The 57,671-nt window shown below is 61.0% G+C and carries 50 protein-coding genes and 1 pseudogene (2 of these 51 cut by a window edge); 35 read left to right on the top strand and 16 right to left on the bottom strand.

Annotated elements, in window-relative coordinates:
• The 3 genes in view from AC3WP7_RS07570 to AC3WP7_RS07560 are tightly spaced (at most 26 nt apart) and all read left to right on the top strand, a layout consistent with a single transcriptional unit that may run on beyond the window.
• A protein-coding gene (locus tag AC3WP7_RS07570) for a sensor histidine kinase (RefSeq protein WP_093121632.1) crosses the window boundary here: on the top strand, positions 1–1,467 show its 3' portion. 342 nt of this gene lie to the left of the window's left edge; the window shows 1,467 of its 1,809 coding nt (coding positions 343–1,809); its start codon lies beyond the left edge, outside the window; it ends in the stop codon at positions 1,465–1,467.
• Positions 1,464–2,840, top strand: a complete 1,377-nt coding sequence (locus AC3WP7_RS07565; protein ID WP_071492474.1) for a sigma-54-dependent transcriptional regulator — start codon at positions 1,464–1,466, stop codon at positions 2,838–2,840. Before AC3WP7_RS07570 ends, AC3WP7_RS07565 begins: the two co-directional genes overlap by 4 nt.
• A gap of 26 nt (positions 2,841–2,866) precedes the next feature.
• The gene (locus tag AC3WP7_RS07560) at positions 2,867–3,322 is read left to right on the top strand and encodes a YiiD C-terminal domain-containing protein (protein WP_102591438.1); all 456 of its coding nucleotides are present in this window, start codon (positions 2,867–2,869) and stop codon (positions 3,320–3,322) included.
• Between the two features lie 26 nt (positions 3,323–3,348).
• Here AC3WP7_RS07560 and cysQ read toward each other — a convergent pair whose 3' ends face one another.
• Entirely contained in the window at positions 3,349–4,185 is an 837-nt protein-coding gene (gene cysQ, locus AC3WP7_RS07555; RefSeq protein WP_071492476.1) for a 3'(2'),5'-bisphosphate nucleotidase CysQ, read from the bottom strand.
• Positions 4,182–4,748 carry an ADP compounds hydrolase NudE gene (gene nudE, locus AC3WP7_RS07550; RefSeq protein ID WP_102591437.1) on the bottom strand — a complete coding sequence of 189 codons (567 nt, stop codon included), beginning with the start codon at positions 4,746–4,748 and terminating at the stop codon, positions 4,182–4,184. Before nudE ends, cysQ begins: the two co-directional genes overlap by 4 nt.
• A gap of 87 nt (positions 4,749–4,835) precedes the next feature.
• Here nudE and yrfG point away from each other — a divergent pair, with 87 nt between their 5' ends.
• A complete protein-coding gene (gene yrfG / locus AC3WP7_RS07545) occupies positions 4,836–5,498 on the top strand; it encodes a GMP/IMP nucleotidase (protein ID WP_092248503.1) in 663 nt (220 codons plus the stop codon).
• Between the two features lie 108 nt (positions 5,499–5,606).
• On the opposite strand, the gene lysM is transcribed toward yrfG, so the two are convergent.
• On the bottom strand, positions 5,607–6,047 hold the full coding sequence (gene lysM, locus AC3WP7_RS07540) for a peptidoglycan-binding protein LysM (RefSeq protein WP_071492479.1): 441 nt from the start codon (positions 6,045–6,047) through the stop codon (positions 5,607–5,609).
• A 132-nt stretch (positions 6,048–6,179) separates the two neighbouring features.
• Between lysM and AC3WP7_RS07535 the strand changes: the two genes are divergently transcribed.
• The 4 genes from AC3WP7_RS07535 to AC3WP7_RS07520 all read left to right on the top strand — a co-directional run bounded on the left by AC3WP7_RS07535 (position 6,180) and on the right by AC3WP7_RS07520 (position 11,092).
• On the top strand, positions 6,180–7,067 hold the full coding sequence (locus AC3WP7_RS07535) for a LysR family transcriptional regulator (protein WP_092248505.1): 888 nt from the start codon (positions 6,180–6,182) through the stop codon (positions 7,065–7,067).
• A gap of 97 nt (positions 7,068–7,164) precedes the next feature.
• Positions 7,165–8,004: a formate dehydrogenase accessory sulfurtransferase FdhD gene (gene fdhD / locus AC3WP7_RS07530; RefSeq protein WP_093121647.1), complete on the top strand. Its 840-nt coding sequence runs from the start codon at positions 7,165–7,167 to the stop codon at positions 8,002–8,004.
• Complete coding sequence (locus AC3WP7_RS07525) at positions 8,001–10,349, top strand: FdhF/YdeP family oxidoreductase (RefSeq protein ID WP_092248511.1); 2,349 nt, start codon at positions 8,001–8,003, stop codon at positions 10,347–10,349. Before fdhD ends, AC3WP7_RS07525 begins: the two co-directional genes overlap by 4 nt.
• Positions 10,350–10,615: 266 nt before the next feature.
• Positions 10,616–11,092, top strand: a complete 477-nt coding sequence (locus tag AC3WP7_RS07520) for a glycine zipper domain-containing protein (protein WP_058424794.1) — start codon at positions 10,616–10,618, stop codon at positions 11,090–11,092.
• A 34-nt stretch (positions 11,093–11,126) separates the two neighbouring features.
• Here AC3WP7_RS07520 and AC3WP7_RS07515 read toward each other — a convergent pair whose 3' ends face one another.
• Positions 11,127–11,561 carry an acyl-CoA thioesterase gene (locus tag AC3WP7_RS07515; protein WP_102591436.1) on the bottom strand — a complete coding sequence of 145 codons (435 nt, stop codon included), beginning with the start codon at positions 11,559–11,561 and terminating at the stop codon, positions 11,127–11,129.
• A 22-nt stretch (positions 11,562–11,583) separates the two neighbouring features.
• The gene (locus AC3WP7_RS07510; RefSeq protein ID WP_092248516.1) at positions 11,584–13,521 is read right to left on the bottom strand and encodes a RecQ family ATP-dependent DNA helicase; all 1,938 of its coding nucleotides are present in this window, start codon (positions 13,519–13,521) and stop codon (positions 11,584–11,586) included.
• A 164-nt stretch (positions 13,522–13,685) separates the two neighbouring features.
• Between AC3WP7_RS07510 and AC3WP7_RS07505 the strand changes: the two genes are divergently transcribed.
• Positions 13,686–14,735, top strand: coding sequence for a S8 family peptidase (locus AC3WP7_RS07505; protein ID WP_102591435.1), 1,050 nt, complete (start codon positions 13,686–13,688; stop codon positions 14,733–14,735).
• 62 nt (positions 14,736–14,797) lie between these two features.
• Here the strand turns inward: AC3WP7_RS07505 and AC3WP7_RS07500 are convergent, their stop codons facing one another.
• Positions 14,798–15,973: a tetratricopeptide repeat protein gene (locus AC3WP7_RS07500; protein ID WP_092248522.1), complete on the bottom strand. Its 1,176-nt coding sequence runs from the start codon at positions 15,971–15,973 to the stop codon at positions 14,798–14,800.
• A gap of 175 nt (positions 15,974–16,148) precedes the next feature.
• Here AC3WP7_RS07500 and AC3WP7_RS07495 point away from each other — a divergent pair, with 175 nt between their 5' ends.
• From AC3WP7_RS07495 to AC3WP7_RS07480, 4 genes are all read left to right on the top strand, one after another.
• Complete coding sequence (locus AC3WP7_RS07495) at positions 16,149–16,319, top strand: YhfG family protein (protein WP_016979054.1); 171 nt, start codon at positions 16,149–16,151, stop codon at positions 16,317–16,319.
• A complete protein-coding gene (locus tag AC3WP7_RS07490) occupies positions 16,319–16,918 on the top strand; it encodes a putative adenosine monophosphate-protein transferase Fic (RefSeq protein ID WP_102591434.1) in 600 nt (199 codons plus the stop codon). Before AC3WP7_RS07495 ends, AC3WP7_RS07490 begins: the two co-directional genes overlap by 1 nt.
• Positions 16,919–17,190: 272 nt before the next feature.
• Complete coding sequence (locus AC3WP7_RS07485; protein ID WP_256575670.1) at positions 17,191–17,823, top strand: DUF1493 family protein; 633 nt, start codon at positions 17,191–17,193, stop codon at positions 17,821–17,823.
• A gap of 98 nt (positions 17,824–17,921) precedes the next feature.
• Positions 17,922–18,785, top strand: a complete 864-nt coding sequence (locus tag AC3WP7_RS07480) for an EamA family transporter (RefSeq protein ID WP_256575404.1) — start codon at positions 17,922–17,924, stop codon at positions 18,783–18,785.
• 58 nt (positions 18,786–18,843) lie between these two features.
• Here AC3WP7_RS07480 and AC3WP7_RS07475 read toward each other — a convergent pair whose 3' ends face one another.
• On the bottom strand, positions 18,844–20,385 hold the full coding sequence (locus tag AC3WP7_RS07475) for a phosphoenolpyruvate carboxykinase (RefSeq protein ID WP_071492490.1): 1,542 nt from the start codon (positions 20,383–20,385) through the stop codon (positions 18,844–18,846).
• Between the two features lie 179 nt (positions 20,386–20,564).
• On the bottom strand, positions 20,565–21,467 hold the full coding sequence (gene hslO, locus AC3WP7_RS07470; protein ID WP_071492491.1) for an Hsp33 family molecular chaperone HslO: 903 nt from the start codon (positions 21,465–21,467) through the stop codon (positions 20,565–20,567).
• A 103-nt stretch (positions 21,468–21,570) separates the two neighbouring features.
• Between hslO and AC3WP7_RS07465 the strand changes: the two genes are divergently transcribed.
• A complete protein-coding gene (locus AC3WP7_RS07465) occupies positions 21,571–22,374 on the top strand; it encodes a phosphatase PAP2 family protein (RefSeq protein ID WP_092248537.1) in 804 nt (267 codons plus the stop codon).
• A gap of 52 nt (positions 22,375–22,426) precedes the next feature.
• On the opposite strand, the gene AC3WP7_RS07460 is transcribed toward AC3WP7_RS07465, so the two are convergent.
• Positions 22,427–22,834, bottom strand: a complete 408-nt coding sequence (locus AC3WP7_RS07460) for an RNA-binding S4 domain-containing protein (protein ID WP_093121663.1) — start codon at positions 22,832–22,834, stop codon at positions 22,427–22,429.
• Between the two features lie 116 nt (positions 22,835–22,950).
• Here AC3WP7_RS07460 and rimA point away from each other — a divergent pair, with 116 nt between their 5' ends.
• Genes rimA through rimK form a run of 3 tightly spaced genes read left to right on the top strand, consistent with a single transcriptional unit; the run spans position 22,951 to position 25,128 of the window.
• Positions 22,951–23,730, top strand: a complete 780-nt coding sequence (gene rimA, locus AC3WP7_RS07455; RefSeq protein WP_092248543.1) for a S6 modification regulatory phosphodiesterase RimA — start codon at positions 22,951–22,953, stop codon at positions 23,728–23,730.
• 13 nt (positions 23,731–23,743) lie between these two features.
• Positions 23,744–24,226 (top strand): retropepsin-like aspartic endopeptidase RimB, encoded by a 483-nt coding sequence (rimB, locus tag AC3WP7_RS07450; protein WP_071492495.1) that lies wholly within the window; start codon positions 23,744–23,746, stop codon positions 24,224–24,226.
• A complete protein-coding gene (gene rimK, locus AC3WP7_RS07445) occupies positions 24,223–25,128 on the top strand; it encodes a 30S ribosomal protein S6--L-glutamate ligase (RefSeq protein ID WP_010214091.1) in 906 nt (301 codons plus the stop codon). Before rimB ends, rimK begins: the two co-directional genes overlap by 4 nt.
• A 95-nt stretch (positions 25,129–25,223) precedes the next feature.
• On the opposite strand, the gene AC3WP7_RS07440 is transcribed toward rimK, so the two are convergent.
• Both AC3WP7_RS07440 and ompR read right to left on the bottom strand, forming a co-directional pair.
• Positions 25,224–26,537 carry an ATP-binding protein gene (locus AC3WP7_RS07440; RefSeq protein WP_071492496.1) on the bottom strand — a complete coding sequence of 438 codons (1,314 nt, stop codon included), beginning with the start codon at positions 26,535–26,537 and terminating at the stop codon, positions 25,224–25,226.
• Positions 26,538–26,654: 117 nt separating this feature from the next.
• Complete coding sequence (gene ompR, locus AC3WP7_RS07435; RefSeq protein ID WP_016979041.1) at positions 26,655–27,395, bottom strand: osmolarity response regulator transcription factor OmpR; 741 nt, start codon at positions 27,393–27,395, stop codon at positions 26,655–26,657.
• A 356-nt stretch (positions 27,396–27,751) separates the two neighbouring features.
• On the opposite strand from ompR, the gene AC3WP7_RS07430 reads away from it, so the two are divergent.
• The 7 genes from AC3WP7_RS07430 to tauD all read left to right on the top strand — a co-directional run bounded on the left by AC3WP7_RS07430 (position 27,752) and on the right by tauD (position 35,905).
• Positions 27,752–30,076: a Tex family protein gene (locus AC3WP7_RS07430; RefSeq protein WP_071492497.1), complete on the top strand. Its 2,325-nt coding sequence runs from the start codon at positions 27,752–27,754 to the stop codon at positions 30,074–30,076.
• Positions 30,076–30,459, top strand: a complete 384-nt coding sequence (locus tag AC3WP7_RS07425) for a PaaI family thioesterase (RefSeq protein WP_034108628.1) — start codon at positions 30,076–30,078, stop codon at positions 30,457–30,459. The genes AC3WP7_RS07430 and AC3WP7_RS07425 overlap by 1 nt, the downstream gene beginning before the upstream one ends.
• 214 nt (positions 30,460–30,673) lie before the next feature.
• Positions 30,674–32,257 (top strand): glutamate--cysteine ligase, encoded by a 1,584-nt coding sequence (gene gshA / locus AC3WP7_RS07420; RefSeq protein ID WP_071492499.1) that lies wholly within the window; start codon positions 30,674–30,676, stop codon positions 32,255–32,257.
• Positions 32,258–32,446: 189 nt separating this feature from the next.
• Complete coding sequence (gene tauA, locus AC3WP7_RS07415) at positions 32,447–33,424, top strand: taurine ABC transporter substrate-binding protein (RefSeq protein ID WP_092248555.1); 978 nt, start codon at positions 32,447–32,449, stop codon at positions 33,422–33,424.
• A 16-nt stretch (positions 33,425–33,440) separates the two neighbouring features.
• On the top strand, positions 33,441–34,220 hold the full coding sequence (tauB, locus tag AC3WP7_RS07410; protein WP_092248559.1) for a taurine ABC transporter ATP-binding subunit: 780 nt from the start codon (positions 33,441–33,443) through the stop codon (positions 34,218–34,220).
• Positions 34,217–35,053, top strand: a complete 837-nt coding sequence (gene tauC, locus AC3WP7_RS07405; protein WP_102593150.1) for a taurine ABC transporter permease TauC — start codon at positions 34,217–34,219, stop codon at positions 35,051–35,053. The genes tauB and tauC overlap by 4 nt, the downstream gene beginning before the upstream one ends.
• Positions 35,054–35,068: 15 nt before the next feature.
• On the top strand, positions 35,069–35,905 hold the full coding sequence (gene tauD / locus AC3WP7_RS07400; RefSeq protein ID WP_092248565.1) for a taurine dioxygenase: 837 nt from the start codon (positions 35,069–35,071) through the stop codon (positions 35,903–35,905).
• A gap of 70 nt (positions 35,906–35,975) precedes the next feature.
• Here the strand turns inward: tauD and mgrA are convergent, their stop codons facing one another.
• The 3 genes and pseudogenes from mgrA to AC3WP7_RS07385 form a co-directional block, all read right to left on the bottom strand.
• Positions 35,976–37,013 (bottom strand): L-glyceraldehyde 3-phosphate reductase, encoded by a 1,038-nt coding sequence (gene mgrA / locus AC3WP7_RS07395; protein ID WP_092248568.1) that lies wholly within the window; start codon positions 37,011–37,013, stop codon positions 35,976–35,978.
• Positions 37,014–37,121: 108 nt separating this feature from the next.
• Positions 37,122–38,450, bottom strand: a pseudogene (locus AC3WP7_RS07390) (OprD family outer membrane porin).
• Between the two features lie 161 nt (positions 38,451–38,611).
• Complete coding sequence (locus AC3WP7_RS07385) at positions 38,612–39,502, bottom strand: LysR family transcriptional regulator (RefSeq protein WP_102593149.1); 891 nt, start codon at positions 39,500–39,502, stop codon at positions 38,612–38,614.
• Between the two features lie 120 nt (positions 39,503–39,622).
• Between AC3WP7_RS07385 and AC3WP7_RS07380 the strand changes: the two genes are divergently transcribed.
• Both AC3WP7_RS07380 and AC3WP7_RS07375 read left to right on the top strand, forming a co-directional pair.
• Entirely contained in the window at positions 39,623–40,354 is a 732-nt protein-coding gene (locus AC3WP7_RS07380; protein ID WP_092248574.1) for an SDR family oxidoreductase, read from the top strand.
• 44 nt (positions 40,355–40,398) lie between these two features.
• A complete protein-coding gene (locus tag AC3WP7_RS07375) occupies positions 40,399–40,854 on the top strand; it encodes a DoxX family protein (protein ID WP_256575405.1) in 456 nt (151 codons plus the stop codon).
• Between the two features lie 97 nt (positions 40,855–40,951).
• Here AC3WP7_RS07375 and betT read toward each other — a convergent pair whose 3' ends face one another.
• Positions 40,952–42,913 carry a choline transporter BetT gene (gene betT / locus AC3WP7_RS07370; RefSeq protein WP_165447923.1) on the bottom strand — a complete coding sequence of 654 codons (1,962 nt, stop codon included), beginning with the start codon at positions 42,911–42,913 and terminating at the stop codon, positions 40,952–40,954.
• A gap of 342 nt (positions 42,914–43,255) precedes the next feature.
• Between betT and AC3WP7_RS07365 the strand changes: the two genes are divergently transcribed.
• Positions 43,256–48,337 carry an NEL-type E3 ubiquitin ligase domain-containing protein gene (locus AC3WP7_RS07365; RefSeq protein ID WP_102650444.1) on the top strand — a complete coding sequence of 1,694 codons (5,082 nt, stop codon included), beginning with the start codon at positions 43,256–43,258 and terminating at the stop codon, positions 48,335–48,337.
• A gap of 5 nt (positions 48,338–48,342) precedes the next feature.
• Here AC3WP7_RS07365 and epsC read toward each other — a convergent pair whose 3' ends face one another.
• Positions 48,343–49,269, bottom strand: coding sequence for a serine O-acetyltransferase EpsC (epsC, locus tag AC3WP7_RS07360; RefSeq protein ID WP_071492510.1), 927 nt, complete (start codon positions 49,267–49,269; stop codon positions 48,343–48,345).
• Positions 49,270–49,434: 165 nt separating this feature from the next.
• On the opposite strand from epsC, the gene AC3WP7_RS07355 reads away from it, so the two are divergent.
• From AC3WP7_RS07355 to AC3WP7_RS07320, 8 genes are all read left to right on the top strand, one after another.
• Complete coding sequence (locus AC3WP7_RS07355) at positions 49,435–50,430, top strand: D-cysteine desulfhydrase (RefSeq protein WP_102592457.1); 996 nt, start codon at positions 49,435–49,437, stop codon at positions 50,428–50,430.
• Positions 50,431–50,720: 290 nt separating this feature from the next.
• Positions 50,721–51,515: a cystine ABC transporter substrate-binding protein gene (gene tcyJ, locus AC3WP7_RS07350; protein WP_092248589.1), complete on the top strand. Its 795-nt coding sequence runs from the start codon at positions 50,721–50,723 to the stop codon at positions 51,513–51,515.
• Positions 51,515–52,180: a cystine ABC transporter permease gene (gene tcyL, locus AC3WP7_RS07345; protein WP_102592458.1), complete on the top strand. Its 666-nt coding sequence runs from the start codon at positions 51,515–51,517 to the stop codon at positions 52,178–52,180. Before tcyJ ends, tcyL begins: the two co-directional genes overlap by 1 nt.
• Before the next feature lie 3 nt (positions 52,181–52,183).
• Entirely contained in the window at positions 52,184–52,930 is a 747-nt protein-coding gene (tcyN, locus tag AC3WP7_RS07340; protein WP_071492513.1) for an L-cystine ABC transporter ATP-binding protein TcyN, read from the top strand.
• A 371-nt stretch (positions 52,931–53,301) separates the two neighbouring features.
• Positions 53,302–54,066: a hypothetical protein gene (locus AC3WP7_RS07335; RefSeq protein ID WP_092248592.1), complete on the top strand. Its 765-nt coding sequence runs from the start codon at positions 53,302–53,304 to the stop codon at positions 54,064–54,066.
• 187 nt (positions 54,067–54,253) lie between these two features.
• Positions 54,254–55,495, top strand: coding sequence for an SfnB family sulfur acquisition oxidoreductase (locus tag AC3WP7_RS07330; protein ID WP_102592459.1), 1,242 nt, complete (start codon positions 54,254–54,256; stop codon positions 55,493–55,495).
• Between the two features lie 24 nt (positions 55,496–55,519).
• Positions 55,520–56,713 (top strand): SfnB family sulfur acquisition oxidoreductase, encoded by a 1,194-nt coding sequence (locus AC3WP7_RS07325; protein ID WP_102592460.1) that lies wholly within the window; start codon positions 55,520–55,522, stop codon positions 56,711–56,713.
• Positions 56,713–57,671, top strand: the 5' portion of a protein-coding gene (locus AC3WP7_RS07320; protein ID WP_092248601.1) for an LLM class flavin-dependent oxidoreductase. Its footprint extends 421 nt past the window's final position; only the first 959 of its 1,380 coding nucleotides appear in the window; its start codon is at positions 56,713–56,715; its stop codon lies off the right edge, out of view. The genes AC3WP7_RS07325 and AC3WP7_RS07320 overlap by 1 nt, the downstream gene beginning before the upstream one ends.

The following is a 57,671-nucleotide window of genomic DNA, read 5'->3' as shown; positions in this document are numbered from 1 at the left end:
AAGACCCTCGCGGCGTCCAATTGGGATAAACAAGACAGCTTTGTCGGGCGCAACTTCTCGTTCCGCCCGTATTTCAGCGAAGCCATGGCCGGGCGCCTGGGGCGGTTTTTCGGCCTGGGCACTACATCGGCCAAGCGCGGTTATTTCTTCGCCGCCGCCGTACGTGATGGCGATAAAATCATCGGTGTATTGGTGGTCAAGGTCGACCTGGACCACACCGAAAGCCTGTGGGGCAACACCCCGGAACAACTGCTGGTCACCGACCATAACGGCGTGGTGATCCTGACCTCGCGCCCGCAATGGCGATTCCGCGCGACCCGTCCGCTGACCGCTGAAGAACGCCAGGCCATCATCGCCATCCAGCCCTACCCGACCCGCGACCCGCAGCCGTTGAGCCTGAGCAGCACCGCGTGGCTGCGCCAATCCACGGCCATCGCCGAAACGGGCTGGAATGTGGAAATCCTTGCGCCACGCTCGTTGATCAACCGCCCGGTGCGCACCGTGGTTGCCGTCGGCGGCGCGACGCTGCTGGTGCTGATGTTGCTGCTGGGCCTGATGATGCAACGTCGCCGTCACTACCTGGAGCGCATTGCGTTCGAAGCCAAGGCCCGCCGCGAGCTGGAAGCGCGGGTAGTCGAGCGTACCAGTGACCTGGAGGGCCTCAACCGGCGCCTGAAACAGGAAGTGCTGGAGCGCGAACACGCCCAGCAGGAGTTGGTACGAGCCCAGGACGACCTGGTGCAAGCGGGTAAACTGTCGGCGCTGGGCACCATGTCGGCGAGCATCAGTCACGAACTTAATCAGCCCCTGGCCGCCATCCGCAGCTACGCGGAAAACGCCGAAATCCTGCTCGACCATGAACGCACCGATGACGCCCGCGGCAACCTCAAGCTGATCAGCGAACTGACCGGGCGCATGGCCTCGATCATCGCCCACCTGCGCGCTTTCGCCCGTCGCGACCGCCATGCGCCCGAAAGCGTGGCCCTGCAACCGGCGCTCGACGATGCGCTGGCGTTGCTGGCCAAGCGGCGACGGTCGATGGAGGTGGAACTGATCCGCGACTTGCCGGAGGCCACCCTGTGGGTACAAGCCGGCGAAACCCGCCTGCGCCAGGTGCTGGGCAACCTGCTGGCCAACGCCCTCGACGCCCTCACCGAAAAAGGCCCGCCGCGCAGACTCTGGCTGAGTGCCGAAACCACCGAACAGGGCGTCAACCTGTACATTCGCGACAACGGCCCAGGTTTTTGCATGGAGGCCCTGGGGCGCGCCAGCGAGCCGTTCTACACCACCAAGACACGCACCCAGGGCCTGGGCCTGGGGCTGGCGATCTGCGAGACCCTGATGCGTGCCTTCGGCGGCGAACTGCTGTTTGCCAACCACAAGGAAGGCGGCGCGCTGTTAACCTTGAAATTGCGTGCCGGCTCGCCGGGCGTCAGTCTGCAACCGTCCGAGGACCGCAGTGTATGAGTATCGATAACCAGATTCAGGTGGTGTTGATCGACGACGATCCACACCTGCGTCAGGCGCTGTGCCAGACCCTGGACCTGGCCGGGCTGAAAGTCCTGCCCCTGGGCGAAGCCAGCGGCCTCACCGCACGCCTGTCACGGGACTGGCCGGGGGTGGTGGTCAGCGATATCCGCATGCCCGGCATGGACGGGCTGGAGCTGCTCGCCGAACTGCACGGCCAGGACCCGGACCTGCCGGTGCTGCTGATCACCGGCCATGGCGATGTGCCGCTGGCGGTGCAAGCCATGCGCGCCGGTGCCTATGACTTTCTGGAAAAACCCTTCGCCAGCGACGCCCTGCTCGACAGCGTGCGCCGTGCCCTGGCTCTGCGCCGCCTGGTACTGGACAACCGCAGCCTGCGCCTGGCCCTCAGCGATCGTCAGCAATTGAGCACGCGACTGGTCGGGCATTCGCCGCAAATGCTGCGCCTGCGTGAACAGATCGGCGCCCTGGCTGCGACCAAGGCCGATGTGCTGATCCTCGGCGAAACCGGCGCCGGCAAAGAGGTGGTGGCGCGTGCACTGCACGACCTGTCGAGCCGCCGCAGCGGCCCGTTCGTGGCGATCAACGCCGGGGCGCTGGCTGAATCGGTGGTCGAAAGCGAGCTGTTCGGCCACGAGCCTGGTGCCTTCACCGGCGCCCAGAAACGCCGCATCGGCAAGTTCGAGTTCGCCAACGGCGGCACCTTGTTCCTTGATGAAATCGAAAGCATGAGCCTGGACGTGCAGGTCAAACTCTTGCGCCTGCTGCAGGAGCGTGTGGTGGAGCGGCTGGGCGGCAATCAACTGATCCCGCTGGATATCCGCATCATCGCCGCCACCAAGGAAGACCTGCGCCAGTCCGCCGACCAGGGTCGCTTCCGTGCCGACTTGTATTACCGACTCAACGTCGCGCCGCTGCGTATTCCGCCGCTGCGTGAGCGGGGTGAGGATGCCTTGATGCTGTTCCAGCACTTCGCCGATGAAGCCAGCAGTCGTCACGGCCTGCCGCTGCACGAACTGCAACCGGGCCAGCGCGCCCTGCTGCTGCGCCATAACTGGCCGGGCAATGTACGCGAACTGCAAAACGCCGCCGAGCGCTTCGCACTGGGGCTGGAACTGGCACTGGATGCCACGCCGGACAACCCTGCCGCCGGCGTGTTGACGTCCACCTCGGGAGGCCTGAGCGAACAGGTCGAGCAATTCGAAAAAAGCCTGATCGCCGCTGAGCTGACCCGCCCCCACGGCTCCATGCGCAGCCTCGCCGAAGCCCTCGGCGTACCGCGCAAGACCTTGCACGACAAGCTGCGCAAGCACGGCCTGAATTTCGCCAACCAAAGCGGCGATGACGAATGACCGCTCCTACTCGCCAAGAGGCCCCCATGAACCGCGACAGCCGTTACCTGGAATCCATCCTTCACCACGACATCCCCCTCACCCGGGAAATGGGCCTCAAGGTGCTCGACTGGCAACACGGGCGGCTGGAACTGCATCTGCCCTTGCACGCCAACATCAACCACAAGAGCACCATGTTCGGCGGCAGCCTGTATTGCGGCGCAGTGCTGGGGGGTTGGGGCTGGCTGCACTTGCAACTGCGTGAAGAAGGCATCGAAGACGGGCACATCGTGATTCAGGAAGGGCAGATCAGCTATCCGCTGCCGGTCACGCGGGATGCAACGGTGGTGTGCCAGGCGCCGGAGGAGAAGGTGTGGAGGCGCTTTTTAGCGACGTACCAGCGCTATGGCCGCGCGCGCATCACGCTGGAGACGTGGGTTGTGAATGAAGGCAGCGAGGAGCGTGCAGTGGCCTTTACCGGGCAGTACGTCCTGCACCGCTGACTGCCACACCCCTCCCACCTTCCGCCTCAGGATCTGGCCAGGGTCAGCAAGCGCTCGCGCCACGCAGCCTTGGCCGGCAACGCCAAAAAGAACGGGTTCAACAACGATGCCCGCGCCGGGTAGCTGAACGGCTCACCGCTCAGCTCCAACACTTCGCCCCCCGCGCCTTCGAGTACGCCCTGGGCTGCCGCCGTGTCCCACTGCGAGGTCGGCGCCAGGCGCGGATAGCAGTCCGCACTGCCCTCGGCCAACAAACAGAACTTCAGCGAGCTGCCGATATTCGTCAGCTTCAATGCGCCCAGGCCTTCGCTCAGCCCGCCCAGCAAACGCTCCTGCTCCGCGCTGGTATGCCGACGACTCGCAACTACGGTGAACGACTCGCCCGCTGCCGGTGCTTCACGCACCTGGATCTGCTTGGGCGCTTCATTCACATCGGATCGCCAGGCACCCAAGCCGGCGCCACCGAAGTAGCAACGGCCGTTGGTGGGCATCGAGACCACGCCGAACACGACGCGGCCCTGTTCGATCAGGGCGATGTTCACGGTGAATTCTTCGCTGCCGGAGATGAATTCCTTGGTGCCATCCAACGGATCTACCAGCCACCAGCGCTGCCAGCCGGCGCGCACGCTCTGGTCGATATCGGCATCTTCTTCGGACAGCACCGGAATGCTCGGGTCCAGCGCGGTCAGGCCGGCCAGGATCAGGTGATGAGCGGCCAGGTCCGCGGCCGTCACCGGCGAGTCATCGGCTTTGGACGTAACGGCCACGTCAGCGCGCCAGTACGGCAGGATCACTTCACCGGCCTGACGGGCCAGCTCGATCACCGGGGCAATAAACGGGTGGCCTAAAAACAGTTCGCTCATGCGTTAAACGCTCCTCGCTGGGTCAACAGGTCTCGTACCAGGTACAGCGCGGCCAGGGCCCGACCTTCGCTGAATTGCTCATTTTGCGCCAGCATCGACAACTCGCGCAGGTTGACCCGGTCCACACGCAACGGCTCAGGCTCATCGCCTTCCAGGCGTTCTTCATAGAGGTCGGTGGCCAGTACCACCTGGATTTTCTGGCTCATGTAGCCAGGCGACAGCGACAGTTCCGTGAGGTGCTCCAACTGCCGTGCGCCGTAGCCCGCCTCTTCCTTGAGTTCGCGATTGGCCGCCGCCAGTACGTCTTCACCGGGCTCGATCAACCCCTTGGGCAACGACAGCTCATATTCGTCGGTGCCGCCGCAGTATTCTTCCACCAGCAACGCATGGTCTGCGTCGATCATGGCCACAATCATCACCGCGCCGTAGCCGGCACCGCGACCCACCAGGCGCTCGTAGGTCCGCTCAACGCCATTGGAGAAGCGCAATTGCACTTCCTCCACGCGGAACAAACGGCTACTGGCGACTATTTCGCGGGCGAGGACGGTGGGTTTCTGGCGCATGAGCGGCTCCTTGGCGTGATCGGGTTACTATACCGTGGCTTTTCCGATTGTCTGTGTCGGATATCTTTACTTACATGAGACCGCCCCATGCCCTCTTTGCCCTGGCACGCCATCGACACTGTCCTGCTGGACATGGACGGCACCCTGCTCGACTTGCATTACGACAACCACTTCTGGATGGAACACCTGCCCCAGCGCTACGCCGAACTGCATGGCGTGAGCCGCGCCCTGGCCGAGATGGAGTTGCAGCCGCTGTTCGAGCGTAACGCCGGACAGTTGCAATGGTATTGCCTGGACTTCTGGAGTACCGAACTGAAGATCCCGGTGCGCGAACTCAAGCTGGAAACCGCGCACCTGATCGCCCTGCGCCCGGATGCCGACACTTTCCTCGCGGCAATCAAACGGGCCGGCAAGCGCGTGATCCTGATCACAAACGCTCATCGTGATTCCCTGTCATTGAAGCTGGAACGCATTGAACTGGCGCCGTATTTCGAGCGGTTGATCAGCTCCCACGATTACGGTTTCGCCAAGGAGAACCCGCAGTTCTGGGATGCCCTGCAAGCCGATATCGGCTTCGACCCGGCAAGGAGTCTGTTTATCGATGACACCTTGCCGATCCTGCGCAGCGCCCAGGCTTTTGGCGTGGGGCATTTGCTGGCGGTGAAAGAGCCGGACAGCAAGAAGGGGCCGAAGGACACGGCGGAATTCGCGGCGGTCGACGACTACCGAGATCTCATTGCCGGACTCTGACCCCATGTGGGAGGTGGCTTGCCCCCGATTGCTGTGCATCAGAGCCACATTCAGTCACTGACACACCACCATCGGGGGCAAGCCCCATCCCACCTTTCGTCCTGCGTTTTACTCAGGAATACGCAGCGTCTGCCCTGGGTAGATTTTGTCCGGGTGCGACAACAGCGGCTTGTTGGCTTCGAAGATCTTGTTGTACTGGTTGGCGTTGCCATACACCGCCAGGGAAATCGCGCTCAGTGTGTCGCCCTTTTTCACCACGACGAAACGGGCGGCAGCCACAACAGGCCCGGAAACAGTAATCTGGTCATCCACACTGGCCACACCGGCAATGTTGCCCAGCGCCAGCAGGATCTTCTCTTTCTCTTCCTGGGTGGCGACTTCACCGGTCACGGTCACCTTGTCGCCATCCACCGTGGTCTGCACATTCGGATTACCCAGGCCCACTTTGGCCACGTGCTCCTTCAACTGCTCACTGGCGTTTGCATTACCCGGCGTCAACAGGTCGACAATCTTTTCGCCGGCTTCCTTGATAAAGCTGAAAATGCTCATAGTGCGCGCTCCTTGTTAATTGATTTCCAGATGCCCAAGACTAGACCAGTCCTACCGACTTGGGTTCCAACCCGGCAAAAGACCCAAACGCGCTAGAATCCCCCCGCCATTGGAATAAGCCCAGGAGCGAAGATGGACATCAAACAGTTGAAATTCCTGATCGCCCTCGACGAGACCCGCCACTTCGGCCAGGCGGCCGCGCGTTGCCACATCACTCAACCGACCCTGTCGATGCGCTTGCGCAGCCTTGAAGAAGAGCTGGACCTGCCTTTGGTCAATCGCGGCCAGCGCTTCGAGGGCTTTACCGCCCCCGGTGAGCGCGTGCTGGCCTGGGCACGCACGGTGCTGGCGGCGTATGACGGCTTGCAGGCCGAAGCGGCCGCCTGTCGCGGCAACCTCGTCGGCACATTGCGCCTGGGCGTGGTGCCGTTGTCGAGCTTCGATCCCTTGGCGTTGATGCAGCAACTGCACAAAGAACACCCGAACCTGCGTTTCGAGCTGTCGGCGCTCAGCTCCGAACAGATCCTTGAGCAACTGGCGAGCAATCGCCTGGACCTGGGCGTGTCTTACCTGGAGCGCCTGGACACCGAGCGTTTCGACTCGCTGGCCTTGGGCGAAACCCGCATGGGCCTGCTCTACGACCAACGCTTCTTCAGCTTTGGCGACACGCCGTTGAGCTGGGAAGCCCTGATCGAACTGCCCCTGGGCATGCTCACCAGCGGCATGCACTTTCGCCAATCCATCGACCACAACTTCCACAGCCGTGGACTCAACCCGCAGCCATTGTTGCAGACCGACGCCGTCCATCAGTTGTTGCAAGCCGTGCATGGCGGCTTGTGCTGCGCCGTGATGCCTTTGGACGGTGGCCTGGATGCACTCACCGAGCATCTGCGCCTGCAGCCGATCGAAGACGCCCATACACTCGCGCGCCTGGGCTTGATCATGCGCCGCAGTGCACCGCGCTCGGCGCTGGCAGAGGCGTGTTTCGCGCTGTATCAGAAATCGCAAAACGAGTCTTGATCGACGTCATCTATCGGAAGATCAGTACTGGCGATTAGACGCGACGCTTTGTCGCGCCTAGTCTAAACACTGATCAATCCGCCGGTGGTACTGCCCCATGAACGCCAAGCGCCCAGTCTGCGCGGCGCCCGCTCTTGAAACGCCAGCGCCCGCCGCCAGCCAGAGCTACGAGTATTGCAATCTCGAACATACGGAATTCGCCAGCACAGCCCTGGCCGAGGAAGTGGCGTTGGCGATTGCCTACAACGACATCAGCCAAGCGGTAATGCTGGTGACGCCGACAGACCTGGAAGACTTTATCGTCGGCTTCAGCATAGGCAGCGGCATTATCGCCGACGTTAGCGACATTTATGATCTAAAACTCAGCGGATCGGGCTCGGCTCAATACGCTCAGGTGCAGATCTCCAGCCGCGCCTTCTGGAACCTCAAGCAACAGCGCCGGCAACTGGCCGGCACCAGTGGTTGCGGTCTGTGCGGTGTAGAGGCGGTAGAACAAGCATTGCCTGACCTTGATGTACTGCCGGGCGCGCCTTTGCCGCCTGCCGAATGGCTGGATGGCCTGCGCCAACGCATCAGCGCGTTCCAGCCCTTGGGCCAGTACAGCGGCGCCGTGCATGCCGCCGTATTTATGAACGGCCAGGGCGAATTGTTGCTGGGCCGCGAAGACATTGGCCGACATAACGCCCTGGATAAATTGATCGGTGCATTGATCCGCCAAAAAATTCCGACCGAAGGCGGCCTGGCGATTGTTACCAGCCGTTGCAGCCTGGAGTTGATCCAGAAAGTCCTGCGCGCGGGCATCCAGACCCTGGTCAGCCTTTCGTCACCCACCGGCCTCGCCCTGCAATGGGCGCGCCGGCATAACCTCAATCTCATCCACCTGCCGCAGAAAAGTGCGCCGCGGGTCTACAGCCCTGCGATGGAGAACCAGCCATGAGCCAGCACCACCAAGCCGACCAAACCCCGACCCCGCGCTACAAGCCCTACAAAGGCCCGGCCGGCGGCTGGGGCGCACTGATCAGCGTGGCGCAAGCCTGGCTGACCAGCGACAACGCGCTGAAAAACCTGCGCATGATGCTCAAGACCAACCAGAACGGCGGCTTCGACTGCCCGGGCTGCGCCTGGGGTGACTCGCCGGAGAGCGGCATGGTCAAGTTCTGCGAAAACGGCGCCAAGGCGGTCAACTGGGAAGCTACAAAGCGCCGTGTGGATGGTGCATTTTTCGCCAAGCACAGCGTCACCGCCTTGCTGGAACAGAGCGACTACTGGCTGGAATACCAGGGCCGCCTGACCGAGCCGATGCGCTATGACGCCGAAACCGACCGCTACACGCCCATCAGTTGGGAAGCGGCCTTCGACCTGGTCGGCAAGCACCTCAACGCCCTGCCCAGCCCTGACATGGCCGAGTTCTACACCTCGGGTCGCGCCAGCAACGAAGCGGCCTACCTGTACCAATTGTTCGTGCGCGCCTACGGCACCAACAACTTCCCGGACTGTTCGAACATGTGCCACGAAGCCAGCGGCGTTGCCCTGGCGCAAAGCGTGGGCGTCGGCAAAGGCACCGTGACCTTTGATGACTTCGAACATGCCGATGCGATCTTCGTCTGGGGCCAGAACCCCGGCACCAACCACCCGCGCATGCTCGAACCGCTGCGTGAAGCGGTTAAACGCGGCGCTCAGGTGGTGTGCATCAACCCACTCAAAGAGCGCGGCCTGGAACGCTTCCAGCACCCGCAACACCCGCTGGAAATGCTCACCAACGGCGACAAGCCAACCAACACCGCCTACTTCCGCCCGGCGCTGGGTGGCGACATGGCCATCCTGCGCGGCATGGCCAAGTTCCTGCTCCTGTGGGAGCGCCAGGCCCAGGCCGAAGGCAAGGAGGCCGTGTTCGACCACGACTTCCTCAACGAGCACACCGCCAACGTGCTGGAATACCTGGGCAAGATCGACGATACCTCCTGGGATGAGATCGTCGAACAGTCCGGCCTGACCCTGGTCGAGATCGAGCAAGCCGCGCGCATGTACGCCAAAGGCAAGAACGTGATCATGTGCTGGGCGATGGGCATCACCCAGCACCGCCATTCGGTGCCGACCATCCAGGAAATCGCCAACCTGATGCTGCTGCGCGGCAATATCGGCCGCCCAGGCGCCGGCCTGTGCCCGGTGCGTGGCCACAGTAACGTGCAGGGCGACCGCACCATGGGCATCAACGAACGCCCTCCGGTGGCGTTCCTCGATTCCCTGGAGCGTCGCTTCCAATTCCAGGTGCCGCGTGAAAACGGGCACAACGTAGTGGAAGCCATCCACGCCATGCTCGAAGGCCGCTCCAAGGTGTTTATCGGCCTGGGCGGCAACTTCGCCCAAGCCACGCCGGACAGCCTGCGTACCTTCGAAGCCCTGCGCAATTGCGACCTTACCGTGCAGATCAGCACCAAGCTCAACCGTAGCCATTTGATGCACGGCAAAGATGCACTGATCCTGCCGTGCCTGGGCCGTACCGACATCGATATCCAGGCCGAAGGCCCGCAAGCGGTGACGGTGGAAGACTCGTTCAGCATGGTCCACGGTTCCAATGGCCAGTTGCAGCCGCTGTCGAAACTCATGAAATCCGAACCGGCAATCCTGGCCGGTATCGCTGCCGCGACCCTGGGCAGCAAGCCGGTGGACTGGAACTGGCTGGTGGCCGACTACAGCCGCATCCGCGACCTGATTGCCGACACCATTCCCGGCTTCAAGGACTTCAACGAGAAGATCAAGCATCCGGGCGGTTTCTATCTGGGCAACTCCGCGGGCGCGCGCCGCTGGAATACCCCGTCGGGCCGCGCCAACTTCCGCCCGAACATCCTGCCCAAGGACTTGATCCACGAACGCACCCACGCGACCGGCCGCGTACCGGACCTGATCATGCAATCGATGCGCTCCCACGATCAGTACAACACCACCATCTACGGCCTGGACGACCGCTACCGTGGGGTCAAGGGCCAGCGTGACGTGCTGTTCGTCAACGAAGCCGACATCATCCGCCTGGGCTTCAAGCCGGGGCAGAAGGCCGACATCGTGTCATTGTGGGAGGACGGTCGCGAGCGCCGTGTGAAGGGCTTTACCTTGCTGGCGTTCGATATTCCGGCGGGGCAGGCTGCGGCTTACTACCCGGAAGTGAACCCGCTGGTGCCGCTGGAAAGCACCGGGGATGGCAGCCATACACCGACGTCGAAGTTCGTGGCGATCCGGTTGGAAGCGGCGAGTGACAATGGCTTGATCATGGCGCGCTCGGCCTGATCGGGACCGTTGTGGTGGGCAGGCTTGTATTGGCCTGCTCGCCACAGGGAATTACCCGCAAAAGGAATTTCGGGCACAAAAAAGGCCGCTTTTGCATAAAAGCGGCCGTTCCGAAGTAGCTAAAGACTCGCAAAACAGACTTAAGTTCCCGAGTAAAAACAGTAACTTATAGAATTGTGTACAACTCGTGCTACTGGTCGGATTTCTATTGTCACAATCCAGATACAGCCTCAGGATCGCGCCGTCATCCTCTTGAGGTCTCCCTAATGAAGTTCTCCTCGATTCTCTTGTTGTCCCTTGGCCTGGTCAGTGGCGCAGCCATGGCCGGTGGCACCACCGAAGCCGGTGTGGGCGGCGCATTGGGCGGGGTTCTGGGTTCGGTCGTTGGCCAGCAGCTAGGCGGCAACACCGGTTCGACCATCGGCGCAGCCTTGGGTGGCGCGGGTGGTAGTGCGGTGGGCGCCGACAAGCGCAGCCGTGGCGAAGCCGCTATTGGCGGCGCATTGGGCGCAGCCGGCGGCAACGTTGTGGGCCGCAGTGTCGGCGGCAGCACCGGCGCACTGATCGGTTCAGCGGCCGGCGGTGGTGCCGGTGGCGCACTGGGCAACTACATGGGCAACAAGAGCGATGATGACGACCGTCGCAGCCGTGGCCGTGATCACCGCCGTTATGACCGTGACGACCACCGTGGGCGCGGTCATGCCTATGGGCATCGCAAGAACAAGCATCACTACCGCGACTGATAGTTGCTGAGTGCAGGAGCCGGCTTGCCGGCTCCTACAGGGTGATCAACCGCTGCAATGCCTCGCGCAACCGCCCCGGAATCGTCACCGGCTGGTTCGTCCCCCGATCCACGAACACATGCACAAACCGCCCCGCCGCACAGGCGTCTTCTTCGCCCGCCTTGAACACCGCCAACTCGTACTGCACTGAGCTGTTGCCCAGCTTGCCCACCCGCAGGCCGATGTCGATGCGCTCGGGAAAGGCGATCGACGCAAAGTAATCACACGCCGAATTCACCACAAACCCCACCACATCGCCTTCCTGAATATCCAGGCCACCTTGCTCGATCAGGTAGGTATTCACTGCCGTGTCAAAGAAGCTGTAGTAGGTCACGTTGTTCACATGGCCATACACATCGTTGTCGTGCCAACGCGTGATGATCGGCTGGAAGTGAGGGAAATCGGCGCGTTGCGGTACGGTATCAGGCATCGGGTCATCTCGTGAAAGTGAGTTACAGGTCATTCAAATGGGCCTGGGCCCACTCGCGTACCTCGGCGTACGGATACTCTTCCAGCACAGCAAAACCCGGAATACCTCGCGCCTTCAGCTTGGTAAACAACGGCACGCTGATGCCCCCGAGGAAACGCGTCAGGCGTTCCGCGCCAGGCAGTTGCCCGGTGTGTTCATGATGCCTGTGGATAAAATCGCCGCACAGCTCCATGAAGTTCTTATCCACAAGTGGCGGCAAGCCCGGCGGCGAAGGAAGGCGCGCAACATGACCGTGGCACACCGAGCAATGCCCACAACGCTGCGGTGCATTTTCATCGCCAAAGTACTGTGCCAGGCGCTGCCCCAGGCAGTGTTCGGTGGCAAACAGATCGAGCATGGCGTGAATCCGCGCGACTTCTGCCACCTCGTGCTGCTTGAAGCCTGTGTATAACTCAGCGCTCAACACCTGTGGATCGAAATCGGTCTCCAGCAGGCTGTAGACCTCGGTCATTTGCTTGCTTTCCAGTTCGATCAGGCCCTGCTCCTGGAAATAATCCAGCGCCTTCACCACCCGATTGCGCTCGGCGTTGTGCTGCTGATACAGCACGTCGAAATCCACTGTCGCCCAGCTCCTCGCGCGCTTGCAAACCTGGATGATCGCCGCGACAAACTGCTGCCGCTCACCGGAGAAACGTGCAAGCAAAGCCTCAGGTTCGACCAGGTATTTGAAACGGTACTCGGCATAAAACGCGTAACGCGGCGCGATCACGCCCTTGAGCTCCAACTGCACCAGCAGCGTCTTCAACGGCAGCTCGCGGATATTGCTGAGGTCCGACAAGGACCTGAGCAAAAACTCCCACTGCCCATCGCCCCGTGCGGCCTGCAACTCTTCCAGCACCCGCCGGATACCTTCCTGCTCTGGCGTATCGCCGTACACGAAATTTTCCAGCACATTGAGGCTGTCGCGATTGGCCAGCACCAGGCAGTCGGATGGCTGCCCATCGCGCCCCGCCCGGCCAATCTCCTGGCTATAGTTCTCGATGGATTTGGGCAGGTCAAAGTGCACCACGTTGCGGATATCACTCTTGTCGATGCCCATGCCAAACGCGATGGTGGCGACGATGCAATTGGAGCGTCCACCCATGAAGCGCTGCTGGATGCCCTCGCGTTTATCGTGGGGCAAACCCGCGTGATAGGCCTCGGCCTGGATGCCGTTGCGATTCAGGTGCTCGGCAATCTGCTCGGCGGTTTTCTGCAAGGTAACGTAGACAATGCTCGGCTGGTCGACGCGCTCACTCATCCACTGCACCAGCCGGCGACGCTTGTCCGCACCGCTGACCGGCTCCACCAGCAGGTTGAGGTTGGGCCGGTAGAAGCCCGTGGTGACCACATCGTCCGGGGCAATGGCGAACTTGGCCTGCATGTCGGCAATCACCTTGGGCGTGGCTGTCGCCGTCAGCAGCAGTGCTTGTGGGATATTGAACTGACGCTGGTAGTCCGGCAGTTTCAGATAGTCCGGACGGAAGTTGTGGCCCCATTCGGAAATACAGTGGGCCTCGTCCACCACCAACAACGAGATCCGCACACTTTGCAGGAAGTTACGGAAGCGCTCGTTCTTCAAGCGCTCCACCGAAATCATCAGGATCTTGAGTTCGCCCGACCGCGCACGGGCCATGACCTCATTGGCCTCATCGCGGTTCTGGGCCGAGTCGATACTGCCCGCCGCAATGCCATGGCGCTGCAGGAAACCCAGCTGATCCTGCATCAACGCCAACAGCGGCGATACCACCAGCGTCAGGTGCGGCAGCAATACCGCCGACAGCTGGTAACACAGGGACTTGCCCGACCCGGTAGGGAAAATAGCGGCCGCCGAACGCCCGGCCAGTATGGCGCTGACCGTTTCTTCCTGGCCCGGACGAAACTGTGGATAACCAAAGACCTGTTGGAGGGTGTCGTGCATAGGCTGTCACTCCATTGACCGCTGAGGGAGTCAAAAACATAGATCAGCGATCGAGAATAGGTCGGGGATAAACGCTACAAACTGATACAGAGAAAACCAGCAGGCCGACGCAAAAACGAAGACATTAACATGCCTGATCACAAGCGCCCGACCCGGAGTCGTGAATGTCGCACAAGCCAGTATTCCCATCGCTACGCCTGAGCCTGCTCACATTGCCGCTGTTGCTGTCGGGGTGCGTGACCCCACCCTCCCCAAAGCCCGCCGAGCCGGATACACAGCGCTTTGATACCCTCGAGTACCTGGCGCAAAAAGCCCTGCCCGTCGTCAAGGCATCAGCACTCTACGCACGGGGTGGCACAGGCCAGGGTGTCAAAGTGGCACTGATCGATTCAGGCCTGAACCAGGACCTGCCTGAGTTCTACGGTCGCGTGGCCGACCCGGGCTACGACTTTGTGCGCCACCAGCCGGGAACCCTCGATATCAAGGGTCACGGCACCCAGATGGCCGGTATTCTCGCCGCCAACAAGAACGACCAGGGCATCCACGGCATTGCGTTTAACGCCCAGTTGATTCCCATGCGCTTCGGTGATGACAAGGAGCCTTTTTATTTTGACAGTGAAATTGCCCAGGCCTGGACGCTCGCACACACAAAGGGCGCACGGATCTTCAGCAACTCATGGGCCAATCCCATCGAAGCCAACACCAACGAAGTTCCCATCTATGAACGCTTGATGGGGGACTCATTGGACGTGGCGAAAAAGCTGGTCGCCGAGGGTGATGTTTTCGTGTTTTCCACCGGCAATGAGGTCAAGCGTGAGCCGCTTGCCGAGCCCGGCCTGCCGGCACTGGTGCCTGAACTGGAGAAGGGCTGGATAGCCGTCATGGCACTCAAGAGCGACGGCACCGCCATCAATCTCAAGTCCAACTATTGCGGCCTCGCGGCCCGCTGGTGCATCGCGGTACCGGGAGGTGACGGTGGAGCAGGGCTGTTGACCACCAACAAGGACGGCAGCTACGGACCTACGGCCGGCACTTCGCCAGCCGCTGCGCTGGTCAGCGGCGCCTTGGCTGCCTTGCAAAGTCGCTTTCCCGAAATGACGCCGCAACAAGTGCGTGACCGCCTGCTCAGCACCGCCAATCGAACAGGCATCTACGCCAACAGCGAAGCCTATGGGCGTGGGTTGATGGACCTGGACGCTGCCTCGCGCCTGTAATCGCGCCCAAACAAACAACGCGCCCTAAGGCGCGTTGTCGGTAGAGCATTTGTCGCTGTGTATCAGCGGTTCTGCACCCGCTCGATCGCCGTGTCATACACCGGGTTAGCCTTCTGCTCCTTGGCCAACTGGTAGTGACGCAACGCATCCGGGAACTGCCCCGCCGCTTCGTAGATCCGCGCAATGTTGTAGTAAGCGCCCGCTCGCACCGTCGCAGCGTTCGCGCCCGTGGCGAGGGCGATAGCCTTGCGATTGGCCCAGATCGACTCGGCGGTGTTGCCGGCCTTCTGATACGCCAGGCCCAGGTTGCCGTAGGCCTTGCCGAAACCATTGTCCAACTCGATAGCCTGGCGGAACAGGTCGATAGCCTGGTCCAGCTTGCCGGCCTGGTAAGCCGCTTCACCTTGCACGTTCAGACGTTTTGCATCGGCTTGTGCAGAAGAGCTCACCGCCACAGCGGTAACGGCCACGCTGTCATCCAGCAACGGTTTGACTTCGTTAAGCACGTTCGCCGCGTTCACCGTCACGCCACTGAAGGTGTTGATGTCCTGGAAGTCGCCACTGCCGGTCATGCGGAACACGGTCCACAGGTTGCCGCTGCGGTTTTTCGGCACGTAGTAGGTACGCACCAGCGATTGGCCCATGTACACGAATACCTTGGCTTCGCTGTTGGACAGCTGGCGCGAGCCTGGATTGCCGCCGTTGGTGAAGTCATGCACGGCATACACGTAGCTTTCGCCGTAGTGTTTTTTCTGCAGGGTGATGGTTTCCGGGCCGTAGCTGTCGACGTCATCCACGTCCAGTTCAGCGTCGGTGCCCGTCTTGTTCTCGAAGTAGATATTGTTGCCAGGGAAGATCATGTGGGAGTCGAGGTCTTCCGGGGTTTTGCCCCAGGTCAGTACCACACGCAGGCCGTCGAGGTTTTCCATCACCGGGCTGATGGCATACGTCATCCCGGCGCATGGGCACTTCACCACCAGGTTCGAGTAGCCTGGCTTCTTGATGATCAGAAGATTGGTGGCATCGTCTGCGGCTTCGCTGGTGAGGGTCACTTGCCCCTGGGCGTTGGTACGGCCCACTACGTTCTGCGCACCGTTGCGTTGCAGCAACACCTCGGCGTCGGCGATTTTCTGGTCCTTGACCACCGCACTGAGCACTTCAATCGGCAATTGCGCCGCCTGGACTGAAAACGCGACCGCACACAATGACATTGCCGAAGCAACACGCAGCAAACCCATGCTTAACTCCCTTTAAGTAGCGGGCGGAATCGCCCTGCAAGATTTTGCGGTGAAACATACTCCGAAATGCGTGGGCTGGCGGATTATTTATACAGAATGTGACGTGGTTTTTATCCCGCCTGCCTGTTGAAGCATTGCGCTACAATCAAGCCTTGCTACCCAAGAGTACGCTGCCATGAGCGAACCGACGTTTGAGCAAAAACAGGATCATTACCACAAGATCCGCCGTTCCAATTACCTGGCCAGCCTGCGCCTGGAAGGGTTCGACACCCAACCGGCCGACGTCGACAAGCCCTTGCCGACCCGTGAAGCCGTCCTTGCCAAGTACCGCAACACCCCACGCTGATGCTCGACAAATACGGGGTGGGCCAGGATCCGTACTGCTATCCCGGTAGCAGCGTCCTGCGCAACCGCCTCGATCTGCACGACGAAACCCGACTGCACCAGGCCGAGCGGGAATTATCCGAAATCGCCGTAGGCAACCTCCATCTCTTCCCGCCGCCCTACGACCTCGAACGCCTGCAACACATACACCGCGTCCTGTTCGGCGACCTCTACGACTGGGCCGGTGAACTGCGCAGCGTCAACATCCAGAAGGGCGACACGCTGTTCTGCACCCCGGAACGCATCCCGCCGGAAGCGGCGAAGATCATCCGGCAAATGGAGGCAGCGAACTGGTATGTCGGGGCGAGCCAGGCCGAGCTAGTGAAGCAGATTGCCGAAGCCTATGGCGACCTCAACGTCATCCATCCCTTCCGCGAAGGTAATGGCCGAGCACAACGGATCTTGTTCGAGCAGATCATCGTGAATGCCGGGTTTTCAGTGAACTGGTGGCTGGTGAAGCACGCGGCGTGGATACCAGCGAATATTGATGCGGTGGCCTGTGATTATCGGGGGCTGGAGGCGATTTTTGAGCGGTGTGTGAGTAGGCCGGTCGGCAACTGACACACCCCAGCCCCCCCCCCCCCCTCACATCACTTGCCTGTTTTGCTGTTAAGTCACTGCAAGCCACAAATCCCGGAAAGCCCTGTAAGAAACCTCCAAATACCACGACATCCCCCTCTGAAACTGCTTAAAACTCCTGCCCACCCCTCTATAAAACTCACCTTTCTCTGACTGAAACTGGCGCCCTTTCAGCAGCCCCGGCAAATACAAGTGAACATTGAAAGGACTCAACATATCGGCCACGGCTCAACAGCTCCAGAGTGGCTAAGACGATGAACGAATACATCGAATGGATTTATCTGCTCCTCCTCATCGCACTGGCCGCCATAATTGACAGGTCAATAAGGCTACCAGTGCTCAGAAGATGGTTTGGACTCTGCCTCTTGGTCACCGGCCCAATACTTCTGTTGTATGCCACCTCATGGATCAGAGGTGCTCAGCTTGGGAGCCTGCCGATAATCGCCTTCGTGACAGGCATCGGGTTATTGAGCACTCAGAATATCTATTGCAAAGTAAAAGCCAATCACCCACTCCTGCGTGCCCCCACCATGAACCTCGCCCTCAACTTCCCCGAAGACCCCGTGATGCAGCAACTCCTGCAGCTCTTGCACGAAGAAATCGGCCTGCCCAAACACAAGACGATCCGCCTGCAAACTTCGATCAACTTCGACCTGGGCTGCGACGGCAGTGAGGCCAAGCACCTGATGGAAGCGCTGGAGCAGGAATTCGCCCTCGACTTGGGTGACTACGACACTTATCGTTACTTCAACCCGCCGGTGTTTGATGTGTTCCTCAAGCGCCGGGCCAAGGGGCGCGGCGAAAAAGTGCCGCTGACCATCGGCATGCTCTACCTGGCGATCAAGACCCACAGCTGGGACACGCAGACGCTGGAAAACCTGAGCTGAGCGAACACAAACTCCAGGCACACCGGTACTCAAATTGTGGCAGGGGGCAAGTCCCCTCTCACATTCGATGAGCGTGCTCAAAACAACAAGGACCTTACATGGACGTAACAATGGGCCTGCTGGCCGCCCTGCTCTGGGGCGGCACGGATTTTCTCGTGGGCCTCAACGCCCGCGCCGTGGGCGTAAAACGCGCGGTGTATTTCGGCCAGGCGCTGGGCTTTCTGATCATGACCCTGCTGCTGGTCATCCTCCCGACCTTCCTGTTCAAAGCCCTCGACGCCGCGCTGAGCGTCTGGCTGCTGGGCATCGCTGCCGCCCTGTTCACTGTCTCCGGCGCTCTTGCACTGTCCAAGGCCTTCGCCCTGGGCAAAGCCGCCATCGTGGCGCCGCTGGTGACCTCCTACGGCGTGGTGACCACACTTCTGTCCTGGGCCAGCGGTGAACACATCAGCCCGACGCAACTGGGCTGCATCGCCCTGTGTGTAATCGGCGTGATCCTCTCCAGCATCCATAAGGACAACGGCGTCCCCCACAACAACCCCAGCCAGTCGATCGCCTACGCCATGCTCGCCGCCCTGCTGTATGGCACCAGCTTCTGGCTGCAAGGCCGCTACACACTGCCGGCGCTGGGACCGATCACCATGCTGTGGCTGGGTTACCTGGTGGGCCTGTGCGTACTGCTGGTGATGGTGTTGAAGATCAAGGACGGCTTGAAAATCCCACCGCTGAAAAACTGCGCGACGCTGACCGGGGCGAGCTTGATGAACCTCGGCGGGTTCTCGGCGTTTTCATGGGGGGCGATGGCGGGGTCGGTTTCGGTGGTGACGGTGATCAGTACGTTGTCGGGCGGGATTGCGGCGATCCTGGGATTCATGTTTTTCAAGGAGCGGTTGTCGGCGGTGCAGGTGCTGGGGGTTGTGCTGGTACTGGTCGGCGCAGTGGTTTTACATATCGCCGACTAATCCGACACGCACAAAAAAGCCGCCTCACAAGAGGCGGCTTTTTCACAACGACTGAATCTTACAACTTGGGACCCGCGGCCTTGATCGCATCGCTCACTTCAAACTTCTTGAAGTTCTCGATGAACAGACCGGCCAGCGCCTTCGCCGCTTCGTCGTAGGCAGCCTTGTCGGCCCAGGTGTTACGTGGGTTCAACAGGCCGGTCTCAACGCCCGGTACGGCCAATGGCACGTCGAGGTTGATGGTGTCGAGGTGTTCGGTTTCAGCACCGACCAACGCGCCGCTCTGGATCGCTGCAATCACGCCGCGAGTGGTCGGGATGTTGAAGCGCTTGCCGACGCCGTAGCCGCCGCCGGTCCAGCCGGTGTTGACCAGGTAGACCTTGGAGCCGAAGCCACGGATACGCTTGATCAGCAGTTCAGCGTATTCGCCAGCCGGGCGCGGGAAGAATGGTGCGCCGAAGCAGGTGGAGAAGGTCGACTTGATGCCGCCGCCGGAACCCATCTCAGTCGAGCCTACCAGTGCGGTGTAGCCGGACAAGAAGTGGTAGGCCGCTTGTTCTTCGCTGAGGATCGACACCGGTGGCAGTACGCCGGTCAGGTCGCAGGTCAGGAAGATCACCGCGTTTGGCTCGCCGCCCAGGTTCTTCTCGGAACGCTTGGCCACGTGCTCCAGCGGGTAGGCGGCGCGGCTGTTCTGGGTCAGGCTGACGTTGGTGTAGTCGGCGTGCCCAGCTTCGTCGATCACCACGTTTTCCAGCACGGCGCCGTGCTTGATGGCTTTCCAGATGACCGGCTCGTTCTTCTCGGACAGGTCGATGCACTTGGCATAGCAACCGCCTTCGATGTTGAACACCACGCCTTCGCCCCAGCCGTGTTCGTCGTCACCGATCAGGTAACGGCTTTCGTCGGCGGACAGGGTGGTCTTGCCGGTGCCCGACAGACCGAAGAACAGGGTCACGTCGCCTGCTTCGCCGATGTTGGCGGCGCAGTGCATCGGCAGTACGTCGGAAGCCGGCAGCAGGAAGTTCTGCACCGAGAACATGGCTTTTTTCATTTCACCGGCGTAGCGCATGCCGGCGATCAGGACTTTTTTCTGTGCGAAGTTGAGGATCACGCAACCGTCGGAGTTGGTGCCGTCACGCTCTGGCACGCATTCGAAGTTGGCCACGTTGAGCACTTGCCACTCGTCACGACCGGCCGGGTTGTACTGGGCCGGGTTGATGAACAGGCAACGACCGAACAGGTTCTGCCAGGCAGTCTGGGTGGTCATTTTCACAGCCAGGTAGTGGTCTTCGGAAGCCCCTACGTGAACGTGGGAAACAAAATGCTCTTGCGCGTTGTTGAATGCCTCGACGCGAGCCCAGAGGGCATCGAACTTGTCGGCCGGGAACTTGCGGTTGATCGGGCCCCAGGCGATGGAAGCCTGGGTGGATGGCTCTTCAACGATGAAACGGTCGACCGGCGAACGGCCAGTACGGTGACCGGTTTCGACGACCAGCGCGCCAGTATCGGCGAGCACGCCTTCACCACGCTGCAGGGCTTCTTTAACCAGATCGTCAACACTCAGATCGGTGTATACGGCGTTGTTGGCTTGCGTCATGAGGTTCCCCGTCGGCCTATGGCCGAGTGCTCCAAACGTTTTGTAGTAGAAAGTTGCGCACTACTACCGCGAAAAAAGTGGGCCGGATTATGCCAGAAAAGCCCAAAAAGAGTAGGGCCCTCCCGTCAGAACTGCGCTAATCCGGCGTTTGTCAGGTGATTTACCTGTGCTTAAACGTTTTAGTGGCGGGTGTCGGAAGGGGTGTCGATGCCTGCGCCGGCGAACAATTGCGCTACATCGGCCGCATCGAACAGGTAGCGCTCGTTGCAGAACTGGCAGTCGATCTCGATATGGCCACCGTGCTCCACCACCAGGTTTTGCGCATCTTCCAGGCCCAGGCTGGCCAGCGCATTGGCCGAACGCTCACGCGAGCAACTGCAGTTGAAGCGCAGGCCCTGTGCGTCAAACAGTCGCACGGCCTCTTCGTGGTAAAGGCGGTGCAGGATGGTTTCGTTGTCCAGGCCCAGCAATTCTTCAGCTTTCAGTGTGTCAGCCAGGGCGATGATGTGCCGCCAGCTTTCTGCGCGATCATCGTCGTCTTTGATACGGTCAGCCGGCAATTGCTGCAACAACAGGCCACGGGCGCGCTTGCCGTCGGCGTTAAGCCAGAACTTGGTGCCCACCTGCTGGGACATGACGAAGTAGTTGGTGAAGCAGTCCGACAGGGTTTCGCCATCCAGATCGACGATGCCCTGATAGCGCTGGCCTTCGGTCGGGTCGATGGTAATTGCCAGCACGCCGTTGGCCATCAGGTCGGACAAGGTGGCATCCGGCGCGATCTGATCGGCTTCATAACGGGCCAAGCCACGGATTTCACGCTCGCTGGAGCATTCGATCATCAGCATCGGCACCGGGCCTTCGGAACGCGCCTGCAGAATCAGCAAACCGTCGAACTTCATGGTGCCCACCAGCAACGCTGCCGCGGCCATCAGCTCACCGAGCAGTTGCGCGACCGGCTCCGGATAAGGGTGCTTGGCAAGGACTTCGGCATAGCTGCGCTCCAGCGAGACCAGTTCGCCGCGGGCGTCGCTCTCGTCGAAGATGAAGCGTTGGGTGAAGTCGGTATCCGGTAGATCAGTCATAGGTCTGGGTATCTGAATTGATGACAAAATGATTACAAGGTTTATAGAATTAAACGCTTTAGCACCGTTTTGGTGCGGTTTCTAGAGCCATGAGGGACAGTTTATGAACAATCCGGGTTTGTTCCAAGCCAAGTGGAACCTCGGGCGATGGGCCGTCTGCAATCTACTCGCTATCGGGCTGCTGTGTTTTTGGCTGTGGCCCACCGGCCAGATGCTGTGTGTGATGTTCGACGAGTGGCTGTTTCACCTGCTCAATGACCCGCTGGCAAGCAGTTCCACATGGCTGCACGTGTGGGCTGTCGCCAGTTTGCGACCGTTCGATGCAGTGGTCGGGGTGATTCTGCTGATGCTGTTGATTCGCGGCGATTGGGTGTTCAAGGCGGTGCAAGTGCGCCAGGCCTTGTTAGGTTTTATCGGCATTCTGTTGCTGTTGCTGTTTATCCGCATGCTGTTTTCCAAACTCGCCGCGCACATGGGCTGGCAACACAATAGCCCGTCCATGGTGATCAGCGGGGCGATCCAGATGAGTGACTACTTCCCGGGCCTGGAGAAGACCTGGGAGTTGAAGGACCGTTCGAGTCAGAGCTTCCCGGGGGACCATGCGTCGGTACTGCTGATCTGGGGGATGTTCATGACCGTGTTCGCCAAGCGCATCGGCCAGGTGCTGGTGATCTGGGCCCTGACGCTGCTGTTCATGATGCCGCGCCTGGTGGCGGGGGCACATTGGGGGCAAGACGATTACATCGGCGGAGTGTTGCTGGCACTGTTGGCGTTGGGCTGGGGGTACTACACACCGTTTGCGGCGAAGGTATCGGGTGGGTTGTTGCGGGTAACGGCGCCGGTGTTCGGGCTGGCTGCTCGTTTACCCATAGTGGGGCGAATGAGCGTCGTTAGAACACGGCAATAATCTGTGGCGAGCGGGCTTGCCCCGCTCACTACAAAAGCCCGTTCGATTGAGGCTAGTCATCGTTGCCACTGCCGCGAAACTTGAACAGGTCGCGGCGTTGTTTCTTGCTCGGTTTGCCATCGGTGGTCATGCCAGTGGCACCGGCCTTGCGCATCGCCGCCGCATTTTCACGCTTGGCGATGCTGGCTTCGGTTTCGGCGTATAACGCTTGCGCTTCAGATGCGCCACGACGAACGATGGAAAGCGCCTGAACCACGACCGTCTTTTCATCAAACCCTGCACGAATCTGAAACTCATCACCGACACGTGGCTCTTTGCCCGGCTTGCAGCGCTCGCCACGATGATGCACCTTGCCGCTCTCGATGGCGGCCTTGGCCAGGGCACGGGTTTTATAGAAACGCGCCGCCCACAGCCACTTGTCCAGACGGACCTTTTCTTCCTCTTCCTGCTTTTGAGCCACTTGAATTCCTCGCTCTGAAAAATGTCGCAACTTTACCGTTGAAACCCTTCGACGCATAAATCCCCAGGCTCACCTAAGATACGCCAGGTAGCACCCTGTTTTCGCGAGGATATGTTGTGACCGAATTCCCCCTTTCACTCACCTCGCCCAACCAGCGCTGCGTGGGTTGCCAGCAAAGCGAGCCCCTAGGGTTCGATTTTGCGTTCGCTTACCAGCCTATCGTAGACCTGCGGGACCATTCGATCTTTGCCCACGAAGCCCTGGTGCGTGGCACACAAGGCGAAGGGGCGCTGTCGGTGCTGAACCAGGTCAACGAAGGCAACCGCTACCGCTTCGACCAACGCTGCCGAACCCAGGCGATCGCCGGTGCGGCAACCTTGGGAATGCAAACTCACCTTTCGATCAACTTCATGCCCAATGCCGTGTACCGCCCGGAACTGTGCATCCGTAGCACCCTGGAGGCGGCTCGCGTACATAATTTTCCGTTGAACCAACTGATTTTCGAGACCTTGGAAAGCGAGCATGTAGATAACTATCGCCATTTGACGAATATTCTGCGTGAATATCGCGAATTCGGCTTCAAGACCGCCATCGACGATTTCGGCGCGGGCTATTCGGGGCTGAACCTGCTGGCCGACTTCCAACCTGACCTGATCAAACTCGACATGGCGCTGATCCGCGATGTTGATCAGGACCGTGTCCGTCAGGTCATCGTCCAGGGGATTGTCACAATCTGTGAGCAGTTGGGGGTTACTGTCATCGCCGAAGGCATCGAAAGTGCCGGCGAACGGGACTTTCTCTCCGACTGTGGAATATTTCTGATGCAAGGCTACTGGTTCGCCAAGCCTGCATTTAAAGCCCTGGCCGAGATATCCCCTCAGGCCTGGGCAAATTGATCGGTTATCCATATTGAAGACATTTGACCATTTGACCGTTGTGGGTCTGCGTGAGTGGGTGGCACTTCCCGACTTGGGAGTAGCAGGCCTGCGCGCGAAGATCGACACCGGTGCCAGCACCTCGAGCCTGCACGCCACCGACATTGAACCGTTCGAGCGCGACGGCGAGCAGTGGGTGCGTTTTACCGCACACTTGGGCAGCGTCGTGCAACTGCGTCACCGCCGCTGCGAAGCGCCGCTGGTGACGATGAAAACCATCAAGAGCTCCAATGGCCATGCGCAGGTGCGCTATGTCATCAGCACCACGCTGGCGCTGGGTGATCGGGTATGGCGGGTGGAGTTTACCCTGGCCTGCCGCAAGGCCATGCGTTACCGCCTGTTGCTGGGTTCCAAAGCCTTGATTGACGGCCATTTGGTGGTCAATCCCGGCATCAAGTACGTACAAGACAAGCCGGTGTTCCCGGTCTCTACCCTATCTGCCCCAGGTGCTGCATGAAGATTGCTGTGCTGTCGCGAAACCCGCGTCTGTATTCCACCCGCCGCCTGGTTGAGGCCGGCACCGAACGTGGCCACGAAATGGTGGTGATCGACACGTTGCGTGCCTATATGAACATCGCCAGCCACAAGCCGCAGATCCACTACAGGGGCAAGCCGCTGGAAGGGTTTGATGCCGTGATCCCGCGAATCGGCGCTTCGGTGACGTTTTATGGCTGCGCAGTGCTGCGCCAGTTTGAAATGATGGGGGTGTTTCCTCTCAACGAATCGGTAGCCATTGCCCGCTCGCGGGACAAGCTGCGCTCGCTGCAGTTGCTGTCGCGCCGTGGTATCGGCCTACCGGTGACTGGCTTCGCCCACTCCCCCGACGACATCCCCGACCTGATCGACATGGTCAATGGCGCGCCGCTGGTGATCAAGGTGCTGGAAGGCACCCAGGGTATCGGCGTGGTGCTGTGTGAAACTGCGACGGCGGCGGAATCGGTGATCGAGGCGTTCATGGGTCTCAAGCAGAACATCATGGTGCAGGAATACATCAAGGAAGCCGGTGGCGCGGATATCCGCTGCTTCGTGGTGGGCGACAAGGTGATTGCGGCGATGAAACGCCAGGCCAAGCCGGGGGAGTTCCGCTCCAACCTGCACCGTGGCGGCAGCGCCAGCCTGATCAAGATCACCCCGGAAGAACGCATGACCGCACTGCGGGCGGCCAAGGTGATGGGGTTGAGTGTGGCGGGTGTGGATATATTGCGCTCCAACCATGGGCCACTGGTGATGGAGGTGAATTCATCACCGGGTCTGGAAGGGATCGAGACCACCACCGGCAAGGATGTGGCGGGGATCATCATTCAGCATCTGGAGAAGAATGGTGGGCCAAATATGACCAGGACCAAGGGCAAGGGCTAGAGAAGCAGCCAGCACCCTCAAGCTTTAAGCTGCAAGGACAGGCAAAACAATCCGCCTTTCTCTTGCAGCTTTAAACCGGGAGCTTGCAACTGTGCCTATACCGCATCCCTGGGCAACATCAGCCCAAGCGGCAAGCGTACCCGCGCCTCCAGGCCACCCTCTTCGCGGTTGCGCAACTCAACATTGCCACCATGCATCGAAGCAATCCGCCGCACAATCGCCAACCCAAGGCCAGTGCCCTTGCCACCCCGGGCACGGTCGCCACGGGTGAAGGGGTTGAAGATGCCTTCCAGCTCGTCCGGGTCGATGCCCGCCCCCCGGTCCATCACGCTCAGCACCACATAGGGCGCTGCACTGTCGCCAGACACATACGCCGCCACTTCCACGTCAGAACCGGCGTGATGCAAGGCGTTGCCAATCAGGTTGTTCAACAGGCGCTTCATCGACACCCGACGCAACGCAAACGGCCGGATCGGCTCCAGACGCATGCGCACCTGTTCGCCGTTCTGGTTATAGGGCGCGACCACCTCACGCACCAGGTCCGTCAGGTCGACTTCTTCCACTACCTCATCACGGCCATCGCGGATAAACGCCAGGAACTGGTCGAGAATCGCGTCCATGTCCTCAATGTCGCGGACCATGTCATCGGTGAGATCAGTATGGTTGCCCATCAACTCCAGCGACAGGCGCAATCGCGTCAACGGTGTGCGCAAGTCATGGGACACCCCCGCCAGCATCAGCTCGCGCTCGCGCCCAGCCTGTTCGACGTCTTCCGCCATCTGGTTGAACGCGCCATACACCTCGGTCATTTCGCTGGGCGTATCGCTGACTGGCAGGCGCACACTACGCCCCTGACCCAACTGGCGGGCGGCAAACACAAGACGCTTGAGCGGCTGGTTGAGCTGACGCACAAAGATCCACGCCGACGCCGTTGAAAGCAGCCCGATCGCCAGGAACCAGCCCAGCACGTTCCAGATTTTCTGCCCCCGCAGCGGATGCGGATACAACGGCACCTTCAACCAGTCCTCGCCCAGGCTCGGCGCACGCACCCACAATGCCGGCGATACATGCATGCGCAACCGCACCTCGGTGTCTTCACCGAGTTCAGCCTGCATCTGGCGCTGGTAGATCTCACTGTAGGGCCAATGCTGCTCGCCTTCCGGCACACCCGCGCCCGCCACACGAACCAACGTAGCGGCCTTGGCGATTTTTTCGCGATTCTCAGGGTCAGCTGCCCAATAGGCACGCAGGGTAAGGGCAACACCGTGACTGTATTGTCGATCCACCAGCACGTCCTCGTTCATCAACAGATAAACCAGCGTGAGTGCCTTGGAAAACAGAACGACGATCAGCACCAGCCAAAGGGTGCGGGAGAAGAAACTTTGGGGGAACCACAACGGGGTTTTCATAGAAGACAGCTGGATACCTTGCAGAAACGAGCGGCGCTCGCAGAATTGCAGACGCCGGGCATCCCGTCGACCCTCATGGAGTCAGACACCGGGAGGCCCGTAACTGCAAATCATCGGTCAACTGGTTTTGTTGCCATCCGGCACAAACACATAACCTACGCCCCACACCGTCTGGATATACCGTGGCTTGGACGGGTCCGGCTCGATCATCCGACGCAGTCGGGAGATCTGCACGTCGATGGAGCGCTCCAGCGCATCCCATTCCCGGCCACGGGCCAGGTTCATCAGCTTGTCGCGGGTCAGCGGCTGTCGAGCGTTCATCACCAGGGCCTTGAGCACGGCGAATTCGCCGGTGGTGAGCATGTGCACTTCATCGCCACGCTTGAGCTCACGGGTCGCCAGCGACAGTTCGTAGTCGCCAAAGGTGACACTTTCATCTTCGCTGCCCGGTGCACCCGGTACCGGTGGGGCCTGCCGACGCAGTACGGCCTTGACCCGCGCCATCAGCTCGTCGGGGTTGAAGGGTTTGGCCAGGTAGTCATCAGCGCCCAGTTCCAGGCCCTTGATGCGACTCAGCTCATCGCCCTTGGCGGTGAGCATGATGATTGGAATCTGGTTGTTCGCGCCGCGCAGGCGCTTGCAGGCGGTCAGGCCGTCTTCACCGGGCAGCATGAGGTCGAGTACGACCAGGTTGAAGACTTCGCGCCCCAGCAGTCGGTCCATCTGCTCGGTGTTCGGCACCGCGCGGGCACGGTAACCCTTGGAGTTGAAGAAACGCTCCAGCAGGCTGCTCAGCCCCGGATCGTCATCAACGATGAGAATTTTTTCGCCTTCAGCAGTTTGTGCAGTGCTGCTCATTGGATGCTCCTCTTATCTCGGCGCGCATTATGGCCTAGCTGCCGTTATACGCACCGTGTGCATTGTTAGCAGATTTTTCCTCTACCGCCAGCGAACCCGCGCCCTACAACCGTTGGCGCAATCCCCCCAAGGACAGAACGCTGGTTATAATGCGCCGCCGCCGTGCAGGGCAACGTCAGATCGTTACCGTTTGCTGCCGAGGCTTTTTTCACCCGCTTGTCGCGATTTTTTCGATTTCGAGGGTCAATAGGCAGCCTCTTGACCCAGGCAGCGGCGCCAGTCGGGCCGCTCAACCAGCCTCCCAGGGCCTTGTTTTCCGGGCCTGCGAGCTGCTTTTCAGAATTTCAGGTGGTTTTATGGACAGCATCAACAGCCGCATCGCCGAGGAACTCGGTGTACGCCCACAACAGGTCGAAGCGGCCGTCGCTCTACTGGATGAAGGCTCCACGGTGCCGTTCATCGCCCGTTACCGTAAAGAAGTAACCGGCAGCCTCGACGACACCCAACTGCGTCACCTGGAAGAGCGCCTGCGCTATCTGCGAGAACTCGACGAACGGCGCATCAGCATCCTCGCCAGCATCGAGGAACAGGGCAAGTTGACCCCGCAACTCGAGCGCGACATCAAGCTCGCCGACACCAAGACCCGCCTCGAAGACCTCTACCTGCCTTACAAACAGAAGCGTCGCACCAAGGGCCAGATCGCCCTGGAAGCCGGCCTGGGCGAACTGGCCGACGGTCTGTTCAACGACCCGTCGCTGACCCCGGAAACCGAAGCTGCCCGTTTCATCGACGCCGAAAAAGGCGTCGCCGACGTCAAGGCCGCCCTCGAAGGTGCCAAGTACATCCTCATGGAACGCTTCGCCGAAGACGCCAGCCTGCTGGAAAAGCTGCGCAGCTACCTGAAGCAGGAAGCCATCCTCAGCGCCCGCGTCATCGCCGGCAAAGAGGAAGAAGGCGCCAAGTTCCGCGATTACTTCGAACACGACGAGCCGCTCAAGAGCATGCCGTCCCACCGCGCACTGGCAATTTTCCGTGGCCGCAACGAAGGTATTCTCAGCTCCGCATTGAAGGTCGGCGACGAATTGCCGGGCACCATGCACCCCTGCGAAGGCATGATCGCCCAACAATTCGGCATCCAGAATCAGAACCGTCCTGCGGACAAGTGGCTCGGTGAAGTGGTGCGCTGGACCTGGAAGGTCAAGCTCTACACCCACCTGGAAACCGACCTGCTGGGCGAGCTGCGCGACGGCGCCGAAACCGAGGCGATCAACGTGTTCGCCCACAACCTGCACGACCTGCTGCTGGCCGCCCCGGCCGGCCCGCGTGCCACCCTGGGCCTCGACCCGGGCCTGCGTACCGGCTGCAAGGTCGCCGTAGTCGACGCCACCGGCAAACTGCTGGACCACGCCACGGTGTATCCGCATGTGCCGCACAACAAATGGGACCAGACCCTCGCGATCCTGGCCGCCTTGTGCGCCAAGCACGCGGTGGACCTGATCGCCATCGGCAACGGTACCGCCAGCCGCGAGACCGACAAGCTGGCCGCCGAACTGATCAAAAAATACCCGGCCATGAAGATGACCAAGGTCATGGTCTCCGAAGCCGGCGCTTCGGTGTACTCGGCGTCGGAACTGGCGTCCAAGGAATTTCCGGACCTCGACGTGTCGATCCGTGGCGCGGTATCCATCGCCCGTCGCCTGCAGGATCCGCTGGCCGAACTGGTGAAAATCGACCCTAAATCCATCGGCGTCGGCCAGTACCAGCACGACGTGTCGCAGCTGAAGCTGGCGCGCGGCCTGGACGCAGTTGTGGAAGACTGCGTAAACGCCGTGGGCGTCGACGTGAACACCGCCTCCGTGGCACTGCTGGCGCGAATCTCCGGCCTCAACGCCACCCTGGCACAGAACATCGTCAGCCACCGTGACGAAAACGGCGCGTTCAAAACCCGTGCCGCGCTGAAAAAAGTCGCACGCCTGGGTGAAAAAACCTTCGAACAAGCCGCCGGCTTCCTGCGCGTCATGAATGGCGACAACCCGCTTGACGCGTCTGCGGTCCACCCGGAAGCCTACCCGCTGGTGCAGCGCATCGCCGCCGAGACCGACCGCGACATCCGTTCGCTGATCGGCGACGCCGCTTTCCTCAAGCGCCTGGATCCCAAGAAGTACACCGACGAAACCTTCGGTGTGCCGACCATCACCGACATCCTGCAAGAGCTGGAAAAACCTGGTCGCGACCCACGCCCCGAGTTCAAGACCGCCGAGTTCCAGGACGGTGTCGAAGACCTCAAGGACCTGCAACCGGGCATGATCCTTGAAGGCGTGGTGACCAACGTGACCAACTTCGGCGCCTTTGTGGACATCGGCGTGCATCAGGACGGTTTGGTGCATATCTCCGCGCTTTCGGAGAAATTCATCAAGGATCCCCGCGAAGCGGTCAAGGCCGGTGATGTGGTCAAGGTCAAGGTCATGGAAGTCGACATCCCGCGCAAACGCGTCGGCCTGTCGATGCGCATGAGCGACACCCCCGGCGAGAAAATCGACGGTGCCCGTGGCGCGCGCCCAGGCTCGGCACCGCGCCAGTCGCAAAACACTACGGCTCGCAAGGAAACCGCCACCGCAGCCCCAAGCAACAACGCCATGGCCTCGCTGTTCGCCAACGCCAAGCAGTTGAAGAAGCGCTGATGGAGATCCCGGCCGGCTTGACCCAGAGCGCCTTCAGCGAACTGATCGGCTGCCGCCTGCAACGCCTTGAAGAAGGCGTTGCCGAGGTGGCCCTGACCCTGGAGCCGCAACTGCGCAACCGCGCGGGCAAGCTCCATGGGGGGGCGATTTTCAGCCTCGTGGACATTACGATGGGGCTGGCCTGTTCCAGCGCCCATGGTTTCGACCAGCAGAGCGCGACCATCGAGTGCAAGATCAATTACATCCGCGCCGTGTCGGACGGTGACGTGCTGTGCACCAGCCGGGTGATTCATGCCGGCCGCCGCACGCTGGTGGTCGAGGCGGATGTGTATCAGGACGAAAGACTTGTCGCAAAAGCACAGGGCACCTTCGCTGTCCTATAGCTCCCCACCCCCGATTTGAGTTAATTTCGGCGCTGCACTAACGGCGTCGGAATTTTCTCGCTGCGCTGTAGCCAAATTCATGGAGTGAAGTCGGCATATTCAGAGCGGGTCAAATCGACTCAAAACCAGGCGATCACGCCAGTTTCAACTTCACCCTTGTAGACCGTCCTGCCCACCCCCATATTGGGGCGACTGACGCGTGAAGGAATCCAACTTGAGCGAACTTCTCAACCGCCGCCTGGCCCTGCTCGGCAAGCGCGAACACCTCTCCCTGCTAGAGCAGTGCTTGCACGGCATCGAGCGCGAATGCCTGCGTGTCACCGGTGAGGGTCGACTGGCGCAAACGCCGCACCCCGAAGCCCTGGGCGCCGCGTTGACCCACGAACAGATCACCACCGACTACTCGGAATCGCTGCTGGAGTTCATCACTCCCGCCCTGCCCGACCCGGCCGATACCCTGAGCAGCCTGGACAAGATCCATCGCTTTGCCTATACCAAGCTCGGCAGCGAATACCTGTGGAGCCCCTCCATGCCGTGTCCGTTGCCGGCCGAGGAAGATATTCCGATTGCCTACTACGGCACCTCCAATATCGGCCAGCTCAAGTACGTGTACCGCAAGGGCCTGGCCCTGCGTTACGGCAAGACCATGCAGTGCATCGCCGGCATCCACTACAACTTTTCCCTGCCGGAACAGCTGTGGCCGCTGCTCAAGGAGACGGAAGGGTTTGTCGGCACCGACCGCGACTACCAGTCCAACGCCTATATCGCGCTGATCCGTAACTTCCGCCGCTACAGCTGGCTGTTGATGTACCTGTTCGGTGCTTCGCCGGCTCTGGACGCCGGGTTCCTGCGTGGTCGTTCGCACCAGTTGGAAGTGCTCGACGCCGACACGCTGTACCTGCCCTACGCCACCAGCCTGCGCATGAGTGACCTGGGTTACCAGAGCAACGCCCAGGCGGGCCTCACGCCGTGCTACAACGACCTGGCCAGCTACACCGACAGCCTGCGCGAAGCGGTGGCAACGCCCTACGCGCCCTACGTCGAAATCGGTACGCACAAGGACGGTGAGTGGGTACAGCTCAACACCAACATCCTGCAGATCGAAAACGAGTACTACTCCAACATCCGCCCCAAGCGCGTGACCTATACCGGCGAGCGGCCGATCCAGGCGCTGATGGCCCGTGGCATCCAGTACATCGAAGTGCGCTGCCTGGACATCAACCCGTTCCTGCCCATGGGCATCGACTTGCAAGAGTCGCGCTTCCTCGACGCCTTCCTGCTGTTCTGCGCACTGAACGACAGCCCGCTGTTCGCCAACAACGAGTGCGGCAACGCCACGTCCAACTTCCTCAGCGTGGTCAAGGAAGGTCGCCGTCCGGGCCTGCAATTGCAACGCCAGGGCCAGCCGGTGGACATGAAGGAGTGGGCGTCCGAGTTGCTGGAGCAGATTGCACCGCTGGCTGCCTTGCTGGACGAGAGCCACGGCATCACTGAGCACAGCCAGGCGCTCGACGCCCAGTTGGCCAAGGTCAACGATTCGTCCCTGACCCCGTCGGCCCAGGTGCTGGCGGCGATGGCCGAGCGTAAAGAGAGTTTTGCGCAATTCTCCCTGCATCAGAGCCAGTTGCACGCCGAGCATTTCCGCAAGGAGCCGCTGGCGGCTGAAGAGCAGGCGCGCTTTGAAGAGCTGGCGCGGACGTCGCTGGCGCAGCAAGCTGAGCTGGAGCAGAACGAAGTGGGCGATTTCGATGTGTTTGTTGGGTCGTACCAGGCCAGCATCCTCGCCATCAGCAACTAAGTAAGCTGAAACCGGGGCAAATGTGGGAGAGGGCAAGCCCCTTCTCACATTTGACGTCATTTCAATTCACGATCAGCGCTCACGGTTCTTCTCATAAGCTAATTCGAAAATGTTATTTATTTTCGGATTCTTAGATCATTTAGGCTCCTCACACACCGACCCTCGGCCGCCTGATTGAGGAGCTTCCCCTTGAAACTGCTAACCCCTCTGCGTCTCCTGGCCGCATTGTCCCTGGCCGGTGCCAGCCTGTTTGCCCAGGCGGCGGACGTGACCATCGCTTACCAGACCACCGTGGACCCGGCCAAAGTCGCCCAGGCCGATGGCGACTATGAAAAAGCCACAAACGCCAAGATCAACTGGCGCAAATTCGACAATGGCGCCGACATCATCGCCGCCATCGCTTCCGGCGACGTGCAGATCGGCTACCTCGGTTCCAGCCCGCTGACTGCCGCGATCACCCGCAAGGTACCGGTGGAAACCTTCCTGGTCGCCACCCAGATCGGCGGCGCCGAAGCCCTGGTAGCGCGCAACGGTTCGGGCATCAACAGCCCGCAGGACCTGGTCGGCAAGAAAGTCGCCGTACCCTTCGTGTCCACCGGGCACTACAGCCTGCTGGCCGCGCTGAAGCACTGGAACATCGACCCGTCCAAAGTGACCATCCTCAACCTCGCGCCACCGGCGATCATCGCCGCCTGGAAGCGCGGTGATATCGACGCCACCTACGTATGGGATCCTGCCCTGGGCGTGGCCAAGGAAAACGGCAAGGTGCTGATCACCTCGGGCGAACTGGCCAAGTTCGGCGCGCCGACCTTCGATGCCTGGATCGTGCGCAAGGACTTCGCCGAGAAGCACCCGGAAATCGTCACCGCGTTCGCCAAAGTCACCCTGGATGCCTACGCCGCGTACCGCAAAGACCCACAAGCCTGGCTCGCCGACAAAGGCAACGTCGACAAACTGGTGAAACTCTCCGGCGCCAAGGCCAGCGACATCCCACTGCTGCTGCAAGGCAACGTCTACCCGCTGGCCGCTGACCAGGTGACCCTGCTGGGCGCACCGACCACCAAGGCTGTGACCGACACCGCCGCGTTCCTCAAGGAACAAGGCAAGGTCGACGCCGTGCTGCCGGACTACGCCCCTTACGTCAGCGCCAAATTCATCACTCACTGATCGGGAGTTCATTGCGATGGCCTTGCTACAACTGGAGCGCATCAGCGCACAGTACCCAGGCGCCACAGAACCGGTACTGTCAGACATTTCACTCGACCTGGGGCCCCAGCAGTTGCTGGTGGCTCTCGGCCCGTCCGGCAGTGGCAAGACTTCGCTGTTGAACCTGATTGCCGGTTTCGTCGAACCTTGCGCCGGGCGTATCACCCTCGATGGCGTGCCGGTCAACGGCCCCAGTGCTGAACGCGGCGTGGTGTTCCAGGACGACGCCCTGCTGCCCTGGCAGGATGTGCTGGCCAACGTCGGCTTCGGCCTGGAGCTGGCCGGCGCGCCCAAGGCGCAACGCGAAATACGCGCCCGGGAAATGCTCGCGCTGGTCGACCTGGCCGGGTTCGACAACCGACGCATCTGGCAGCTTTCCGGCGGCCAGAAGCAACGTGTCGGCCTGGCCCGCGCCCTGGCCGCCGACCCTCGTGTGCTGCTGATGGACGAGCCCTTCGGCGCCCTCGATGCCTTCACCCGCGAACAGATGCAGGAGCTGTTGCTGCAAGTCTGGCGGCGCACGGCCAAGCCGGTGTTCCTGATTACCCACGACATCGAAGAGGCGGTCTTCCTCGCCACCGATTTGATCCTGCTGGCGCCCAACCCCGGCCAGATCGTCGAACGCCTGCACCTGGACTTCGGCCAACGCTACGCCGCCGGTGAGTCGGCGCGGGCGATCAAGTCCGACCCACGCTTTATCGAAACCCGCGAACACGTGCTGGGCAAAGTGTTCTCCCAACGGCAGGTGTCCGCATGAGCAGCTACGAACTTCCCGCCACGGTGACCAAACCGGTGGTGCCCGCAGTTGTCCCGGTACGACGCAGCCTGAGCACGCGCTGGATCAGCGTGTTGACCCTGGTCGCCTTGCTGGCCCTCTGGTGGGCCGTGACCGCCAGCGGCTTGATCGAACCGCTGTTCCTGCCGCCGCCGTCCGCCGTGCTGCAAAAGGGCTGGCTGCTGGCGACCACCGGCTATATGGACTCCACCTTGTGGCAGCACCTTGGCGCGAGCCTCAGCCGTATCGGCCTGGGCCTGGGCTTCGCGGTGCTGACCGCCGTGCCCGTGGGGATCGCCATCGGTTCCAACCGAATCGCCCGTGGCATCCTCGACCCGCTGATCGAGTTCTACCGACCGATCCCGCCGCTGGCCTACCTGCCGTTGATCGTGATCTGGTGCGGCATCGGCGAGCTGTCCAAGGTGCTGCTGATCTACCTGGCAATCTTCGCGCCGATAGCCATCGCCACCGCCACCGGCGTGCGCACCGTCGACCCGGCCAGACTGCGTGCAGCGCAGTCGCTGGGTGCCACCCGTGCCCAGTTGATTCGCCATGTGGTCCTGCCGAGCGCCCTGCCCGACATCCTGACCGGCGTGCGCATCGGGCTGGGTGTGGGTTGGTCCACGCTGGTCGCCGCCGAGCTGATCGCCGCCACCAGCGGCCTGGGCTTCATGGTGCAGTCGGCGGCGCAGTTCCTGGTCACCGATGTGGTGGTGCTGGGGATTCTGGTGATCGCCCTGATCGCCTTCGCCATGGAAATGGGCCTGCGTGCCCTGCAGCGTAAATTGGTGCCGTGGCATGGCCAGGCACACTGAGTGAATGAGAACCGCATGAGCAGCCTGACCGTTACCCCATTAAGCACCGCCCTGGGCGCCCAGATCAGTGGCGTCGATATCACCCAGCCGCTGCCCCCTGAACAGCGCGACGCCATCGAACAGGCGTTGCTCACCCACTCGGTGCTGTTCTTGCGCGGCCAGTCGATCACCCCGCAGCAGCAAGCGCGGTTCGCGGCGAATTTCGGTGACCTGCATATCCACCCGATCTACCCCAACGTGCCGGACCAGCCCGAAGTGCTGATCCTCGACACCGCCGTCACCGACGTGCGCGACAATGCTGTGTGGCACACCGACGTGACCTTCCTGCCCACTCCGGCGCTCGGTGCAGTACTCAGCGCCAAGCTGCTGCCGGCGTTTGGTGGCGATACGCTGTGGGCCAGCGGGATTGCAGCCTATGAAGCGTTGTCCGAACCGCTGAAGCGCTTGCTCGATGGGCTGACGGCGACCCATGACTTCACCAAGTCCTTTCCGCTCGAGCGCTTTGGCAACACCGCCGAAGACCTGGCACGCTGGGAAGAAACCCGCAGGAAGAACCCGCCGTTATCGCACCCGGTGGTGCGTACGCATCCGGTGAGTGGGCGCAAGTCACTGTTCGTGAGTGATGGGTTTACCACCAGGATCAATGAGCTGGAACCGGCGGAGAGTGAAGCCATCTTGAAGCTCTTGTTCGCCCACGCGACACGCCCGGAATTTACCATTCGCTGGCGTTGGCAGGAAAACGATGTGGCGTTCTGGGATAACCGCGTGACACAGCACTACGCGGTGGATGACTACCGGCCGCAGCGGCGGGTGATGCATCGGGCGACGATTCTTGGGGATGTGCCGTTCTAAGGCCAGGCCCGTTAGTCATCACACCAGAAATCAAATGTGGGAGGGGGTTGCTCCCTCCCACATGGACTGTTTATTCAGCCGTGGATGGCTTTTCCCACAGGTTGATCCCGCCTTCCTGGGCAAACCGATCGATCTCCGCCAGTTCTTCCACGCTAAAGTTCAAGTTCTTCAACGCACCGACGTTCTCGATAATCTGCTCCGGCCGGCTTGCACCGATCAGCGCACTGGTCACCCGTGGATCACGCAACGTCCAGGCCAGTGCCAGTTGGGCCAGGCTCTGACCACGACGCTGGGCGATCTCGTTCAGCGCACGCACGTGGGCGATGTTGGTTTCGGACAGGTGCTTGGCCTGCAACGAACCACCGCCCGGGCGATTCACCCGTGCATCCGCCGGTACGCCGTTGAGGTACTTGTCGGTCAGCAAACCCTGGGCCAGCGGCGTGAAGGCAATCACCCCGGCGCCGAGCTCTTCGGTGGTGTCCAGCAGGTCTTTTTCCACCCAGCGGTTGAGCAGGTTGTAGGCCGGCTGGTGAATCAGCAGCGGCACTTTCCACTCTTTGAGCAGGGCGGCGATTTCGCGGGTTTTTACCCCTGAGTAGGACGAGATACCGATGTACAACGCCTTGCCTTGTTGCACAGCAGTGGCGAGGGCACTGGCGGTTTCTTCCAGGGGGGTGTCGGCGTCAAAACGGTGGGAATAGAAGATATCCACATAGTCGACACCCAGGCGTTGCAGGCTCTGGTCGAGGCTGGCCAGCACGTACTTGCGCGAACCTCCGCCCTGGCCGTAAGGGCCGGGCCACATGTCCCAGCCGGCCTTGCTGGAGATGATCAGTTCGTCGCGGTAGTGCTTGAAGTCTTCACGCAGCAAACGGCCGAAGTTGATCTCGGCGCTGCCGTAGGGCGGGCCATAGTTGTTGGCCAGGTCGAAGTGGTTGATCCCCAGGTCGAACGCGGTGCGCAGCAAGGCGCGCTGGGTGTCGATCGGGGTGCTGTCGCCAAAGTTGTGCCACAGGCCCAGGGACAGTGCGGGCAGCACCAGCCCACTGCGGCCTACGCGGCGATACGGGATAGATTCATAGCGGTTTTCGGCAGCAATGTAAGTCATCGAATCCTCTCTTGGACGTCGGCAAATAAGGCCTGGGAATAAGGGTATTCCCAGGCCTTTTAACCAGCTGAATCGCTTAAGTCTGCCGTTCCGTTCTACAGCAATTGCCTACCAGAGTGGAACGACATAACTCACATAGAAGCGGTTTTCATCTTGCACGGTAGCACCGCTGATGTCCGGGCTGGCATGGGCGTTTTTCCAGGTGACACCCAGGCCTTTGAGGGTGCCGGTAGGCACTTGATACGCCACGGCGACGTTACGTTCCCATTCGCTGGTAGTGCCTTGCGCCGTGCGGATGTCATCGCCGTGGGCATAGGCGGCGGAGAACGTCAGGCCCGTGAGGCCAAGCTTACCGAAGTCATACTTGTACTGCGCAAGCCAAGTGCGCTCACCGGCGTGTTGAAATTTATTCAACTGCATGTTGGTCAGCGCCGGCGTGTCGGCGCCTGAGCCTGGGCCCTGGCGGTTGTCGCCGCTGTTCAGGCCGGAATCCAGGTAGGGGAAGTCGCTGTCGCCGCTGTTCTTCTGGATGCCCAGGCCGACGGTATGACCGTCCAGGCTGTAGCTCTCAAGCAGGCTGGCGGTGGTCTGATTGATACGCCCCTTGCCCGTGCCGTCACCGTAGAGGCCGGCGGCTGCGTAGTCTTTGTCGCCATCGGCGTTGCCGCCCACGCCCAGGCTGCGGAACACCCGCAAGTCGGTGTCGATCGCGCCCACGGACAAGGCGTCATGCCGCTTGGCGCCGAGGAAGAACTGCTGGTAGTAATCCTCAAGGTTGGAGTACCACAGGCTGACCGTGGTGTTCTGGATGCCAGTGTAGTCCGCACCGCCGAACAGGAAGCGATCGCTCTCTTTGGTGCCACCGGCGGTGATCATGCCCTGGTCGCCGGTTTCGTTGCGGATCTTGGTCTTGAAGATATCGCCGCCGGTGAAGGTGAAGTCACTGAGGTCCTTGGACACCAGCTGTACACCCGTGTTGGTCTGCTGGTAAAGGCGTCCGTCGGTGTTGGCCAGCACCGGGTTGTTGCCGTAGAGCGTACCCAAGCGCAATTAATCCTTGGCGAAACGCATCTTGAACGTCGGGCTCAACACACCGAACTGGTCGGCGGACTTGCCGTTGTCCAGCGGGAACATGCTGCCCGGGTAGCGGCCCTGGTGATCCTTGTCGTTGAGGTCGCCGCCAGAGTCCAGCTTCAACCCATAGAACGCCTGCAGGTCCAGGCCAAACCCCACCGGGCCTTCGGTGTAGCCGGACTTGAAGTTGAACTCGAAACCCTGGCCCCAATCGCGAATGCTGTGGGCCTTGGCGTTGCTGTTCACCACGTCACGCCCCTGCTGGTTGAGGTAGCGGTTGAGCAGGGTCACATCGGCGTGGCTGTCATCGATAAAATCGGCATGGGCGGACAGCATAAAGCTCGCCATGGCGGCACCCACCATAGGGCTTATCAACGTCTTCATTGGTACCGGTCTCCGTCACTGTTCTGAAATGAAAGCGTCAAACGCTTCACACAATTACGCAGTGACCAGATGACAGTTACGCGTCAAACCGTGGCGTGAACGGATGAAATTAAATTTAAGAAACCCTTCTATTACAAGGCTTAGCGGGCATTTTCGAAGACTTCGGCAAGCCAGTCGACGAACACCCGCACCCTCGGCGACAAGTGTCGGTTCTGCGGATACAACACCGACACCGGCATCGACGGCGGCGGTGTGTCAGGAAGGATTTCATGCATCACGCCCTGCTCGATCAATTCGGCCATGCGGTAGTGCGGGCACTGGATAATGCCCAATCCCGCCACCGCGCTGGCCGAATAAATCTCGGCGCCGAACACCGACAGCGCACCCTGGATACTCACTTCCTGCAGCTCGCCGTCCACCATGAACTCGAAGGGAAACAGTTTGGCCGTGGTGCGCGAAACATAGTTCACCGCGCGGTGCTCACTCAGCTCGGCCAGGCTCTTGGGTTCGCCGTATTTACGCAAGTACGCAGGGCTTGCGCAGGTGACCTGGCGCAGGTTGGCGACGCGTCGGCCGATCAGCGCGGAGTCACCCAGGGCGCCTGCGCGCAGCACGCAATCCACGCCTTCGGCGATCAGGTCGACAAAGCGATCCGCCTCGCTGATCGACAGCTCGATCTCCGGGTAACGCGCCATGAATTGCGGCAGTGCCGGCACCACAAAATACTTGGCCAGCGTACCGTGCAAATCCACGCGCAAACGGCCCTTGGGCGCCACGCTGCGAAATGCCAGTTCGGCCTCTTCCAGCTGCGCCAGCAACTGCAAACAGCGTTGGTAATACGCCTCGCCATCCAGGGTCGGGCGCACCCGGCGGGTGCTGCGTTCCAGCAGGCGCGTGCCCAGCCACGCTTCGAACTGGTTGAGGGTGTGGGTCAGGGTCGCCCGGGGCAGATTCAGGTCATCGGCCGCCAGCGTGAAGCTGGAACGCTCGTAAATCCGCACGAAAACCTTCATGGCCTTGACTTGATCCACGCTGCACTCCGTCGCGCCGATTGTTGGCGATTATTGAACAGTCAAGGCAACTCTGGCGCATTTATCGCCCTGGGTAAACATGTGAACCTGCTTCCACCTACCGTTAAAGGAACCCAGATCATGACGACTCAAGTAGCAATCATCACCGGCGCTTCCCGTGGCATCGGCGCCGTCATTGCCAAGCAACTCGCCGCCGACGGTTACGCCGTGGCCATCAACTACGCCAGCAGTGCCACCGAGGCGTCGAAACTGGTGGTGGAACTGCGCCAGGCCGGTCACCGGGCCATAGCGATTCAAGGCGACGTCGCCAACCCCGCCGACATCACGCGCCTGTTCGACCAGGCCGAGGCACAGTTGGGCAAGGTCGACGTACTGATCAACAACGCCGGCATCCTCAAGACCCTGCCCCTGGCCCAGCACAGCGATGAGCTCTACAACCAGAACTTCGATATCCACACCCGTGGCACCTTCAACGCCCTGCGTGAAGCCGCCACGCGCCTGAACGACGGCGGGCGCATCGTCAACTTTTCCAGCAGTACCGTCGGCCTCAACTTCCCCGGCTACGCGGTGTACATCGCCAGCAAGGCGGCGGTGGAATCCCTGACTCAAGTGTTCGCTAAAGAGATGCGCGGGCGCCGGATTACCGTCAACGCGGTGGCGCCAGGCCCGGTCGCCACCGAACTGTTCCTTCACGGCAAGACCGAAGAACAGATCCACGGCATGGCCAAGATGCCGCCGCTGGAACGCCTGGGCCAACCGGAAGATGTCGCCCGCGTGGTGGCGTTTCTGGTGAGCCCGGCCGGTGGCTGGGTGAATGGGCAAATCCTGCGCGCCAATGGCGGGCTGGTCTGAGTCGTACATCTGGGCCAGCGATGTTCACTTTGTGGAGTTCTTTCATGCCAACCTTATCGATCCCCGCACTCGCCCCGCTTTACCGCTTTGCCGAACCCCTTGCCTACGCGCTGCTGCGCGCAGGTTTCGGGGTAATCATGCTCACCCACGGCCTGCCCAAATTGCTGGGCCGTGCACATGGTTCGATGGCCGACCCGATGGCGGCATCCATCAACCTGATCGAGAACCGCCTGCACCTGCCGCAGCCGGAGTTGATCGGCCTGCTGGTCGCGTTGTTGGAAGCGGTGGGCGGGTTGCTGTTGATCCTCGGCCTGGGCACACGGCTGGTCGCGGCCATGATGACCGTGCAGATGCTGACCATTGCTTACTTATTGGGGCCGACGTGGGCATGGATCGACCGGGGCATCGAGTACCCGGTACTGATGGCGCTGCTAGCGTTGTACCTGGTGTTTCGCGGTGCAGGCCACTACTCCCTGGACAGTGCGTTGGGCAAGGGGTAGTCACTGCCGGCCAGCCCAGGTGTCAGAGCTGGTGATCGGCAGTGGCGTGTTCGGCGCGCCGTGAGTGGCACTGGCCCTGTACATCAGGGCCTGAACCTCAGCGCACCAGGTGCAGGAACTGCAGGTGTCGCTCGTACTGGTCGAGGATGTCGTTGATGATCTGCTCCTTGGTGTAGCCCACCAGGTCGTAGTCCTGGCTGCCCTCGGCCAAGTGCACTTCCGCGCGGTAGTAGCGGCGGTTGTTGATCTCCTTGGAGCCCATGCCGCCACGGGCGAACGACGGCGTGAAGTAGCCGCGCATCTGCACCTGGTAGACGAAGGGATGTTCCTCGCCATGGCCGATTTCCAGGCTGACGCTGTCGTTGGAAGGGTCGGGCTGGGTGACCACACTCAGGCCCTTCTCGACGAACACCGCCGTTACCTCCTCAATCGCCGGACGCACGGTTGATTCCAGGAAGCGATACACCTCATCCCGCGACGGGAAATGCACCGCCTGGCTCAAACGCTGACGCCAGCCACCTCGGCCCTTGCGCGCCGCCGAAACCGGCGCCAGCGAATGCAACTGGGCGATCTGCTTTTGCGACTCCAGGTAGAACGCCTTGTGCAGCCCCCACATCATCAGCAGCAGGATCATCGAGAACGGCAGCGAGGTCAGTACTACCGCTGACTTGAGCGAATCAATACTGCCGGCGAACAGCAAGGCGCTGGTGACCAGCGCGGTCATCGCCCCCCAGAACACACGCAGCCATTTCGGTCCGTCTTCATCGGCGTTGCCGCCCTTGGACGACAGGGTCGACAGCACCACGGTGCCGGAGTCGGCCGAGGTGACGAAGAACACGAAGCTGATAAACACCGTGACCGCGATGACGGTTTTGCTCCAGGGGTAGGTTTCCAGCAGCAGGTAGAGACTCATCGACGGATCATCGATGGCCGACTGGCCGAGCGCGGCCATGCCGTGGTTGAGCACCTGGTCGATGGCGCTGTTGCCGAAGATCGACATCCAGGCCAGGGTGAAACCCAGCGGGATCAGCAGCACGCCGAACACGAATTCGCGGATGGTACGACCACGGGAAATCCGTGCGATAAACAGGCCCACGAACGGCGACCATGCAATCCACCAGGCCCAGTAGAACACGGTCCAGCCACCCAGCCAGTCGCTGGGTTTGTCGTAGGCGTATACGTCGAAACTCTTGGTCGGCAAGGCGCCCAGGTAGTCGCCGATGTTCTGGATCAGGGTGTTAAGCAAATGCTGGGTAGGCCCGGCGAACAACACGAACAGCAGCAGCGCACAGGCCAGCAGCATGTTGATGTCGGACATCACCCGCACGCCCTTGTCGACGCCGGCCACAGCGACCAGGATCGCGGCGCCCATCATCAGCGTGATGAGACCGACCTGGATCCACTGGGTATGGGCAATGCCAAACAGATAATCGAGACCGGAGTTGAGGTGCAGCACCCCAAAACCCATATCCGCGCCGAGGCCGAACACCGTGGCGATAATGCCAAAGCCATCCACCGCGTAACCGATGGGGCCATTGATGCGTTTGCCAATCAGCGGGTACAGCGCCGAGCGCAACGCCAGCGGCAGGTTATGCCGGTAGGCAAAGTACGCCAGGGCCATGCCCACAAACGCGAACACGCCCCAGCCATGCAGGCCCCAGTGCAGAAACAGGATCTGCATGGCCTGGCGCGCAGCGTCGGCGTTCATCGGCGCGCCCTGCGGCGGTTGCACCAGGTGCGTCAGCGGCTCGGAGACGCAGAAGAAGAACAGCGTGATGCTGATCCCGGCGGCGAACAGCATGCCGGCCCAGGACAGGTAACTGAATTCGGGCTCGTCGTGGTCGGCACCGAGTTTTATCTTGCCGTAGCCCGATAGCGCGGTGACCACCACGAAGACCAGATACAGGGTCATCGCCAGCATGTAGTACCAGCCGACCGTGTTGGCCGCCCAGTTTTGCGCCGCCAGCAGCCAGGCACCGGCCTGTTGCGGGATAGCGATGACGGTGATGCCGAACAGCAGGATAAACGTCGCGGCAAAGTAGAAGACCGGCGCATTCATGCGCACCAGGCCGCTGGATGGGGTGGACGATGCACTCATGAACGATGCACCCCAAGGATGAGGGATATGGCTGTGAAAAACGGACTCAGCAAAGGTAAGCCTCCTGTTGTGAGCGGGCAGCGAACCACCGGGTTTAACTTGAACGAGCATTCAAGTTAAACATGGATAGGCGGTCTGGGACTAATCGCAGGGCTGAGTGGTAGGTGATTCCTACACAAGCTCAAGGAAAGGTATGACGGATCGCGCTGAAAAACGTTCAGCACGCCTTTCAATATGTGCAGCCTGTCTCCTGTTGCATTCACCACAATCGAATGACCACTGCCCACCTGAGGTCATTCAGCCATGCCAGAGACATTGAAGCATTTTGATTTTATCCGGCAACAATTGCCGCCATGGTTGCGGAGCACGTCACTGCAACGTTTTGCGGCGTTGAAAAAACAGCGCCCAGACTTCACGGAACTCTATCGCAATGCCCCTGGCTCGGAGCAGCGCCTGCCCTTCAAGCACGCCCTTGACACCCACTGGGCCAGCCAGAACGCACTGGACACGCTATTCGAGAAACTCACCGACATTAAGGCCTTCGCCGAGCCCTTGCTGAAAAATGCCCTGCGTGACTACGGCGCTATTGATGTGTCGAATACTTCGATCCGTCTATACGCGCCGGCCACATTGCCCTGGTGGACGTTCGGGACGCACCCGGGTGTCTCCGTCCGGACAACGACGCTGCTCGACGCCGCCTTGCACAACTTTTCAGCTTCGGAAACCTTTGTCGATTACGCTTTCCTTGCGGCAGAGGATGCCCGTGGGCAGCGTGAGATACTCACGTTCAAACACAGGGTGACAGGTCAACCCCTCACCGCCGACCATTTCAAAACCTTGTGCCGAAACCTGGATATCGGTGCGCGCTATATGCAAAACCTCACCCTGACAGTGGGGTTCGGCAATGCCTCGGTCGCCACCTCCTTCCGACAAAAAGTCATCCACAACCTGAAAGCCGCCCTCAACAGTGCCGCTCACGTGGCGCTCGCCAAAAAAGACATCACCGAAGACAGTTACACCCTCATTCAGTCGCTGCTCCAAAGAGACGGCCCGCTTCAACTGGGCGGGCAAACGATGGACGTCTACGCGCTGAGCCTGCTGGATACACGCCTGCCGGGCATTTTCATCATCGCCCCCGCACGGTTGGACGCAGCGCTTCATAAAATCCTGGTCTATATCCCTGATGACCCCGCCCACCCTCTCAAGGACTACAGCTCGGCCCCGGCCTTCGTCAAAGAGTTGACCGGCCAACTGCGTGACCGCACGCCTCGCGACGACCCATCCCGCCCCAGCTACCAGCAGTTCTTCAGCCAGTTCGTGGCCCATCAGGAACGTGGGCGCTTTTTTTACCAACTCAATCAGTTGCTTTCCACTGTGCGCTGGCACGACAGAGAACCTGGGGACAGCCGCCCCAACTGGCGCCCAGAGCCGGTAGAAACCCCCAACCTGCAATTTCGCACCCTGGCTGTTCGTGACGATATTCAAAACCGTGGCGAAAATCCGGGCCAGGATGATCTCTGGCACTACCTCTACCGCGTCAAACTGAACAAATGCGTGAACGACGCCCGAGAGATTGCCATCTCAACAGCCTACGCCGACCGCATGGCGCGCTGGAAGTGGTGGGACAACCTGGAAAAAATGCTCTCGGACATTTTCAATGCCGCGCTCCTGGTCATCACTCCGTTCGTTCCCTTGCTGGGGGAGTTGATGTTGGCCTACACCACCTACCAGATGCTCGACGATGTATTTGAAGGCATCGTCGATTGGGCCGAAGGCTTGCAGCGCGAAGCAGCAGAACATCTGCTCTCGATCGCAGAGAACACGCTGCAGCTCGCGCTGTTCGAAGCGGGAGGCAAAGTGGGTGAAATTGCCAAGGTGAAACTGTCCACGTTTGTCGAGCAACTCCAACCCGTACAGACACCTTCCGCGCAGACGCGCCTCTGGGCCCCTGACCTCGCGCCTTACCAACATACCAACCTGCGCCTGCCCGAGACCTCCATTGCGCACGAAAATGGCCTTCACCACCATCAGGGCAAGCAGATTGTGAAAGTGGAAAACCACCACTATGAAGTCCGCAAGGACCCTGTCACCCAAACGTACACCCTTGCCCATCCCAAACGCCCCAGTGCCTACCAGCCTCCCGTGGCGCTCAATGGCAGCGGCGCGTGCGTGCTGGCCGGTGAACAGCCAAGGACCTGGAACAATGCTCGCCTGCTGAGACGCCTCGGGCCACAGACAAACGGTCTGACGGTCGGTGAACTGGAGCAGGTACGGCAGATAAGCGGTGTCGCGTTCGGGGATTTACGCCATATGTACGCCAACAATGAACCCACCCCGCCCTTGCTGGCCGATACCCTCAAACGCTTTGACAGTGAGAAGCGCATCAGAGAGGCCGAAGACGCCATCCGTACAGGCCAGCCCCTTGACCCGTCATCGGACTGGTTCGAACAAATGGTCACCGAGCTTGAGGGCTGGCCTCGCGACAAAGCCTTGCTGGTGTACCCGCATAGCGATTTATCAGGCACGCCCCGTCGCTATGGCAATGCACAAGCAACAGGTGCCGATGCCCTGAGCTTGAGCATCGCCGATGTCATGTCCGGCCGGCTGGCGGAAAAAGTCGTGGACTACCTGGATGAACCACAACTGACCCAGTTACTCGGCAAACAGTTACCTGAAAATGAGCGCGTACAGGCGTTGCGTGAACGGCTGGCCGCGTATGTCGAGCAGCAAAGCGCCTCCCTCGCCAACAGCGACTACTCCCGCCAGGAAGCCAGCGACGAGCCCTCTATCCAATTGCTGCGCAGCCAGTACCCGGACCTCCCCCTGAGTATCGCTCAGAGCCTGGTTCGCCATACCCGTCGCCGCCACCTGAGCATTATGAGTGAAAAGAAACGCCTTCCATTAGAGGTAAAAAACCAAGCGCGGGAGCTGGATTTCGAAGTCCGCAGTACTCGCATGTTCGAACAGCTTGTCCAGGGTACCCCGCCCTCGACACACACCGAAAACCTGGCACTCAATACCCTCAGAATTCACTCAGACAGTTTTGCGAATCTGCGTATCCAGGTGCGTGAACGAACCCCCACCGGCGACCTGAGAACCCAGGTCGGCGCAGAGGATGCCGCACACCTCAAGATCCTGGTGCGTAACCGAACAGGCCAGTACCGAGTGTTCAACGCCGAAGGCAAGCTGATACACGGCGCAACTGACTTCTACAATGCTGTATTCCAGGCATTGCCACCCGAAAGCCCCTTGCGCGATAGCGACACACTGCGCACATGGCTGATTGAAAAAAACAAAGCGCCCACCGAACGGCGCTTGGCCCTCGCCGAGGCGCCTATCCCCACCCATCCTGAACGTAAAACACTGACCCTGCTCGGTGGCGGCAACAGCATGAGCCGCGTGGTCGATGTCGAGGTAAATCCCGTTACGGTGCAGGGGGATATCAAACACTGGCTGCCGGGGATGTCCGAGCAAGGCGTGAAACGCTTCGCTGAAAAAGCCGAGAGTGAAGAGGGGCGATTACAACTGGAAAACCTGAAAGCCGAAGGCAAAGCCTTAGACAAGGCGCTACACACCTATTTGCAAGACAGTACCCGATTTCCTTATCGCAACTCGCTGGAAGAGGTGCTTGCCAGGAAGGCATTTACCAAGAAGTTGAAAGAAGCCTGGCGCGAGGGGTACACAAAACTGCACGACGAGTTCAATACGGCAGGCAACGACGTGTACTTGGACCTGAGCGATACAGTGCTGCCGACTGAACTGCCCGTGCTGCCCTTTGAGTTGGGATTGGTCACGCACTTGCATATGAATGGCAGTGGGTTTGCCGCTGAACATACGCCATTCCTGGCGCATTTCCCTAAATTGAAGACGCTTGATTTAGCGGATAACCGTCTGGTCAAACTGCCCAAGGCCATTGGAAACATGCGCTCGCTCAAAGCCCTCGACGTGAGCAACAACGCTATTGCCTTGGACAACACCGCTGTCCAGCAGTTGAAAAAACTGCGGCGGTTGCAGGGGTTGGATCTTTCAAAAAACCCTCTGGGACGGGTCCCGGATATTAGTCACATGCGCGACCTGAAGGCGCTGGACCTGTCCCACACAGGGATCAGCGAGTGGCCCGCGGGCCTCTTTGCGCACGAGCGAGACGCGTCTTTTGACCTGTACCTTCGCGGCAACCCCATTACCACAATTCCAGAGGTCGCCAGGGAGTCCGCAGAGGCATTTACCGTGGCTAACACCTGGCTGGACCGCGCAACCCTCACACCTGAAGCCAGGGCCCTTTGGGACGAGCACAAAACTGACTTTGGGTTGGACCCTTATCGCACTTACCCGCCCAAGGGCGATGCTGACTTTTGGGTGGATGACCTGGACGATGAAAACCAGATACGTTTTGCCAATGTCTGGTTTGACTTGGAAAATGAAGAAGGCTCCCAGGGTTTTTTCGAGGTCATCAAGAAACTGGAGCAACCCGAGGCTTTCGAGGACCCGATGGACCAGATGCGTTACGAACAAAACCGAAGAATCCTGACCGATCAGGTGCGGCATATGCTGTTGAGCATGCACGAAGACACGATGCTGCGTCAGGAGCTGTTCAAAATGTCGAGCTTCCCGGGGCTGTGCCCGGACGCAAGCCGCCAGATATTCACCGAAATGGGGATTCAGGTCACCGCCACCACGGCCAGGCGATACAGTCGAACGCAAGCTGAACATGAAGAGACAATCACCCGTCTAGCCCAAGGCGCCGCGAGGCTCAAGATGGTGAACGATGTCGCCCGGGCGGACATCGCCAACCGTCTCAAACCTGCCAATCAAGGTGGCCAGGGACTGCGACTGTCCACCCAGGTTGTTGATGGACAGCCCGGCAGCGTCGACGAGGTGGAGGTTTACCTGGCCTACCAGACACGCCTGTCGAAAAGCCTCAACCTGCCCTGGGTCAGCGACAGCATGACGTATCGAAACACCGCCGATGTGCCCGAGTCTTCCATCATCCATGCGGGCAAAGCCGTGAAAGACTTGAGTGAAGGCGACGGACTGGTGAACCGCATGTTGCAGGAACCCTACTGGGAGCCCTTCCTGAAGGAACGCTACGCAAAAGACTACGCAGCCAACGAAGAAAACACGGTTCAACAGTTGGAAAGCCTGGAGCAACTGGATACCGAACAAAAAGCGTTTGCCCAGGCGCAGGGTCTGAACGAGCAGGAGAAAACGCAAAAACGCGAGGCACTGAAGTCCCGGATCGAACAGTTACAGATCGAGGACCGAGTCGTCCCGGACCAGGTCATGTCCGAGGACCTGTACAACCAGCTCTACAATGACCTGTCGGAACGTCGCATGGAGTGGCTGCGCGAACAGACCCACCTGTCACTGGAGCGGCTTGAACGCTGACATGCTCACTTCTGCGTGCCGTCATCATGCTGCAGGTTCGCCTGGGTGATATTCGCCCCCGCCGGCACGCTGCGGGTCAGCCACACGTTACCGCCAATGGTCGAGCCCTTGCCGATGGTGATGCGCCCCAGGATGGTCGCCCCGGCGTAGATCACCACATCGTCCTCGACAATCGGATGACGCGGATGGCCCTTCTGCAACTGCCCGTCCTCATCCGCCGGGAAGCGCTTGGCGCCCAGGGTCACGGCCTGGTAGATGCGCACGCGCTCGCCGATGATCGCGGTTTCGCCGATCACCACGCCGGTCCCGTGGTCGATAAAAAAACTCGGGCCGATCTGTGCGCCGGGGTGGATGTCGATGCCGGTGGCCGAGTGGGCGATCTCGGCGCTGATGCGCGCCAACAGCGGCAGGCCGGCGCGGTACAGGTGGTGGGCCAGGCGATGGTGAATCACCGCCAGGATGCCGGGGTAGCACAGCAACACTTCATCCACACTGCGAGCGGCCGGGTCGCCGTGGTAGGCGGCCAGTACGTCGGTGTCCAGCAGGCTGCGCAGGGACGGCAAGGCCAGGGCGAAATCCTGGATCAGGCGGATGGCGTGGGCATTAACGGCGCTGTCGTCCTCGCCGCTCTGGCGCGCGGCGTAGCGCAGTTCCAGGCGCGCCTGGCCGAGCAGGGCATTGAGCGCCACATCCAGGGTGTGGCCAACGTAGAAGTCTTCGCTTTCTTCACGCAGGTCCACCGGGCCCAGGCGCATGGGGAACAACGCGCCGCACAACGACTCCAGGATCTGCGCCACCGCTTCACGCGAAGGCAACTCGCGGCCACCATGCTCACCGCTCAAACGGCCATTGCGCGTTCGCCACTGGTCCCGGGCGCCGCGCAACTGGCTGACGATGGTTTGTAATTGCCAATGACTGGAACGCTCACTCACGGTTTTCACTCCTGACGTAATGGCACTCACTTTACGGTATGCACCCTGGCCGCCCTTAAGAACCAATGGTGCAATGCTAAGAACCTTCCGGAATAAGCGATTGGCGGTTGCCCGATGAAAAGTGCCTGCCTATAGTCGCCCCATCCTCATCAACCGTGCGTAGCCATGATCAAACAACAGCTCGACCGTTTTAACCGCCTGGAACTGCTGGGTGGCGCCACCGCCCTGGAAAAACTCGAGCGGCTGTCGGCCTGGTCGGGCAGAGACATCTACGTCAAGCGCGACGACACCACACCGCTGGCCATGGGCGGCAACAAGCTGCGCAAACTTGAATACCTGGCCGCCGATGCCATCGCCCAAGGCGCCGACACCCTGGTGACCGCTGGCGCGATCCAGTCCAACCACGTGCGCCAGACCGCCGCGCTGGCCGCCAAGCTCGGCCTGGGCTGCGTCGCGCTGCTGGAGAACCCCACCGGCACCGAAGACCCCAACTACCTGGGCAACGGCAACCGCCTGCTGCTGGACCTGCTCGACGCCAAGGTGGAGCTGGTGGAGAACCTCGACAACGTCGACGACCAACTCAGTGCCGTCGCCGACCGCCTGCGCAGCAACGGCAAGCAGCCATACCTGGTGCCCATCGGCGGCTCCAATGCCCTCGGCGCCCTGGGTTACGTGCGCGCCGGGCTGGAGCTGGCCGCGCAGATCGAAGCCAGCGGTACCGAGTTTGCCGCCGTGGTGCTGGCGTCCGGCAGTGCGGGCACCCACAGCGGCCTGGCCCTGGCGTTGAGCGAAGTGCTGCCGCAGTTGCCCGTGATCGGTATCACCGTATCGCGCACCGAAGAAGCACAGTTCCCGAAAGTGCAGGGCCTGGCCGAACGCACCGCCGAATTGTTGGGTGTGGATATTCCCGAAGCCTTCAAGGTGATCCTGTGGGACGAATATTTTGGCCCGCGCTATGGCGAACCGAACGCAGGCACCCTGGCGGCGGTCAAGTTGCTGGCGAGCCAGGAAGGCCTGCTGCTGGACCCGGTCTACACTGGCAAGGCCATGGCCGGCTTGCTGGACGGTATCGGGCGCCAGCGCTTCGAGGATGGCCCGATCATTTTCCTGCATACCGGTGGCGCGCCCGCGTTGTTTGCCTACAACAGCGCCTTTAATTGAATAAACGCGGCCTAATTGTGGACCAACATGTGGGAGGGGGCTTGCCCCCGATGACGGAGTGTCAGCCATGACTTCTGTGACTGCTACACCGCTATCGGGGGCAAGCCCCCTCCCACATTAGAACCTCTATATATATCTTATTGGAATATCATATTTAATTTATATTATTTTCAAGTCTTAAAAACCGTCTTTATAGTCGCGCCGTAGGCGAAGACGCGCTACGCGCTTTAAGGCAGGATACGACTACTGCGTCACCTGCATCGCACACCATAAAAACACAGGGGCTCTTCATGACTATTTCTGTATTCCGTCGCACGTTGCTGGTTGGCACTCTGGGCCTGGCACTCGGGGCTGGCCTGATCGGCCAGGCAGTCGCGGGTGAACAACTGGGCAACATCAAAAAAGCCGGCGAGATCAAGATCGGCCTGGAAGGTACTTACCCGCCGTTCAGCTTCGTCGATGAAAGCGGCAAGCTCAGCGGTTTCGAAGTGGAACTGTCCGAAGCCCTGGCCAAGGAGCTGGGCGTGAAGGTCAAGCTGCAAGCGACGCCATGGGACGGCATCCTCGCCGCCCTGGAATCCAAGCGCCTGGACGCCGTGGTCAACCAGGTGACCATCTCCGAAGAACGTAAAAAGAAATACGACTTCTCCCAGCCTTACACCGTCTCCGGTATCCAGGCGCTGGTCCTGAAGAAAAACGTCGACGCTATCAAGACCGCCGACGACCTGGCCGGCAAGAAAGTCGGCGTAGGCCTGGGCACCAACTACGAACAATGGCTCAAGGACAATCAACCCAAAGCCATCATCAAGACCTACAACGACGACCCGACCAAGTTCCAGGACCTGCGCATCGGCCGTATCGACGCCATCCTGATCGACCGCCTGGCCGCCCTGGAGTACGCCAAGAAAGCCCCGGACACCGCTGCAGCCGGCGATGCCTTCTCCCGCCAGGAAGCCGGTATCGCCCTGCGCAAGGGTGAGCCAGAACTGCTGGATGCGGTGAACAAGGCCCTCGACAAACTGCGTGCTGACGGCACCTTGAAGAAGCTGTCCGAGAAATACTTCAACGCTGACGTCACTCAATAATGGAAGCAGGTTTCCAACTCGCGCTGGACTCCGCGCCCTTTCTGCTCAAGGGCGCGTATTACACGGTGATCCTCAGCCTCGGCGGGATGTTTTTCGGCTTGCTACTGGGCTTCGGCCTGGCCTTGATGCGCCTGTCGCGCTTCAAGCTGGTGAGTTGGCTCGCCCGAGTCTACGTGTCGTTCTTTCGCGGCACGCCCTTGCTGGTACAGCTGTTTTTGATCTACTACGGCTTGCCGCAAGTGGGCATCGAGCTGGATCCGATCCCGGCAGCCATGATCGGCTTTTCGCTGAACATGGCTGCCTACGCCTGTGAAATCCTGCGTGCCGCCATCGGTTCCATCGAGCGCGGCCAATGGGAAGCCGCCGCCAGTATCGGCATGACCCGCGCACAAAGCCTGCGCCGGGCCATCCTGCCGCAGGCAATGCGCACGGCCTTGCCGCCGCTGGGCAACAGTTTCATTTCGCTGGTCAAGGACACGGCGCTGGCCGCCACCATCCAGGTGCCCGAGCTGTTCCGTCAGGCGCAACTGGTGTCGGCAAGGACCTTCGAAATCTTCACCATGTATCTCTCCGCTGCCCTGATCTACTGGATTTTGGCGAGCATCCTGGCGCACTTGCAAAATCGCCTGGAAGACCGGGTCAACCGGCATGACCTGGAGTCCTGAAGCATGATCGTGGTTGAAAAACTGACCAAACAATTCAACGGTCAGGTGGTGCTCAACGGCATCGACCTGGAGGTCAAGGAAGGCGAAGTCATCGCCATCATCGGCCCCAGCGGTTCCGGCAAGACCACCTTCCTGCGCTGCCTGAATTTCCTCGAACAACCCACCAGCGGCCGCATCAAGGTGGGTGACATCGAGATCGACACCAGCAAGCCGATCAACCAGCAACAAAGCCTGGTGCGACGCCTGCGCCAGCACGTGGGCTTTGTGTTTCAGAACTTCAACCTGTTCCCCCACCGCACCGCGCTGGAAAACGTCATCGAAGGCCCCACCGTGGTCAAGAAGATGCCGCACGATGCCGCGGTCGCACTGGGTCGCAAGCTGTTGGCCAGGGTAGGCCTGGCAGGCAAGGAAGACGCCTACCCACGGCGCCTCTCCGGCGGCCAGCAGCAGCGCGTGGCAATTGCCCGCGCGCTGGCCATGGAGCCGGAGGTGATCCTGTTCGACGAACCCACCTCGGCGCTGGACCCTGAGCTGGTGGGCGAAGTGCTGGCGACCATCCGCAGCCTCGCCGAAGAAAACCGCACCATGGTCATCGTCACCCACGAGATGAGTTTTGCGCGGGATGTGGCCAACCGGGTGATCTTCTTCGACAAGGGTGTGATCGTGGAACAAGGCGAAGCCAAGGCGCTGTTCGCCAACCCCAGGGAAGAGCGCACCAAGCAGTTCCTGAGCAAATTCCTCGCCCACTGATTCCCACCTGCAGGAGCCGGCTTGCCGGCGAAAAACGTCAACGTTAACGCGGTAAATCAGGTTTACCGCGTTGCCTGATCGCTCTTCGCCAGCAAGCCGGCTCCTACAAGGGGAATCCTCGTTCTCGCGGGTAAAACACCCCGCCGCACCTACCTGAATATCCCCGCCCCAGTCAGACCGTTCTGATTATCTCCAAACCCGCCATTTAGCCCTTTGCCGCCATTGACGCCCCTCGGCCAACCCTCTTATCTAGCGCCCAGAGGATTGGATCCTATCCCGGCTATTCACTGAATCGTTTCGTTCGGCCCACCGCGCACACCTGCGCCAAAGGTCCGGAGCGATTGCTGCTGGCTGCATCAAGGAGATTACTTATGACGCGCCCCCTGCTCACCGCCCCGACACTGCCCCAGGCCGTCGGCAATGGCATCAATGCCCTGGCCGCTGCACGCTTGCAGGTTGACATCCCGCCGTATCCCGGCATGGATGAAGGCGACCTGATCGAGCTGTTCTGGAACAACTGTTTCGCCGCTTCACGTCGGATCACCACAGGCAAGATCGGCGAGTTCACTCACCTGCGGGTACCAGAGAGTTTTGTGCTGGAGGGGCCGACGCAGGTGCATTACCAAGTCATGCAGGTCGGCCACGCCCCTGCTCGCTCAGCCGTGAGGCGAGTGCGTGTAAAGACCCTGTGCCCAGGCGGCCAACCCTCGCCCCTTTGCGGTGACGAAAACCAGAACCTCGCCCCCGTGGGCCTGCCCGATATCATCCGCCGCTACGGCGTCAATGCCAGCCAGGTGCGGCGCGGTATTCCCCTGACCATCGAGCCTTACCTGCACATGACCACCGGCGATGCCATCACCTTGCGCTGGGGCGATGTGCGCCTGGATCTGCCGAAGATCCGGGCCAGGGAAGTCGGCCTGGCGGTACAGGTATGGGTACCTTCGACGGTGATTATCGAAGCGGGCGACGACTGTCGGCTGGAAGTGACGTACTGCATTCTTGACCGCGTCGGCAACAATTCACGCTGGGCACCCGCGCGCACCTTGCGCATTGCAGCAGGGGCACCGTCCCGCCCGGCCGGGACCGCGCTGACCTACCAGCCACGAGCGCCGGGATCGCCCTGTGAACCTGGGTGACAGACCTTCTATGCATATTCCCAAAAGTTAGTTTATTTAAATATTTAACACGCTTAGGGTATATACACCGGACCACCGGACATCTCTGATTTTTCTGTTTTTATTTCATTGAATGCGAGGTCGGTATGGTCAGGATTACCCCGGTGCGCAACGCCAGGGCATTACGTGCAGCCAAGGAGCGGCGCTGATGTCTAACTTGGCTCTAACCCCCCCCCAGAATGATCTGGACGTAGCCCCCCTGCTGTTGCCGGCCACCGTGCTGCGCAACGACGCAGAGGTGCTGAAGGCTGCCCATGAGTTGGCCCAGGCGGCTCGCCTGCAAGCCGCCAGGCGCGACCAGCAACGCAAACTGCCGTGGGCGCAGATCGAGCAGTTCACCCGCCGCGGGCTGGGCAGTATTTCCATTCCCCGTGAGTACGGCGGCCCGCAGGTGTCGTTCGTGACCCTGGCCGAGGTGTTCGCGATCATCAGCGCGGCCGACCCGGCCCTCGGGCAGATCCCGCAGAACCATTTCGGCATCCTGCACCTGTTGCAGGGCGCCGCCACCGAGCGCCAGAAAAAACAGCTGTTCCAGAGCGTGCTAGACGGCTGGCGCATCGGCAATGGCGGCCCGGAACGCGGTACCAGGAATACCCTGGAGCTCAAGGCGCGCATCACCGCCAACGGTGACGGTTACGTAATCAGCGGCCAGAAGTTCTATTCCACCGGCGCGCTGTTTGCGCATTGGGTCGCGGTCAAGGCGTTGAACGATGACGGCAAGCAGGTCATGGCGTTCGTGCGCCGAGGCACTGAAGGGCTGCGCATCGTTGACGATTGGTCCGGCTTCGGCCAGCGCACCACCGCCAGCGGCACGGTGCTGCTGGATCGGGTGCCGGTGGAGGCCGAACTGGTCGTGGAAAACTGGCGCATCGGCGAAACTCCGACGATACAGGGCGCCGTCTCGCAATTGATCCAGGCGGCCATCGACGCCGGCATCGCCCGTGGCGCGCTGGATGACACCATCGCGTTCGTACGCGAACGCTCGCGCCCCTGGATCGACGCCAAGGTCGAACGTGCCAGCGATGACCTGTACGTGATCGCCGACATCGGCAAGCTGAAGATCGAACTGCACGCCGCCGAAGCGCTGCTGCGCAAGGCAGGGCAAGTGCTGGACCAGGTCAGCGCCGCGCCCATCACCGCGCAGTCCGCCGCACGGGCCTCCATCGCCGTGGCCGAGGCCAAGGTGCTGACCACCGAAGTGTCGCTGCTGGTCAGCGAAAAGCTCTTCGAACTGGCCGGCAGCCGCGCCACCCTTGCCGAATTCAACCTCGACCGTCACTGGCGCAACGCCCGGGTGCACACGCTGCACGACCCGGTGCGCTGGAAGTATCACGCCATCGGCGCCTATCGCTTGAACGGTACCTTGCCGGCTCGCCATTCCTGGATCTGACCGACCAGACATCTGGAGAACATCATGACTTTCTCTCATCCCGTCGCGGTCATCACCAGCGACGAACAAGCCCTTGTTGTCGCCAGCGACCTGGCCGAAGACTTTCGCCGCGACAGCGCCCAGCGCGACCGCGAGCGCCGCCTGCCCTTGCCCGAGCTGGATGCGTTCTCGCGCTCCGGCCTGTGGGGCATCAGCGTGCCGAAGGAGCACGGCGGCGCGGGCGTATCCAATGTCACCCTGGCCAAGGTGATTGCCTTGATAGCCCAGGCCGATGCATCCCTGGGCCAGATCCCGCAGAACCATTTCTACGCCCTGGAAGTGCTGCGCGTAAACGGCAGCCCGCCACAGCAAAAACGCCTGTACACCGAGGTACTCGCCGGCCAGCGCTTCGGCAACGCCCTGGCGGAACTGGGCACCAAGACCGCCCATGACCGCGTCACCAAAATCACCCGCGACGGTGACGGTTTCCGTATCAGCGGCCGCAAGTTCTATTCCACCGGCGCGATCTACGCCCAGCGCATCCCCACGTCGGTGGTGGATGACCACGGCGTGCAGCAACTGGCCTTTGTGCCACGCGACAGCGAAGGCCTGAGCGTGATCGACGACTGGAGCGGCTTCGGCCAGCGCACCACCGGCAGCGGTTCGGTGGTGTTCGATAACGTGTGGGTGGCCGCGCAGGACGTGATCCCGTTCCAGAGCGCCTTCGAACGCCCGACCACCGTCGGCCCGCTGGCCCAGATCCTTCACGCTGCCATCGACACCGGGATCGCCCGTGCGGCCTTTGAAGATGCGCTGCACTTTGTACGCACCAAGACCCGCCCGTGGATCGACTCCGGCAACGACAAAGCCACTGAAGACCCACTGACCCTGAAAAGCTTCGGCCACTTGAGCATCCGCCTGCACGCCGCCGAGGCGCTGTTGGAGCGCTCGGGCGAGTACCTGGACCGTGCCCAGGCCGACAGCAACGCCGAGACCGTCGCTGCCGCCTCGATTGCCGTCGCGGAAGTACGCGCCTTGAGCACCGAAATTTCCCTGGCCGCCGGCAGCACCCTGTTCGAACTGGCCGGCAGCCAGGCGACCCTGGCTGAACATGGCTTGGACCGTCACTGGCGCAACGCCCGGGTGCACACCCTGCACGACCCGGTGCGGTGGAAGTACCACGCGGTGGGTAATTACTACCTGAACGATGAAAACCCGCCGCTGCGGGGGACCATTTGATGGCGAAGAAAAAAATCCTGCTCAATGCCTTCAACATGAACTGCATCGGGCATATCAACCACGGCCTGTGGACGCATCCACGGGACACTTCGACCCAGTACAAGACGATCGAGTACTGGACCGAGCTGGCGCAAACCCTGGAGCGCGGGCTGTTCGACGGTTTGTTTATCGCCGATATCGTCGGTGTGTACGACGTGTACCAGAACTCGATTGATGTGCCGCTCAAAGAGTCGATCCAACTGCCGGTGAATGATCCGTTGCTGTTGGTCTCAGCCATGGCCGCCGTCACCAGAAACCTCGGCTTCGGCCTCACCGCCAACCTCACCTACGAGCCGCCGTATTTGTTCGCCCGGCGCATGTCCACGCTGGACCACCTGAGCCGTGGCCGTGTGGGTTGGAACATCGTCACCGGCTACCTCGACAGCGCCGCCAAGGCCATGGGCCTCACTGAACAAGTCGAGCATGACCGCCGCTACGACCAGGCCGATGAATACCTGGAGGTGCTCTACAAACTCTGGGAAGGCAGCTGGGAAGACGGCGCGGTGCTCAACGACCCCAAGGCGCGGGTGTATGCGCAGCCGGGCAAGGTGCACAAGGTCGAGCACCAGGGGGAGTTCTACCAGGTGGACGGGTATCACCTGTGCGAGCCCTCTCCGCAACGTACACCGGTGCTGTTCCAGGCCGGCAGTTCGGAGCGCGGGTTGCTGTTCGCGGGGCGCCATGCCGAGTGCGTATTCATCAGCGGCCAGAACAAGGCCGCGACCAAGGTCCAGGTGGACAAGGTGCGCGCCAGCGCGGTCGAGGCCGGGCGCAACCCGGATGACATCAAGGTGTTCATGGGCCTCAACGTGATCGTGGGTGCCACAGAAGCGTTGGCCTGGGCCAAACACGCCGAGTACCTCAGCTACGCCAGCCCGGAAGCCGGCGTGGCGCATTTCTCGGCATCCACCGCCATCGA

It is taken from the genome of Pseudomonas sp. FW305-3-2-15-C-LB1, assembly GCF_058787615.1.
This window is presented reverse-complemented; position numbering and strand designations above follow the sequence as displayed.

Coding starts and splice junctions, on each gene's coding strand:
- ompR (WP_016979041.1), bottom strand. CDS start 27,395: ATGAGCAGCACTGCACAAACTGCTGAAGGCGAAAAAATTCTCATCGTT.
- nudE (WP_102591437.1), bottom strand. CDS start 4,748: ATGCGCCAGAAACCCACCGTCCTCGCCCGCGAAATAGTCGCCAGTAGC.
- AC3WP7_RS07330 (WP_102592459.1), top strand. CDS start 54,254: ATGTCTAACTTGGCTCTAACCCCCCCCCAGAATGATCTGGACGTAGCC.
- AC3WP7_RS07425 (WP_034108628.1), top strand. CDS start 30,076: ATGGAGATCCCGGCCGGCTTGACCCAGAGCGCCTTCAGCGAACTGATC.
- AC3WP7_RS07500 (WP_092248522.1), bottom strand. CDS start 15,973: ATGGGTTTGCTGCGTGTTGCTTCGGCAATGTCATTGTGTGCGGTCGCG.
- AC3WP7_RS07375 (WP_256575405.1), top strand. CDS start 40,399: ATGCCAACCTTATCGATCCCCGCACTCGCCCCGCTTTACCGCTTTGCC.
- AC3WP7_RS07380 (WP_092248574.1), top strand. CDS start 39,623: ATGACGACTCAAGTAGCAATCATCACCGGCGCTTCCCGTGGCATCGGC.
- AC3WP7_RS07495 (WP_016979054.1), top strand. CDS start 16,149: ATGAGCGAACCGACGTTTGAGCAAAAACAGGATCATTACCACAAGATC.
- AC3WP7_RS07510 (WP_092248516.1), bottom strand. CDS start 13,521: ATGCACGACACCCTCCAACAGGTCTTTGGTTATCCACAGTTTCGTCCG.
- AC3WP7_RS07335 (WP_092248592.1), top strand. CDS start 53,302: ATGACGCGCCCCCTGCTCACCGCCCCGACACTGCCCCAGGCCGTCGGC.
- AC3WP7_RS07565 (WP_071492474.1), top strand. CDS start 1,464: ATGAGTATCGATAACCAGATTCAGGTGGTGTTGATCGACGACGATCCA.
- betT (WP_165447923.1), bottom strand. CDS start 42,913: ATGAATGCGCCGGTCTTCTACTTTGCCGCGACGTTTATCCTGCTGTTC.
- yrfG (WP_092248503.1), top strand. CDS start 4,836: ATGCCCTCTTTGCCCTGGCACGCCATCGACACTGTCCTGCTGGACATG.
- lysM (WP_071492479.1), bottom strand. CDS start 6,047: ATGAGCATTTTCAGCTTTATCAAGGAAGCCGGCGAAAAGATTGTCGAC.
- AC3WP7_RS07535 (WP_092248505.1), top strand. CDS start 6,180: ATGGACATCAAACAGTTGAAATTCCTGATCGCCCTCGACGAGACCCGC.
- AC3WP7_RS07485 (WP_256575670.1), top strand. CDS start 17,191: ATGAACGAATACATCGAATGGATTTATCTGCTCCTCCTCATCGCACTG.
- tcyL (WP_102592458.1), top strand. CDS start 51,515: ATGGAAGCAGGTTTCCAACTCGCGCTGGACTCCGCGCCCTTTCTGCTC.
- AC3WP7_RS07475 (WP_071492490.1), bottom strand. CDS start 20,385: ATGACGCAAGCCAACAACGCCGTATACACCGATCTGAGTGTTGACGAT.
- AC3WP7_RS07490 (WP_102591434.1), top strand. CDS start 16,319: ATGCTCGACAAATACGGGGTGGGCCAGGATCCGTACTGCTATCCCGGT.
- hslO (WP_071492491.1), bottom strand. CDS start 21,467: ATGACTGATCTACCGGATACCGACTTCACCCAACGCTTCATCTTCGAC.
- cysQ (WP_071492476.1), bottom strand. CDS start 4,185: ATGAGCGAACTGTTTTTAGGCCACCCGTTTATTGCCCCGGTGATCGAG.
- AC3WP7_RS07440 (WP_071492496.1), bottom strand. CDS start 26,537: ATGAAAACCCCGTTGTGGTTCCCCCAAAGTTTCTTCTCCCGCACCCTT.
- AC3WP7_RS07525 (WP_092248511.1), top strand. CDS start 8,001: ATGAGCCAGCACCACCAAGCCGACCAAACCCCGACCCCGCGCTACAAG.
- AC3WP7_RS07465 (WP_092248537.1), top strand. CDS start 21,571: ATGAACAATCCGGGTTTGTTCCAAGCCAAGTGGAACCTCGGGCGATGG.
- rimK (WP_010214091.1), top strand. CDS start 24,223: ATGAAGATTGCTGTGCTGTCGCGAAACCCGCGTCTGTATTCCACCCGC.
- tauC (WP_102593150.1), top strand. CDS start 34,217: ATGAGCAGCTACGAACTTCCCGCCACGGTGACCAAACCGGTGGTGCCC.
- AC3WP7_RS07560 (WP_102591438.1), top strand. CDS start 2,867: ATGAACCGCGACAGCCGTTACCTGGAATCCATCCTTCACCACGACATC.
- AC3WP7_RS07515 (WP_102591436.1), bottom strand. CDS start 11,561: ATGCCTGATACCGTACCGCAACGCGCCGATTTCCCTCACTTCCAGCCG.
- tcyJ (WP_092248589.1), top strand. CDS start 50,721: ATGACTATTTCTGTATTCCGTCGCACGTTGCTGGTTGGCACTCTGGGC.
- tauD (WP_092248565.1), top strand. CDS start 35,069: ATGAGCAGCCTGACCGTTACCCCATTAAGCACCGCCCTGGGCGCCCAG.
- fdhD (WP_093121647.1), top strand. CDS start 7,165: ATGAACGCCAAGCGCCCAGTCTGCGCGGCGCCCGCTCTTGAAACGCCA.
- tauB (WP_092248559.1), top strand. CDS start 33,441: ATGGCCTTGCTACAACTGGAGCGCATCAGCGCACAGTACCCAGGCGCC.
- AC3WP7_RS07365 (WP_102650444.1), top strand. CDS start 43,256: ATGCCAGAGACATTGAAGCATTTTGATTTTATCCGGCAACAATTGCCG.
- AC3WP7_RS07355 (WP_102592457.1), top strand. CDS start 49,435: ATGATCAAACAACAGCTCGACCGTTTTAACCGCCTGGAACTGCTGGGT.
- AC3WP7_RS07325 (WP_102592460.1), top strand. CDS start 55,520: ATGACTTTCTCTCATCCCGTCGCGGTCATCACCAGCGACGAACAAGCC.
- AC3WP7_RS07505 (WP_102591435.1), top strand. CDS start 13,686: ATGTCGCACAAGCCAGTATTCCCATCGCTACGCCTGAGCCTGCTCACA.
- tcyN (WP_071492513.1), top strand. CDS start 52,184: ATGATCGTGGTTGAAAAACTGACCAAACAATTCAACGGTCAGGTGGTG.
- AC3WP7_RS07430 (WP_071492497.1), top strand. CDS start 27,752: ATGGACAGCATCAACAGCCGCATCGCCGAGGAACTCGGTGTACGCCCA.
- mgrA (WP_092248568.1), bottom strand. CDS start 37,013: ATGACTTACATTGCTGCCGAAAACCGCTATGAATCTATCCCGTATCGC.
- AC3WP7_RS07480 (WP_256575404.1), top strand. CDS start 17,922: ATGGACGTAACAATGGGCCTGCTGGCCGCCCTGCTCTGGGGCGGCACG.
- AC3WP7_RS07520 (WP_058424794.1), top strand. CDS start 10,616: ATGAAGTTCTCCTCGATTCTCTTGTTGTCCCTTGGCCTGGTCAGTGGC.